Genomic DNA, 56,208 nt, shown 5'->3' with positions numbered 1-56,208 from the left:
CTCACTACCCCTCTCCCTTCCGTCGCCAAGCGGCTCCTCCCTCCCTCTCCCCGTAGGGGCGAGGGACGTTAGACTAGCGCTCGGTACGTTGCCTTCAGCGAGACCTTGTCGATCTTCTCCGTTCCGAGTCTCGGCAGCGGGGAGTCCGAAATCCAGATCCGCTGCGGCATCTTGAACGCGGCGATGTGCTGGTGAAGGAACGCGGTCAGGTCGTCCGCGGTCAGCGTCTCGCCGTCCTGCGGGACGACAACCGCACCGGGCACCTCGCCGAACCGCTCGTCCGCAAGCCCGAAGACCGCGGCCTCCGCCACCGCCGGATGCTCGTACAACGCCGCCTCGACCTCCTGGCACGAGATGTTCTCGCCGCCGCGGATGATGATGTCCTTCTTGCGGTCGACGATGAACAGATAGCCGTCCTCGTCGAGATAGCCGATGTCGCCGGTGCGGAAATAGCCGTCCGACGTGAACGCTGCGGCAGTCGCGTCGGGGCGGTTCCAATATTCCTTGAAGTTGCAGATCGAGCGGATGCAGACCTCGCCGCGCTGGCCTTGGTCGACCGGGTGGCCGGCGTCGTCGAGAATGGCCAAGTCGACCAAAGGCGCGCCGGGGCGGCCGGCGGAATTGGGTTTGGCGAGGTAGTTGCCGCGCCAGTTGCCGGTGCCGACCGCGTTGGTCTCGGTGAGGCCGTAGCCGATCAGCGGCGCGCTTCCGCCCATCTCCGCGTCGATCCGGCGGACGTGATCGACCGGGCGCGGCGCACCGCCCGCGGCGAAATCGGTGACGGTCGACAGGTCGTACTTCGCGCGATCGGGGTGGTTGAGGATCTCGAAGCTCATCAAAGGCACGCCGACGAAATACGTGACACCTTCCGCCTCTATCAGCCGCATCGCCTCGCCCGCATCCCATTTCGGCATCAGCACGAGTTTTCGGCCCATCGCGAAGCTCTGGAGGAATACGGGGACTTCGCCGGTGATGTGGAACAGCGGGATCGTCAGCAGCGTGACCGGCTGGCCGACCGGCGGATTGCCTTGCGCGGTGGCGATGCCGACCATCATCATCGCCTGGCCGAGATAGTTGAAGATGCCCTGCACGACCGCGCGGTGCTCGGACAATGCGCCCTTCGATTGGCCGGTCGAACCGCTGGTGAACAGGATCGTCGCATGATCCTCGGGCCCGAGCAGCGGCAGGTCGGCCGTGTGATCGTCCTTTGCGAACACGGCTCCGAGCGCTTCGGCAAGCGGTCGCGAATCATCGATCTTGACTACCGGCGCGCGCAGGGCCGCAATCTGCGCAAGTCGCTTCACACGCGGCGGATCGGCGAACACGAGGGAGCAATCGACCTCGCCGATCGCCGTTTCCAATTCCTCCGACTGCCACCAGCCGTTGAGCAACGTCGCGACGCCGCCGGCCATTATGATGCCCATGTAGAGCACGATCCATGACGGCGAATTGCGCATCGCGATGCCTACCCGGTCGCCCTTGGCGATGCCGTATCCGCCGACGAGGGCGCGCGCGGTTCTCTCCGCGGCATCGTAGACTTCGCCGAACGTCAGCCGCTCGGCCCCGGATACCAGGAAGACGGCGTCGCGGTGCTCGTTGGCGTAGTGCGCGAAATAGTAACTGAGTGCGGGCGGCGCGGCGGCGATCGTCGGCAGCGTCACGCCGAACAGCTCGACCGAACCGAGCGCCAGCATGCCGTCGGGCGCGGTCAGCGCGGCCATCGTCGAATCCATAGCTAGGTCTAGCTCGGTCCGCATATCGCTCTCCTACTTGGTCTTATCGTTATCGGTCTTTATGCAGGGGCGAACGCGTGGGGAAAAGCCTTTGATCCTGTCGACCATCACCGCCGCTGCGGGTGCCGTAGCGCCTGCCGTCGGCAGTCACATCCGCTTCGAGGATCTCGGGTTGCACCCCGACGTCTTCTCGATCGGCTTCTTCACGCTGCGCTGGTACAGCCTCGCCTATATCGGCGGGATCCTGCTCGGCTGGTGGTATCTGCTGAAGCTGCTCGCCCAGCCCGGCGCACCGATGGCGCGGCGGCATGCCGACGACCTCGTATTCTACGCGACGCTCGGGATCATCCTCGGCGGGCGGCTCGGCTATGTGATCTTCTACGCGCCCGAGATGTTCCTGCATCCGCTGCGGATCTTCCGGCTCTGGGACGGCGGCATGTCGTTCCACGGCGGCGTCATCGGCACGTCGATCGGGCTGATCCTGTTCGCGCGGAAGCACGAGCTCAACTGGTTGCGCGTGCACGATTATATCGCGTGCTGTGTGCCGTTTGGACTGTTCTTTGGACGGCTGGCGAACTTCGTGAATGGCGAGCTGTGGGGCAAGCCGACCGACGTCGCGTGGGGGATCATCTTCGAGCGCACCGTGCCGTTCGGGATGGTCGAGCCGGCGCGGCATCCGAGCCAGCTGTACGAGGCGGGGCTGGAGGGCATCGTCCTGTTCGCGCTGCTGTGGTTCGCGTTCTGGAAGACCAAGGCGCGCTACGATCCGGGCAAGCTCGTTGGACTGTTCGTGCTGGGATACGGCCTCGCCCGGTTTACGGCCGAGTTCTTCCGCGAGCCTGATTCGCAGTTGCGGGCCTTTGCCGAGTCGACCGGGCTGCATATGGGGCAGTGGCTGTGCGTGCCGATGATTCTCGGTGGCGCGTATCTGGTCGCGACGTCGGCCAAGCGCCGGGTCCGGGTCGAGTCGATCGCGGGTACGCAGAGCGTCGCGTAACTTGGCCTAACCCGACCTAACCTTCTTGTTCTCCCGCGAAGGCGGGAGCCCAGACTGGATCCCCGCCTTCGCGGGGACACAAGGTTCTTCGTTGATGACTGATACCGCCCTTCCGGAACGCCTCGCCCGAGCGATCGCGCTCGCGGGTCCGATACCCGTCGCGCAGTATATGGCTGCCGCCAACGCGCATTATTATGCGACGCGCGACCCGTTGGGGGCGGGGGGCGACTTCACCACCGCGCCCGAGATCAGTCAGATGTTCGGCGAGCTTGTCGGTTTGTGGTGCGCCGACCTTTGGGACCGCGCGGGCCGGCCCGACGTGGCGTGGGTCGAACTGGGGCCGGGTCGCGGGACGCTGGCCGCCGATGCCGCGCGGGCGATGGCGAAGGCGGGGCTCCAACCGCCGGGGCATTTCGTCGAGACCAGCCCGGCGTTGCGAAAAGCTCAAGCCGAGCGGGTGCCCGCTGCGACGTGGCACGACGCGGTCGACACGCTGCCGACCGATCGCCCACTGATCGTCGTCGCCAACGAGTTCTTCGACGCGCTGCCGATCCGGCAGTTGGTGAAGCGCGAGCAGTGGCACGAACGCCTCGTCGCGGCACAGGACCTGCTGTTCCTGCCGATCGCCGGGAAGCCGCTCCCGGATGCCGTCATCCCTGAGCCGTTCCGCGATGCGCCCGCCGGCTCGATCCTGGAAACCTCGCCTGCCGCCGTGACGATCATTCGCGGTCTCGCCAAGCGGATCGCCGCGCAGGGCGGCGCGCTGATCGCGGTCGACTATGGCTATGAGGGGCCGGCGCTCGGCGACACGTTGCAGGCGGTGCGCGGGCATGCGTTCGCCAATCCGTTCGAGGCGCCCGGCGAGCACGATCTGACCACGCATGTCGATTTCACCACGCTCGCCGCCGCGGCGCAGGCCGAGGGCGCGGTCGCGTGGGGGCCGGTGACGCAGCGCGATTTGCTCGGTGCGCTCGGGATCGATTCGCGGACGTCGGCGCTGGCCAAGGCATCGCCTGATCGCGCCGAGGCGCTGGGGGCGGATCGGAGAAGACTGATGGACGACATGGGAACGCTCTTCAAAGCGCTTGCGATCACTGCGCCGTCTTGGCCGACCCCGGCGGCGTTTACATGATCGTCTACCGCAATGCCGTGCCGGGCGATGGCGCAGAACTTGGCGCGATGGCGCGACGCTCGTTCACCGACACGTTCGGCACGCTGTATCGGCCCGAAGACCTTGCGGTGTTTCTCGACCAGACGTTCGGCGCCAGTGGGTTGCCTGCGCACCTGTCCGACCCCGTCTACACGGTGCGCGTCGCAGTCGACGAGTCGGGTGAAATCGTCGGGTTTGCGAAGATCGGACCTGTAGTGTTTCCCGGCGAATGGCCCGCAACCGCGATCGAACTCCACCAGCTTTATGCGCGTGGCGACCAGCATGGCGCAGGCGTCGGTCCGGCGTTAATGGACTGGGCGATCGATGTCGCGCGCGCCGACGCGCGGACGGAGATGATCCTCAGCGTGTATGTGGATAACCACCGGGCGCACCGGTTCTATGAACGCTACGGCTTCGTCGAGATCGGGCGGTATGTGTTCATGGTCGGGGAGCAGCCTGATGATGACCGGATCATGCGGCTCGTGTTGTGATGATCCGTGCTACTGTTACCGCGCGGAACTACACCATCCCGGCGAAGGCCGGGACCCAATTGGAGAGGTCGTGGTAACGATGCGCAGTCCTCTGTCAGCAAAGTCCCCCGATTGGGCCCCGGCCTTCGCCGGGGTGGATAAGTGGGTGGGGCGGGCGATATGACCATCGACGTCGTCCGTGCGAAATCGCTTGGCGACATCCCGCATGGCTTTCTCGGCCGTCGTGGGGGCGTGTCGACGGGGGCGTATGCGAGCCTCAACGTCGGCATCGGCTCGGACGACGATCCGGCGAACATCGCCGAGAACCGCCGTCGCGCGACCGAAGCCGTCCTGCCGAGCGCGAAACTCGTCGGTCTCTATCAGGTCCATTCCGCCGACGCGGTCACCGTGATCGAGCCGTTCGACGACGCTATTCGCCCGCATGCCGACGCACTGGTGACCAACCGACCCGGTCTCGCGCTCGGCATCCTCACCGCGGATTGCGCGCCGGTGCTGTTCGCCGACCGCGAGGCCGGCGTCGTCGGGACGGCGCATGCCGGCTGGAAGGGCGCGCTCGGCGGCGTCACCGATGCGACGGTCCTGGCGATGGAGGCGATCGGGGCGCACCGCGACCGGATCGTCGCCGCGGTCGGGCCGTGCATCTCGCGTGCGAGTTACGAGGTCGACGACGCCTTCATCCGCCGGTTCTGCGAAGCGGATCCGGAGAATGAGCGCTTCTTTGCGGATGGCCGTGCGGATCATTACCAGTTCGACCTGGAGGCCTATGTCGTCAGCCGGCTTGCGGTGGCGGGGATCGGGCGGATCGAAGCGCTCGGGTTGGACACCTATACCGACGAGGACCGGTTCTTCAGCTATCGCCGCGCGACCCATCGCGACGAGCCCTCCTACGGTCGTCAGATCAGCATCATCGGCCTGTAACGGGTCCCAAATCCCGCATTGCTCGTTTAGGCTCGGCACATCGGCCCGCGCCAGACGGGCCACGCAGGAGCATATGATGTCCGATACCCCGAATAATCCCGGTGCCGTCCCCGCCGAAACCGAAGCAGACTTGACCGGCGTCGCGGCACGCGTCGCGCCGAAGCCCGAGGTCGAGAAGATCGGTGGACGCAAGCTGAAGCCGTCGACGCTGATGATGGGGCACGGTTACGACCCCGCTCTGTCGGAAGGCTCGCTGAAGCCGCCGATCTTCCTCACCTCGACCTTCGTCTTCCCCAACGCAGCGGCGGGCAAGCGTCACTTCGAAGGCGTCACCGGCAAGCGTCCGGGCGGTGCGGAGGGCCTGGTCTATTCGCGCTTCAACGGGCCCAACCAGGAGATCCTCGAGGATCGCCTCGGCGTGTGGGAAGAGGCGGAGGACGCGCTCGCCTTCTCGTCGGGCATGTCGGCGATCGCCACGCTGTTTCTCGCGATGGTCAAGCCGGGCGACACGATCGTCCATTCGGGGCCGCTTTATGCGGCGACCGAGACGCTGATCGGCCGCGTGCTCGGTAAGTTCGGCGTGAAGTGGCTCGACTTCCCGGCTGGCGCGACGCGCGAGGAGATCGACGCGGTGATGACCGAGGCGGCGACCGGCAACGTCGCGCTGATCTATCTCGAAAGTCCTGCGAACCCCACGAATGCGCTGGTCGACGTCGAGGCGGTCGCGGCGAGCCGTGACGCGATCTTCAAGGGTGAGAAACCGCCGATCGCGATCGACAACACGTTCCTGGGGCCGCTGTGGTTCCAGCCGCTCAAGCATGGCGCAGATATCGTCGTGTATTCGCTGACGAAGTATGTCGGCGGGCATTCGGATCTGGTCGCGGGCGGGGTGCTCGGCACGAAGGAGCATATCAACACGATCCGGACGATGCGGAACACGATCGGGACGATCACCGATCCAAATACCGCGTGGATGTTGCTGCGATCGCTGGAGACCTTGGAACTGCGGATGAGCCGTGCGGGGGAGAATGCCGCGAAGGTCTGCGGCTTCCTGCGGCATCATCCGAAGGTCGAGCGCGTTGCGTATCTCGGCTTTCTCGAGGACGAGCCGGGCATGGAGCGGCAGGCGGACATCTATCGCCGGCATTGCACGGGCGGCGGCTCGACATTCTCGCTGTACCTCAAGGGCGGCGAGCGCGAGAGTTTCGCGTTCCTCGACGCCTTGAAGATCGCCAAGCTCGCGGTGTCGCTCGGCGGGACCGAGACGCTGGCGAGCCATCCGGCGGGGATGACGCATCTGTCGGTGCCCGATGCGCGGAAGCAGGCGCTGGGGATTACGGACAACCTCGTCCGCATCTCGATCGGGGTGGAGGATCCGGACGATCTGATCGCCGATTTCGAGCAGGCGCTGGAGACGATCTGAGTAGTGTCCTCCCACGAACGCGGGAGTTCAGGGTTACGATCGTTGCACCTTTAACCCTGGGCTCCTGCTTTCGCAGGAGAACGGCTAGCTCTCGCAACGGCAAGTCGGTAGCGTCTAAGAATGCCGATTTTCACCCCTATCCCACAGCACGAGTTCGTCGCCGCGATCCACATCCTCGCCGCCAAGCTGGTCGAGGATACCGAGTGGAAACCCGATTACATCATCGGGATTGGTCGTGGCGGTCTCGTGCCCGCAGTGTTCCTCAGCCATGCGATCGGTTTGCCGACGCTGTCGGTCGATTATTCCAGCCAGGTGAAGGACTTTGCCGACGAGCCGCTGGTGAAGCTGGCCGCGCGCACGCGCAATGGCGAGCGGCTGCTGTTTCTCGACGATATCAATGATTCTGGGCGGACGATCACGCATTTGCGGGGAGCGCTGGCTGCGGCGGGGGCGGTCGAGGGCGCGGTACGGTTTGCTATGCTGATCGATAACCTCAGCTCGGCGGAGCGGATCGAGTATAGCGCGCGGGTTATCGACCGGGCGGTGACCAAGGACTGGTTCGTGTTCCCTTGGGAGGCGGTCGCGCCGGCTGCGGCGATTGCCGAGGACGCGGCGGAGGTGCCCGAGCGGATCGCGTGACTGAGCTTCTCCCCTCCCTGGAAGGGAGGGGCCGGGGGTGGGTTGGCCAGCTTTGGTCGCAACCGTGCCGTGATACGGAAACGGGGGGCCCCCCCCCCCCCCCCCCCCCCGCGGGGGGGGGGGGGCGCCCCCCCCCCCCCCCGCCGGGGGGGCCCCCCCCCCCCCCCCCCCCCCCCCCGGCGGGGGGGGGGCGGGGGGGGGCGCCCCGGCCGATTGGCTACCCCAGCCTTCGAACAACGGGCCGACCCACCCCCAACCCCTCCCTTCCAGGGAGGGGAGCTAGATTCAGCTCTTCCCCGCCATCCTCGCCTTCAAATCCGAGAACGCATTCGCCGGCCGGAACTCGTCCTCGCTGATAACCCCCGCCGCCGCCAGCGCAGCGGCCGCGTTAGGCCCACGCGGGAACGGATCGATCGACAGCGCCAGCGTGTCCGCCGCCGCCTCGCCCAAGTCGATCGTCCCGCCCTGGATCGCCACCATGTCGAGCGCATCGTCGGACAGCTCGACCTCGTCGCCCTCGGCGATCAGTTGCTCGACGAACAGCAGTGCGACCGGCTCGTCGATCTGAGTATCGAGCGGCTCGTCGGTCACCGAGCACGCCTGCACCGCCGCCCCGGTCACGCGCCCCTTCACGACGATGCCGCTATCGGTGCGCTTGATGCCGAGTCGTGCGTCGAGCCGCGCGATCGAGAGCAGGTCGAACCGCTTCGCCAGTGCCGCGCGCTCGTCCTCGTTGGCAACGATCTCGACGATCCGCTCGCGCTCGCCGATCGTGTCGAGGCGTTCGGGGCGGCTGAACTCGGGCTTCACGGCAATTCTCCAGATAGCAGATTCGGTAGCGGCATCGCCGCCAGCCCGGCATGAAACGCCATTACCGACTCGCGGACATGCGCCAATGCGGCACCGTCCGGCGTCACGCCGCGGTACAGGTTACGCACCAGAGCCGGCGCGATATCGCCCGCCGCCAGCCCCTCGCGATATGCCCCCAGCCGCCCGCCGAGCATGCTCATCATCTTGCCGATATGCTTGCCGACGATGATGTCGCCGATCCCGATCTCGCGCAGTTGCCCGTCCATGTCGTCGACGAACCGCTCGGCCAGCCGCGCCGCGGGATCGCCGCCCGCCGGCTCGGCCTCGAGCCGCAGCATCGTGAACGCCAGCAGTGTCGCGATCATGTCGAACCGGCCGTCGACCGTGTCCGGCACCGCGCCCTCCCGGTACCAATGCTCCGCGCGCGCGCGTGTGACCACCGCGTTATACAGCGGCAATGCCTCGTCCGGCTTCTCGCCGAGCAGTCTTCCGAACCAGCTCAATCCGTCGTCCTTCAGGTCGCAACCGCGCTTCGGCTTGTTTGCCCGCGCAACCTCGCATATCGAGGCGAACGGCGGCCGATGCAAATGCGTGGGACTCGTCACGTGTTTTCGCGTGCCCCGGTTGGGAGTTTATATGAGCGTGTTTTCCGCCCGTACGGGTCTCGCCGCGGCACTTGCGGTTGCCGCATTGGCCAGTGGGGGCTGCACCCAGCTGCGCTCGCACCAGGGCTATGTGGTCGACACCGATCTCGTCAACTCGGTCCAGCCGGGCGTCGACAACCGCCAGTCGGTGCTCGCCACGCTGGGCAAGCCGACGCTCGCCGGGCAGTTCGACCAGGGCGACTGGTATTATCTCGCGCGCGACAGCCGCAACCTCGCGTTCCGCAATCCGCGCCCGAACGCGCAGATCACGCTGCAGATCAGCTTCGACCAGAAGGGCACCGTCACCGCGATCCGTCGCGGCGGGCTCGATCAGGTCGCCTCGATCAAGCCGTACGGCAAGAAGACTCCGACGCTCGGCCGCGAGCGCGGGTTCTTCCAGGATCTGTTCGGCAACATCGGCACGGTCGGCGCAGCGGGTGCCGGCGGCGGCGCGGGCAACGGCAGCAACACCGGCGGCGGCGGTCGCGACCGGCCATAACGGCTGACGCCCGCAACGACGAGGGCGGGGCTGGGATCGTGCGGTTTGCAATCAGCACGCGTGCGATCATCGAGGCGGCCTAGGCCGCACCGCCCGTTACGCGGCGGTGCGACCAGGCCGGGCATCATCGGCATCTGATCCCGAAAGGGGGAAGGGATCCGGTATGTAACGTCCGCCCGACCGGATGGTTCGGGGGCGTCGATGCGTTCCTCACAAAAATCGTGAAACATCCGATTCCGACCCTACTGAATCCGAAACGGACGTAAATCTACTGTACGCCCCAGACGGGGGTGGAGCGTGGCCGAGTCGCTGTGGATGATCGATGCATTCGCACGCGAGACGCTGTTGTTCGCCAGCGTCGGGCTGTTCATCGGCGGCGTCGACGACCTGTTGGTCGACCTGCTTTTTCTCGGCCAGCGGCTGCGCCAGGGCCGCAGGCGTAGGCTGAGTATCGCGACGCTGCCGCCGCCGCGGAGTACGGGGCGGATCGCGGTGTTCGTCGCCGCGTGGGACGAGGCGGCGGTGATCGGCGGGATGCTGTCGACCGCACTCGATCGCTACGACCATGACGATTACCGGATCTATGTCGGCGTCTATCCCAATGATCGCGAGACGATCGATGCGGTCGTGGCGGTCGCCGAGCGCGATGCGCGGGTCCGTATGGTCATCGGCCGGCGTGACGGACCGACCACCAAGGCCGACTGCCTCAACACGGTGTGGCATGCGATGCGCCGCGACGATGCGCGCGAGGCGGTCGCTACCAAGGCGATCGTATTGCACGATGCCGAGGACGTCGTGCACGCGCAGGAATTGCGGGTCTTCGACAGCCTGATCGACCAGTATGAAGTGGTCCAGCTTCCCGTCCTGCCGCTGGTCCATCGCGGCTCGCGGCTCGTCTCGGGCCATTATGCCGACGAGTTCGCCGAATCGCACGCCAAGCAGATCGTCGTGCGGACGGCGTTGGGCGCAGGCATGCCACTGGCCGGGACGGGGTGCGCGATCGCACCCGATGTCCTGGCAATGATCGCGCAGGCCCGGGGCGGGGATCCGTTCGACGCCTCCAGCCTGACCGAGGATTACGAACTCGGCCTGCGGCTCGCGGAACTCGGCGCGCGCGGCATCTTCGCGCGTGTCGCGACGGCGGACGCGGGCACGGTCGTCGCCGTCCGCGCCTATTTCCCGGGCACGATGCGCGAATCGGTCCGCCAGAAGACGCGCTGGATGACCGGCATCGCGCTGGCCGGTTGGGATCGGACCGGGTGGGCGAGGCCGCGCGCGTTCGCCGATCACTGGATGCGGATGCGCGACCGGCGGGCGCCGCTCGCGGTCGTCGTCCTCGCCGTCGCCTATGTCGCGATGCCGCTATGGGCGATGTCGCTCGTGATCCACTGGCTGATCGGCGAGCCGGCGAGCCATGCGAGCGCCTATCCCACCGCATTCTGGCTGTTCGTCGCCAATGCCGCGCTGCTCGGATGGCGGCTCGCACTTCGGATGCTGTTTACGGGGCGCAGCTACGGTTTCCGCGAGGCGCTGTGGTCGTTGCCGCGCTTCGTGGTCGGGAATCTCGTCTCGCTGATCGCCGCGCCCAATGCGGTCCTGCGCTATATCGGCATGCTGCGCGGCGCGGCGCCGGTGTGGGACAAGACGCGGCACGAGTTTCCCGATCTGTCGCCGGCAACGCCGCCCGGCCTGGAATGCGAAGCCGCCGAAAGAGGATGAAGGGCGGCCGTCCGCTACGCTTTCTCGCACTGTCCTTGGGCGGCTGGGTCATGATTCGGGTGGCATTGCTGTTGCCGGAGGTGGCGTCGCTGCCCGCGTCCGAGATGATCCCGCGGGTCATCGACGTGCTCGTGCCGCAGGTTGCCGCCGCCGTGCTTGGCCGATCACGCCCCATGGCGACGGTCGCGATGACCCTGTCCGACGCCACACCGTCCCCAATGGTGATCGTACGCCGGGCGATACGACAGCCCATCAGCGCCCCTGCGCCTTCGATCGCCGAGGCCGTTCGTGAAGCCCCGCAGGAGCGGCCTCACGTCGACGCCATCCCGTCTCCGGTCGCGCCGCCTATGGTTGCAAGGAGGGTGGCTCGTCTTAGCGGAAGCGCCTGGCTGCTGGCGCGTGGCGGGCCGGCCGGGACCGTGTCGGGCGGGCAGCTCGGCGCGTCGCAGGGTGGCTTGCGGCTCGTCTATGCGCTGGGCGACCGACGCAGGTTCGCACTGGTTGCGCGGGTCGCCACGCCGCTCGAGGGCAAGGGGCGCGAGGCGGCGGTCGGGATCGAATGGCAGCCGACCCGCTTGCCGATCCGTCTCGTCGCCGAACAGCGCTTCGTGCTCGACGGGGGGCGTGGGGGGCCGACGCTCGGCGTGATCGCGGGCTATGGTCCGTCAGATATCGCTCCCGGAGTCCGTGTCGAAGCCTATGGGCAGGCCGGGGGAATCGTTCGCGACGGGATCGAAGGTTTCGTCGACGCGTCCGCGCGACTGACGCATCCGCTCGGCAAGGTGGCGGGTGCGCGCGTGGACGTCGGCGTCGGCGCGTGGGGGAGTGCGCAACGTGATGCCAGCCGGTTCGACATCGGCCCGTCGATCGTCGCGACATTACCGGTCGCGGGCAAGACCCTGCGTCTGACGCTCGACTGGCGCGAGCGAATCGCCGGTGGCGCGCGCCCGGGTTCGGGACCTGCGCTCTCGATCGGCAGCGACTTCTGATGCGTCCCATCGCGCAGGGAGGAAGCGACCATCGTCGACCCAACGCCTCCAATCCAGTTCGCGCGCGTCGAGCCTAGCCCCGCGCGCGCAATCCAGTGTAACGCTGCGGCCGTGGATCTGTATCTCCCCGTCGCCAACCTGTCGGTCAACGCGCTCGTCATCATCCTGCTCGGCGGGGGCGTCGGGCTGTTGTCGGGCATGTTCGGGGTCGGTGGCGGCTTCCTGACGACGCCGTTGCTGATCGTCTACGGCATCCCGCCGACCGTCGCCGCCGCCTCGTCCGCGAGCCAGGTCACCGGCGCCAGCGTCTCGGGCGTGTTCGCGCATTTCCGCCGCAAGGGCGTCGATACGAAGATGGGCGGGGTGCTGGTCGCGGGCGGTATCCTCGGCTCGTTCTTCGGCGCGTGGCTGTTCCGGCTGCTCCAGCAAAGCGGCCAGATCGATACGGTGATCGCGATCGTCTACGTCCTCATGCTCGGCTCGATCGGCGGCATGATGGCCAAGGAATCGATCGGCACGATCGGCCGCGCGCGCACCGGACGCCCACCGAAAGCGCGCAAGCGCCGCCATCATCCGCTCGTCGCCGCGCTCCCGCTGCGCACGCGCTTCTATGCGTCGGGGCTTTACATCTCACCGCTCGCACCGCTGTTGCTCGGCTTCTTCACCGGTATCCTGACGATCCTGCTCGGCATCGGCGGCGGCTTCATCCTCGTGCCCGCGATGATCTACCTGCTCGGCATGGCAACCTCCGTGGTGGTCGGCACGTCGTTGTTCCAGACGCTGTTCGTCACTGCGGTCGCGACGATGGTCCACGCGACCACCACCAAGGCGGTCGACATCGTCCTCGCCGGACTGCTCCTCCTCGGCTCGGTGGTCGGCGCACAGATCGGCGCGCGCTTTGCCACCAAGTTCCGCCCCGAATATCTGCGCCTCGCGCTCGCGGTGATGGTGCTGCTGGTCGGCGCGCGCATCTTGCTCGGGCTGGTCTGGCGGCCCGAGGAGATCTTCTCGGTCACGCTGTCGTGAGGCGCGCGCGCTGGCTCGTCCTCTTGGCGCCCTTGCTGATGGCGCAGGCGAAACCCGTGCTCGTCCCCGACGTGTCGCAGCGCAATATCGAGATCGCCTACAGCTTCACCGGCGCCGAGCTCCTCCTGTTCGGCGCAATCCTCTATCCCGGGGGGCGGTTGCCGAGCGACGAGCACCCAACCGATGTCGTCGTCGTCGTGAAGGGCCCGACCCAATCGGTCCTGATGCGCGAGAAGGAAAAGGTCGCGGGCATCTGGGTCAACGCGTCGCGCCTGCGCTATCGCTCGGCCCCCAGTTTCTACGCAATCGCCTCGTCCAAGCCGATCGACCGCCTCGTCGACGACCGGACGCGCGCGATCTACGAACTCGGGCTCGACAGCCTGCAATTGTCGCCCGCATCCAGCGCGCCGGTCGACACGCAGGACCGCTTCCAGAAAGGCCTGGTCGATCTCAAGCGCCGCGCCGGCCTGTATTACGAGGCGCCGCGCGCGGTCGAGATCACCGACGGTGTCCTCTACCGCGCACGCGTATCGATCCCGGCGCGCGTGCCCGTCGGGCGCTTCACCGCGGAGACGTTCCTGATCCGCGACGGCCGCGTGCTGGCGGCGGCGGTGCGCGATATCGAGATCCGCAAATCGGGCTTCGAGCGCTTCGTCGCCCGCGCCGCCGAGCGATCGTCGGTGATCTACGGACTGGTCGCGGTCGCGCTGTCGGTATTCCTCGGCTGGGCAGCGGGCTGGATCGCCCGAAGAGTGTAGCGCGCGTTCACCATCGTCACCGGATGTTTACGCCTTTGCTGGCACGGTCGTGGCGGAATGACTGGGGATGTTGCCGGAATGAGCCAAATGCCGGGATCAGATGCGTTCGCGCGCGCAGTGTCGCTGGACGGTGGTCTGGCCAGCGCGGATGCGATGGCGGCGCCGATCGGGGTCGTCTTCGCGATCGCCGGATCGAGCAGCCGCGTGCTGCTGGATCGTGCGTCGATCGGCGGCCTGTTCGACGATCCCGACCCCGTCGTCGCGGCAGCCGGCCAGGTCGGCAGCCAGGTCAAGATGCGGGTCGGCGGAACATGGCTGGTCGCCAATGTCCGCTCGCTGAAGCTCGAGGACACGGCCGGCACCTGCATCGCCGCCGAGATCGATTTCCTGGGCGAGGGTGACGAGGAAAAACTCACCGGCAAGCTCTACCGCTTCCGTCGCGGCGTCACGCGGTATCCGATGCCGGGTTGCGAGGTGTTCCCGATCACCAGCTCGGATCTGGAGCAGGTCTATGCCGCCGACGACCGCGTCAACATCACCGTCGGCACGGTGTATCCGACCGAGGACATCCGCGCCGCGCTGTACGTCGATGCGATGCTCGGCAAGCATTTCGCGCTCGTCGGATCGACCGGCACGGGCAAGTCGACCGGCGCTGCGCTGATCCTTCACCGGATCTGCGAACTCGCGCCGCAGGGTCATATCGTGATGATCGATCCGCACGGCGAATATGCTGCGGCGTTCAAGTCCAACGGTGCGATCTACGACGTCTCGAACCTCCAGATGCCGTATTGGCTGATGAACTTCGAGGAGCATTGCGAGGTGTTCCTCACCAGCAGTGGCACCGCGCGGCAGTTCGATTCCGACATTCTCGCCAAATGCCTGCTCGCCGCCAAGGCCAAGAGCCGGATAGGGCAGGAGATCGCAAAGCTGACGGTCGACGCGCCGATCCCGTATCTGCTCAGTGACCTGACGGCGATCATCAACGCCGAGATGGGCAAGATGGACCGCGCCGGCGACACCGCGCCCTATCTTCGGCTGAAGACCAAGATCGACGAGATCAAGGCGGATCCCCGCTATGGCTTCATGTTCTCGGGCATGCTCGTCGCGGACACGATGGCGGGCTTTCTCGCGCGGATCTTCCGCCTGCCCGGCGAGGGCAAGCCGATTTCGATCATCGACGTCTCGGGCGTGCCGTCGGAGATTACCTCGGTGGTCGTCGCGGTGCTGGCGCGCATGACGTTCGACTTCGCGATCTGGTCGCGCAACGAACCGCAGCGCCCGATCCTGCTCGTCTGCGAGGAGGCGCATCGCTATATTCCGGCGGGTGAGGAAACGGGCAGCGCGGTCGGGCGCATCCTCGGGCGGATTGCCAAGGAAGGCCGCAAATACGGCGTGTCGCTAGGCTTGATCACGCAGCGCCCGTCGGATCTGGCGGAAGGCGTGCTGTCGCAGTGCGGCACGATCATCGCGATGCGCCTCAACAACGACCGCGACCAGGCCTTCGTCCGCGCTGCGATGCCCGAAGGCGCGCGCGGGTTTCTCGATTCGATCCCCGCGCTCCGCAACCGCGAATGCATCATCTGCGGGGAGGGCGTAACGATCCCGATCCGGGTCAGCTTCGATCGGCTCGAGGAATCGAAGCGACCGGCGTCGAGCGATCCGCTGTTCTCCGAACTCTGGCGCGACGTCGGCGGCGAGGACCAGATCATCGGCCGCACCATCCAGCGATGGCGCGCCCAGGGGAAATAACGGCGCCGGATTGCGAGGCGGATCATGCCGGCGGCGGAGACGCAGCGGGCATGATCCCGCGCGCTATCGGCGGCTAGGCATCGTCACGCGGGTCGTCGCGATCGCGCCGAGCACCATCAACGCGCCGCCGAGATACAGGATGTTGCGCGGTTCTCCGCCCAGCAGCGAGTGGTAGAACAGCGGCACGGTCAGGCTCTCGATGATCATCGGGATGACGATGAACATGTTGAAGATGCCCATGTAGACGCCGTTGCGTTCGGGCGGGATCATGTCGATCAGCATGATGTACGGGTTGCCCATCATGCTCGCCCAGCCGATGCCGATGCCCAGCATCGCCACGAACAGCGCGGGCTCGGTGCGCAAGCCGGGGATCGCAAGCATAGCCACGCCCGATGCGAGCAGGCAGGCGGCGTGTGCGCTCTTGGCCCCCCAGCGGCGGGCGAGCGGGACCAGCGCGATTGCCGCGACGAACGCGACGGCGTTGTAGAACGCGCCGAGCTGGCCGACGGTCAGCACGGTATCGCGGAACGCTTCGCTCTTGGCATCCGACGTGCCGTGCAGCGACCGCGCGACCGCGAAGGTGATGAACTGCCAATAGGCGAACATCGCATACCATTGGCACAGCATCGCCAGCGCCAGCTGCCGCATCGGCCTGGGCATCTCGACCAGCGCGGTCTTGAGGTCGCGCAGCGTGCCGCTGAGCGTCAGCGGTTCCTTCGCCAGCCGCGCCTGCTCTTCGGCGGGCAGCGGCAGTTCGGGAACGCGGACCACCGACCAGACGATCGTCGCGAGCGACAGCACCGCACCGATCAGGAACGCGATCCGCGTAATGTCTGGGATCCCGTTGCCGTCCACGGCGTCCTTGTTGAAGCCGATCCACACCAGCAACGACGGCGCCAGATACGAGAGCGTCTGCGCGAGGCCGGTGAAGGCGGATTGCGTCAGGAAGCCGGCGGCGCGCTGATCGTCGGGCAGGCGGTCGCCGACATAGGCGCGGTATGGCTCCATCGTCACGTTGTTGGCGGCATCGAGCACCCACAACAGGCTGGCGGCCACCCACAGGGTTGGGCTGTACGGCATCGCCAGCAGGCACAGGCTGCACAGCACTGCGCCGATCAGGAAATAGGGGGTGCGGCGGCCGATCCGGGTCGAGGTCCGGTCGCTCATCGCACCGATCAGCGGCTGGATCAGCAGCCCGGTCATCGGCCCGGCGAGCCACAGCAGCGGCAGGCTCGCCTCGTCCGCGCCGAGATAGCCGTAGATCGGCGCCATGTTGGCCTGTTGCAGCCCGAACGAGAATTGCAGCCCGAGGAAGCCGAGGTTCATCTCGATGAGGCGGACGAGCGACAGACGCGGTTTGGTCATGCGGCCGAGGTTCATTGTCCTGCCCCTTGTACGCGATGGTCCGGCGCGAACCGATCGATCCTCCCCCGCCAGGGGGAGGTGGCGCCGAAGGCGACGGAGGGGGAGGACACGAAACAGCGGTTCCTCCTTACCTCCCCCTCCGTCAGGCTATGCCTGCCACCTCCCCCTTGCGGGGGAGGATTGTGAAATTGCATGCTCACGCTGCAGGCCCCGCCCAGATGACGCCCCATGGCTCGACAGTGAGGGTGGCACCGCAAGGCTGTTCGGACAACCGATCCTGCCACCCTGCCAAACCTTCGACCTGCACGGCAGCGTCGGAGAAGTTCAGGAACACCCGGTCGCTGCCACAGCCGATCCCGAGCAGCGCGGGCGAGCCCGTCGCGATCGCCACCGGCGACCCCGCACCGCCACTCGCGATCCGCGCCGCCCGCAGCGCTTCCAGATCGCCACCGATCCGCCGCGCGGTAGGACCATCGAGCGCCGTCCAATCCATCTCCGGCCGGTGCAGCCAGCGCCCTTCATGCGCGCGCTCCGGATCGCCCAGATAACTCGCGTCGTTCAACAGCCCAGCCTCGTCGCCCATGTACGTCGTCGCCAGACCACCACTCGCGATCGACAGCGCATTGAGCAGCGCGATCCGCCGAAACGCCATCTCGCGCGCATCGTCGTCCGCCGCCGCTTCGAGCCCCGCCAGTGACGCCATCGTCCCGTTCGAGCCGTGCAGCACCGAGCCGTCCGACTGGAACGGTGCCCCGCGCGCCCAGCTGCCATCGCCGCCTTCGAGGAAGCGCGCCGCCACTTTCAATCGCGCGACCGGGTCCGGATCGATCCCGGCCAGGTCGCCGATCACCGCGCCCCAGCCGATATCGTCGTGGCAGCGCGCGTAGCTCAGCCAGTTGGCGCCGCGCGGGAGGCCGCCGCTCGCCTCGACGATTGCGTGGGGCAGGGTGGCCGACTGCTCGGCCAACGCCACCCAGCCCGCCACCATCAGCGAATTATTGTAGACCAGATGGCATTCGGGCTCGAACCCGCCATCCCAGTCGCTGCCCTCGTCAGCCCCGAAATACGGCGGCACCAGCGCGGTCGGCACGATAGCCTCGGCCTTCAGCAGCGTCGCGGGCGCGACGATGTCGAGCGCGGCGCGCAAGGCCCGGACGATGAAATGTGCCTCGGGCCGGTTGCGGCAATCGGTGCCGACCTGCTTCCACAGGAATGCGATCGAATCGAGCCGGAACGCCTCGAAACCGTGGTTCGCCAGCCGCAGCATCGTGTCGACGATCGCCAGCATCACCTCGGGATTCGACCAGTTCAGATCCCATTGGAACGGATAGAAGGTCGTCCAGACCTGCCCGCCCATTGCAGGCACCGCCGTGAAGTTTCCTGGCGCGGTCGTCGGAAACACCTGGGGGAGGGCGGCTTCATACGCCTGCGCCTCGTCCTCGCTCACGACGTGATAGAAGGCCCGGTAATAGGGATCGCCCGCCCGCGCCGCCTGCGCCCAGCGATGATCGTCGGCGGTGTGGTTCAGTGCAAGATCGACGCACAGGCTGATCCGCCCCTCGCGCAGCCGCGCGGCAAGCCGCTCGACATCACCCATCGTCCCCAGCCGCGGCTCGATCGCCAGATAGTCCGCGACCGCAAAGCCACCGTCGCTGTCGACCTCGCGCGCCTTCAGCAACGCGAGCAAATGGAGATACCGAACCCCGAGCGATTCGAGATGGTCGACCTTGTCGATCAGCCCGCCGACCGTGCCGGCGAACCGATCGACATAGGTCGAATAGCCCAGCATGTCGGGCGCGACGAACCAGTCGGGATCGGTCAGCCGCGCCTCATCGAGCGCGACCATCGCCGCTGGCCGTTCGCTCGCCCGGTCACGGAGGATCGTCTCCATCCGCGGCCAGAGCGCCGCCAGTCGATCGGTGCCGTACAGCCGTTCGAGCTGGCGTTTGAATAGGGGGGTGAGCGCGTCGAGACGGCGTTCGGTCGAGGATAAAGTCACGCTCACCCGCCCGATCAGAAGCCGACGCGGACCGCGGCGGAGATCGTCCGGCCGGTGATCGAGCGCGCCCGCACGATACCGTTGGTCGGGATCGCGCCTTCCTCGGCTTCGGTAATGCCCTTCACGTCGAACAGATTGTTGCCGTTGACCGACAGCGTGACGTTCTCCGCCGGGCGGACCGACACGAACGCGTTGACCTGCGTGTAGCCGGGCATCTTGAGGACGTTGTTGTCCTGCGAGAAGCTGTCGGTGGTGCCGATCACGTTCGCGCCGACGGTCAGACGGCCGACATCGACCTGCGGGGTCGCCTGGAAGATGAACTTGGCCTGGCGACGCGGGCGATTGCCCTCGACTGCGGGGTTGAGCACGTCCTTGGTGATCTCGGCATCGGTGTAGGTGCCGCCCGCCGACAGCGAGAACGGCCCGCGTGCGATGCGGCCTTCGAGCTCGACGCCCTTCGCCTCATATTCGCGGTTGAAGAAGCGCTGCGTCGTCGCCTCGAAATTCTGCTCCTCGGTGCGCGCCCAGAAGCCGGTGGCGTAGAGCGAGAGACCGTTCTGGCGGAACTTGAACCCACCTTCGAGCTGGCGGACGAAATCGACCGCGGCGCTTTCGTCGGTCAGCCCGCCGGTCGTCGTGTTGATCGACGGGCCGAACAACAGGCGATCGGCGTTGGCGCGTCCACCGCGGCTGTAGCGTGCGAACACCGCAGTGCTGTCGGTCAGGCGATAATTCGCGCCGCCCGAGTAGGACAAATAGTCGTAGTTGTAGTTGAGCGGCGACCGGACGTTGGGGATCACCGCGACCTGGCGCTCGGCCGCCGAAATCACGCCGTCGCCGTTGATGTCGAACGTCGTGATGCCGCTGCCGAAGCCCGCGCCGAGATCGGCACCGGCGACGCTGCCGCGGGCCCGGCCGAAGTCGTAGCGGAGCGAGCCGTCGATGTTGAAGCGGCCGATCTCCAGACCGAGCTGCGCGAACGGTGCATAGGTCGTGTAGTCGAGATCGTACGACCGGCGGCAGCAATTGCCGAAGCCGCTCGCCGAATAGCCGGGGACGCCGTTCTGCGTGACCGGCACGCCCGCCGCGGTGCGGATGTCGACCAGTTCCGAACGGCCATCGTCGGCGACGGTCTGGACGAACGAGTTCCACAGCCAGTCGCTCTTGATGTCCTGGCGCGAGGCATAGAAGCCGCCGGTGATCGCCAGCGTGCCCGAACCGAGCGGGACGGACCCGTTGAGGCGGATGTCGTTGGTGATGTTGTTGAGGCTCTTCAGGTCGACGTCGAACAGCACGACGTTCGCGAGCAGGCCGTTGCCGTTGAGCGATGCCGGGTTGGCGATCCGCTGGCCGTTCTGCGATCCGCTGGCGTAGAACAGCTGTGCGCCGGCACCGCCGAGGCCGTTGGCGATCGTCTGCGCGGAATCCACCGCAGACGGGAAGGGCGAGGTGAAGCCGCCCGAGATATCCGAATAGCGGAACCGCTCGACGATGTTCCAGCCGTCGGCGACCGGGATCTGCGTCTCGAGGCCCGCCGAATAGACGACGGGATGCTGTCCGTCGCGGATCGAGCGCGTGACGAGCTTGTTGTCGCCGTCGAGCGTCTGCACGGTGCGGATGTTGCCGCTGTGCAGCGTGCCGTTGTTGATCGAGAAATTGGGGAGGTTGCTGTAGGTCGGGTCGCTGTTCGTGCCGCTCACCTGCACCGGGTTCGGGAGATAGCCGATCGCGCGGTCGTCGAGATACTTGCCGTACAGCCGGACATAGCCGCCATTGCCGAACGACTTGGTGATGTTCGCCTTGAACTGACCGCCCTTCACGCCGTCGTAACCGACCTGCCGCTGGCCGTCGCCGATCCGGTAGAAGCCGCCGAAATGATAGGTCAGCGTGTCGGACAGCTTGCCGCCCTGGTCGAAATCGACGCGGAATTCGCGGTAGTCCAGCCCGCTGGTCAGCTGGAACGCGCCGCCTTCCTGCTCGCCGGTCTTCGAGATGAAGTTGATGACGCCGCCGGGCGAGTTCGACGCGAAGGTCGAGGCCGAGCCGCCGCGCACCGACTCGATCGTCCGGACGTTAAAATCGGCGCGCAGGAAATTGTCCGCGTTGCCGAAGGTGATGTCGCCGAACTCGAGGATCGGCAGGCCGTCTTCCTGCAACTGGAGGAACTTCGAGCCGCCCGATGCGACCGGCAGGCCGCGGACCGAGATGTTCGCGTTGCCGTCGCCGCCCGATGCCTCGACCCGGATGCCGGGCAGGTTGCGGAGCAGCTCGCCCGAGGTGCGCGGTGCGAGCTGGACCAGCGCATCCGAATTGATCGAGCTGGTCGTGATCGAGGTGTTCAGCCGGTTGGTGCCGCGCGCGACCGCGGTCACGACGATGTCGTCCTGCGGTGCGTCAGCCGGCGCGCCGGCAGGGGCGGCAGCCGGATCGACCTGCGGATCGGCGGTCTGCGCCGAAGCCATGGTTGTGAACGAAGCGGCGGCGATGCCAGCCAGCAAAACGTGACGTACTTTCATGCGATCCTCCCTGCGGGCCGGCTTTCTGTGAAGCCAAGGATCGCCTCCTACTATTCCTGCAATCGATTGCAATGGCATTTCACAATCGATTGCAGGATTTATCCGGACTGTCGCGTAATGAGCACGGGTGGCACGATCGCGGACTCGGCCGGCTCCCCGGCGATCCGCTTCAGCAGGCGGTCGACCATCAGTTCGGCACCGATCGCCAGGTCCTGGCGGATCGTCGTCAGCGACGGCGAGGTATGCGCGGCAAGCGTCACGTCGTCATAGCCGACCACCGCGGTCGTGCCGGGAATGTCGATCCCAGCCTCGGCCAGCGCGCGCAGCACGCTCATCGCCGCGACGTCCGATGCCGCGAAGATCGCATCGGGAGCGCCGCCGCGCGCAAGATGCTCCGCCACCGCCGCATGAACCGCTTCGGGCATCATCGGCGTCGCCAGTACGTCGTGCGCAACGCCTGCGTCGCGCGCCGCCGCGGCGAACCCCGCCAGCCGGTCCGCGAATTCGGGCGGGGCAGGGTCGCCGACGAACAGGAGCTGCTGCCGGCCCTGCGCGATCAGATGCTCGGCCGCCATCCGACCGCCCGCGACATTGTCCGATCCGATCGTCAGATGATGCTGGTCCGGGCGATGCGCGCCCCATACGACCAGCGGACGATAGCGTTGCGCGACCCGCTCGATCACACCGAACTGGTCTGACTGCCCGACCAGCAACAGCCCGTCGATCCGCCCACTGTCGACCACGCGCTCCAGCCAGTCGTCGGCATCGGGAATGACCCGCGACAACAGGATGTCATAGCCGCGCTCGACCAGCAGATCCGCGAGGAAGCCGAGCAAGGACAGGAAGAACGGGTCGGTCAGGTGCTGCGTTTTTGCGTGCCCGAGCGGCAGGACCAGGCCGATCGCCCCGGTGCTCTTCAGCCGCAGGTTGCGCGCGAGCTGGTTGGGCCGCACGTCATGCTCGCGCGCCAAGGCGAGGATACGTGCCTGCGTCTTGGCATTGACCGAGCTGTGCCCGGCCAGCGCACGCGATACCGTCGCGGTCGAAACGCCGGCGAGCACGGCCAGATCGGCCAGTTTCATTGCGATGGGTCGATCCTCGTCGTCGCGACACTGCGGGCCATCGTACAGTCGTCGCCCATGGGCGGCAATTGCGGGCAGGATCGCGGTGCGCGGTGTCCAAACATGACGCCGTGTAACACGAGTGTCGCGGTTCGTTCGCGGAAATGACGCTGACGATACCTAGTGGCGCCGACGTGGCGACGGTGCCACCGGGGACCTTATTGCGATGCGTATGTTCAAGAGCCTGCTTCGGGCATCGGGTTCGCTGATCCTGGTTTCGAGCGCGGTTGCGGCGCAGGCGCAGGACCGCGTCGACCCGGCGATGCCGACGAACGCAGCCACGCCGGACAAGACCGGCGAGCCCGCTACCGGCACCGACGAGAATGGCGAGATCGTCGTCACCGGCAGTTACGCGCGCAGCCTGCGTGCCGCGACCGAGACGAAGCGGCGTGCCGATTACGGCGTCGATTCGATCAATTCGACCGACATCGGCAAGTTCCCCGCGCAGAACGTCGCCGAGGCGTTGCAGGTGATCCCCGGCGTGACGATCACCCGTCCGCGCGGCGAGGGTCTGTACGTCAGCGTCCGCGGGCTCGGGCCGCAGTTCCAGAGCACGCTGCTCAACGGCAGCACGGTCGCGCTGAACGACCTGATCGAGAATGGCGGTGCGAACGGTCGCCAGTTTCGCTTCGAGATGCTGCCCGCCGAGTTCACCTCGAGCATCGACGTCGTAAAGACGCCGACCGCGAACATGACCGAGGGTGCGCTGGGCGGGAATATCGACGTCAAGACGTTCCACCCGCTCGACGTCGGCAACAAGACCACGGTCAATCTGCGCGGCACCTATACGGGCCAGACCGACAAGGTGAAGCCGAACGCGACGGTCATCACCAGCGCGACCAACGCCAGCGGCACCTTCGGCATCCTGGCCGGCGCGCAATATTGGCAAAAGGCGGTGCGCAACGATCGCTTTCTGAACTTCGGCTGGAACCTGGACAAGTTCACCGCGCCCGCCTCGGGGGGGCTCGCGACCGGACTCTACACGCCGACCCGCACGCGCCCGACGATCGAGACCGAGGATCGCAAGCGGATCTCGGGCATGGTCTCCGCGCAGTGGAAGCCGAATGCCGAGTTCGAGACCACGCTCGACATTCTCGCGACCCGGCTCGACGTCGCCTATGACGAATTCGGCCTCGACATCTATCCCGACGATGCGAGCGTCGCGGGGCATCGCCCGGTGATCGTGCCGTCCAGCGTCAAGCTCGACGGCGATACGGTGGTCGCCGCGACGATCAACGACGTGCGATTCATGGCGTCGCGCGAATACAGCCTCAACCGCCACGACCTGCTCAACATCGGCCTGCGCCAGACCTGGGATGCCGATGCCTGGCACGCCTCGGGCACAGTCAACTGGTCGAGCGCCCACAGCTATCACCCGAACTATAACGAGGGCACGGTGCGCAGCCGCGCGATGTTCTTCGCGCCGCTGACCTACGACGCGTCCGCCGGCTACAAGACGATCCCGACCTTCACGACCACGACCGATGCGACCAACCCGGCCAACTACCAGCTGTACCAGTTCAACATCGCGCCGAAAGACAGCAAGGACTGGGATTTCTACACCCGCGCCGATGTCGCGCATGATTTCGACGGCTTCATCACCAAGCTCGCGGCGGGCGGCGAATATCACTGGCGCAAGCGCGACTATTTCCGCCGCGACTTCAACGTCAATCCGGCTGCCAACACCCCGCTGTCGAGCCTCGGGTCGGGCGCCTACGAACAATTGCCGTACGACGATTTCCTGAAGGGCGTGTCCGGCAATACGCTGCGCCAGTTCCTGGTGCCCGTCACGCAGGCCTATCTCGACGCGTTCTTCACCCCCGCGGTGCAGGCGTCGCCGCTGACCGCGGGCGATCTACGCTCGTCGTTCGTCGTGAAGGAGAAGATCTGGGGTGCGTATGCGCGCGCCGATTACGGCTTCGACGTCGGCGCGGTGCCGGTCACCGGCAATCTCGGCGTCCGCTATGTCCACACCGATCAGGTCGCGAGCGGTACGCTGACCACCGGTAGCGTCGCGACACCGGCAAGCTTCCCCAAGACGTTCAACAACTGGTTGCCGAGCTTCAACCTGCGCGCCGAACTGACGCACGATCTGGTCGGTCGCCTCGCCGCGAGCCGCGTGCTGACGCGTCCGAACGTCACCGACAGCGCGCCACGGATCACCGTATCGACCGATGCGCCGACCGCGGGCGGCGGCAATCCTCAGCTGGTGCCGTTCCTGGCCACGCAGTTCGACGGATCGCTCGAATGGTATTTCAACCGCGCCGGCTCGCTGACGGGCGCGGTGTTCTACAAGGCGATGGACGACTATATCACGCAGCAGAACGTCAACATCGACATCCCCGGTCGCGGCACGGTGTTGCTCTCGACGCAGGTCAACGGCGGCGACGCGAAGGTGTACGGCGTCGAGGCGGCCTACAACCAGGTCTTCACCTTCCTGCCGGCGCCGTTCGACGGTCTCGGCGTGCAGGCGTCCTATACGCACACCTCGGTCAAGGCGAGCTACACCGCAGGCGCACGGCCGATCCGCGACGAGCTGATCGGGCTGTCGAAGAACAGCGCCAACATCAGCGGCTTCTACGAGAAGGGACCGATCTCGACGCGGCTGTCGTACGTCTGGCGCGACCGGTATCTGTCGGGCACCGGCAGCACGACGCAGGCGCCGGTCTACACCGCGCCGTTCGGATCGCTCGACGGTAATATCTCGGTCAAGGCGAGCGACCGGGTGACGTTCAGCCTGGAGGGCATCAACCTGTCGGGTGCGCATCTCTACACGTATAACGACGACGAGAACCGCTTCGGCGAGATCAATTACTGGGGCCGGACCGTGTTGTTCGGCGTGCGGGCAGAATTTTGATGCGGACCTTCGCACGCGCAATGCTGGTGGTCGGTCTGTCGATCGGTGGCGCCACCCAGGCCGCCGAGCCCGATCATGCACCGGGGCAGGGGCCGGCGCGGATGAACGAGATCCAGGTCGTCGGCTCGCACAACAGCTTCAAGGCAAAGATCCCGGATGCGGTGATGGCCGAGCTGCGGCGGCGGGATCCGAAGACCGCGGCGGCGCTCGATTATTATCATCTGCCGCTGGCCGCACAGCTCGATCGCGGCGTGCGGCAGCTGGAGATCGACATCTTCGCCGATCCGAAAGGCGGTCGCTACGCCGATCCGAAGGGCGAGCGGCTTGCGCGGGCGGCGGGGGAGACGACCGCGTTCGATCGTGCGGCGATGCTGCGGCCGGGGTACAAGGTGTTCCACGTTCCCGACATCGACTATATCTCGACCTGCGTGACGTTGCAGCGCTGCCTCGGCGAAGTGAATGCCTGGTCGCGCGCGCACCCGCGTCATCTGCCGATCATGATCACGATCAACGCCGCCGATACGCAGGCTTCTGCGCAGGTCGCGGCACCGTTGCCGCTCGACGATGCCGCGCTGCTCGACTCGCTCGATCGTGAAATCCGGCAGGCGATACCGGGACGGCGGCTGATCGTGCCGGACGAGGTGCGGGGCAATGCCGCGACGCTGGCGGCGGCCGTGCATGGTAAGGGCTGGCCCACGCTGGAGGCTGCGCGCGGTCGGATCTACGTCCTGCTCGATGTCCGTCCGGCCGTCTCGAACGCCTATCGCGCGGGCCATCCGTCGCTGCGGGGACGGGCAATGTTCGGCTGGTATCCCGACGGCGAGCCCGAAAGCGCGATCCAGATCGTCCAGGATCCGTTGGTCGACGGCGCCCGCATCCGCGACTGGGTGAAAGCCGGCGTTATCGTCCGGACGCGGACCGACGCCAACACCGTCGAAGCGCGCACGCACGACAGGACCAAGGCGAAGGCGGCGACCGACAGCGGCGCGCAGGCGGTCAGCACCGACTATTATCCGGGCGCGCCCGACCCGCAGGGGTTCGGCTTCGCGGTGACCCTGCCCGGTGGAGCGATGGCACGGTGCAATCCAGTGCTGGTGACGGCGCCGTGCACGGTGGAGCCCTGAGATGCGCCTGACGTCTCTTCTGGTCGGACTCGCGATCGTCAGCAGCGCGGCGTTTCCGGTGCGCGCCAGTCTGGTGACCGAACGCGCGGTGCTGGTGATGCGGCACGGCATTCGCGCACCGCTGCCGGGGGAGGTGCCCGACGGCACGCGTACCGCAGCGCCCTGGCCGAAATGGTCGGTCGCCGATAGCCGGGTGACACCGCACGGTGTTCGGGCACTGCAGATCGTCGCGGCGGAAGACCGCAAATGGTTTGCGGCACGCGGCCTGTTTGCAGCGAAGGGGTGCCCGGGCGCGGGGGCGCTACGGATCGCCAGCAACAGTTCGGACCGTACGATCGCCAGCGGTGACGCCTATGCCCAGGGGTTTGCGCCGGGCTGCGGCCTGCGCGTCGAGCACCGTGCGCCCGGCATGGTCGATCCGATGTTCGAACCGCTCCGCGCGCATGCGACCGCGTTCGACGCGGCCAGGGCGATCGCCGATATCGACCGCGCGACCGGAGGCATGGCGGCGGTCGTGCGCCGGCACCGTGATGCGATCGCCAGCCTCGATCGCGTGCTGGGCTGCGGCGGGGGCTGCGTGGCCTCGGGACCGGCGCGTATCGTGTCCGATGACGGCGGTCACGGCATCGCGCTCGAAGGGGCAATCCGTGGCACGTCGGGCGTCGCGCAGGTATTGCTGCTCCAGTATCTCGAAGGCCTGCCCGCGCGCGACGTCGGCTGGGGCCGCGCCGACGCCGCGACGTTGAAACGGCTCGGGGCGCTGCATGCGGCGTTGTTCGCGGTGTTCGCCAGGCCGCCCTACATGGCGGCGCACCAGTCGTCGGTGATCGGGCGCCGCGTGATCCGGTCGCTGAACGACGGGCCGCGGCTCGATGTGCTGATGGGCCACGATACCAACGTCGCCGCGCTGGCGGCTGCGCTGGGGGTCGATCTCGTCACGCCGGGCTATGCGACCAACGACGTCCCGCCCGGCGGCGCGCTGCTGTTCGAACGGATCCGGGATACGGTTACCGGGCGGACCTTCGTGCGGGTCTCCTATCGCACGCAGTCGCCCGAGGTCCTGCGCGCCGGGGGGCGTGGCATGACGGTCACGCCGTTGCGGGTGGCCGGCTGTGCACGGACGCTCTGCCCGGCGGCGATCTTCACCCGGTCGCTCGAACGACGTCTGGCTCCGGTCCGCAACTGAACGTCGGGCGGGGCTGAACGTCAGGCGTTACCCGCCGACGCGGACCGCCAGCAGCTGCGCAACCTTCGCCTTGAACGCCCTCAGCTTCGCGCCGGACAATTGCGCGACGCTCGCGAACGAGACCGAGCGCGGGTTGATCGCGGTGCCGTTCTTCCACACTTCCCAGTGCAGATGCGGCCCGGTCGACATGCCGGTCGAGCCGATATAGCCGATCACCTGGCCCGCCCGCACGCGCGTGCCCGACGACACCGCGATCCGGCTCATATGGCCGTAGCCGCTCGCCATGCCGCCGCCGTGGACCAGCTTGACGAAATTGCCGTAGCCGCCGGTCCGTCCTGCGAACGCGACCCTGCCGTCGGTCATCGCGTGGATCGGCGCACCATAGGGCGCGCCGATGTCGAGGCCCTTGTGCATGCGCGTGAAGCCGAGCAGCGGGTGCGTCCTGAGCCCGAAGCTCGAGGTGATCCGCCCGATCACCGGCATGCCCGATACCGCGCGGCGTTCGGTCTGGCCGTTCGCGTCGAACCAGCCGCCGCGGCTCGCATCGTCGTCGACGTTCGCGGCATCGGGGGCGAACCGTACGAGCTGCACCTTGCGGCGACCCTGGTCGATCCCGGCGAACAGCAGGTCGCCGATCCGGGTCTCGCCGGTCGCCGCGCGTTCGCGCGCGACGATCAGGTCGAAGCTGTCCGAGGCGGTCACGTCGCGGCCGATCGACAGCCGTGTCGAGATCGCCTTGATGAACGACTCGACCGCCTTTCCGGGAACCCCGGCGGCGCGCGCGGATCGGTACAGGCTGGAGCCGACCAGGCCCTGGATACGCAGCGGCGTCGAGTCGATCGCGATCGGCTTGCGGTTCACCGTCAGCCCGCCCGCACTCCGCGCCAGCGACAGCGCCAGATCGAACCGCGCACGAAAATCGAGCTTTTCCAGCGGCCGGGCCACGGTCCGGTCCGCCCGCCGCCCGAGCGTCAGCGCGATCCGCGTGCCCGCCGGGATCGCCTTCGGATCGACCGACTGCGCGACCAGCGCCGCCGCCGCCTCGGCATCGTTGCGGCCGACGCCGGCGCGGATCAGGACGCGGTCGAAACTGTCCCCCTCGCCGAGCGTCGCGGAGAGATCGACGCTCGGCCGTTCGGGCACGTCGGCCAGCGGCGCGACGAGATCGTTGGCCCCCATCCGCCGCCCCGTCGTCGCACCCTGGGCAAGCGGCGAGATGCCCTGTGCCCGTGTCTCCTCCCACTCGGCGCCGGCGAGTGGCGTCGGCACCGGGCCGACCAGCGGCCGCACGCCCGGCGACAATATCCAGGTCGCGGCACACAGCGCGGTGCAGGTCGCAAGGCCGCGCCACCAGTCGAGACTGCCGATCCGCGCGCCGAGATCGGGCACCCAGTCGATCTGCGTCGCCCGGTCGAGCAACGGCGCGCGTGTCGGCTGGGGCAGTGCCCGGAGCCGCGCCGGCGTTGGCGCACGACCGAACCCCGCTGTCGCGCTCGCCAATTCGAAGCCCTGATCGTTACGAAGATACACGTAAGGCCCGCCCCGATGGTGCCGGTCCCCCCGGCGTCACGCGGTGGTTGTGGTCGCCACATGCTAAAGTCAAATTAACCGGTATGTATGGCTCGGCTAAATTGCGCTGAGATGTGCGCGGGCGGCGGCGGATCGTTAATACCGACGAAACTCTTCGCAGGTCATTGCGCCGCCACGCTTTACCCCCGATGTTGCTGCAATGAACGATGCCCGGAATGATGGCGCGAACGACGGGATCACGGCGGTTCTCGGCCCGACCAATACCGGCAAGACGCACCTCGCGATCGAGCGGATGTGCGCGCATTCCAGTGGCATGATCGGCTTTCCGCTGCGGCTGTTGGCGCGCGAGGTCTACGACCGCGTCGTCGCGATCAAGGGCGCGAACCGGGTGGCTTTGGTCACGGGCGAAGAGAAGATCGTGCCGCCCGACGCGCGCTGGTTCCTGTGTACCGCCGAGTCGATGCCCGACCGCGACGTTGCCTTTGTCGGGATCGACGAGGCGCAACTCGGCGCCGATCCCGAGCGCGGGCACGTCTTTACCGATCGCCTGATGCGCGCGCGGGGCCGCGAGGAAACGATGATCCTCGGCTCCGAGGCGCTGCGGCCGATGATCAAGAAACTCGTTCCCGGCGCGGAGATCGTCAACCGGCCGCGCTTCTCGACGCTGACCTATGCGGGCGCGAAGAAGATCAGCCGGTTGCCCAAGCGCTCGGCGATCGTCGCGTTCTCGGCGGAGGAAGTGTACGCAGTCGCCGAGATGCTCAGGCGCCTGCGCGGTGGTGCGGCCGTCGTGATGGGGGCGCTCAGCCCTCGGACCCGCAACGCGCAGGTCGCGATGTTCCAGGCGGGCGAGGTCGACTATCTGGTCGCGACCGATGCGATCGGGATGGGGCTCAACATGGACGTCGCGCATGTCGCGTTCGCCAGCCTCAACAAGTTCGATGGCAAGCGCCAGCGCCGCCTGACGGTGGCGGAGATGGCGCAGATCGCCGGCCGCGCGGGGCGTCACCAGCGCGACGGCACGTTCGGCGCGCTGTCCGACGATGGCCCCGGCGCGTTCCTGCCCGAGGAAGTGCTGGCGATCGAGGAGCACCGGTTCCCGCGCCTCGAAAATCTGTATTGGCGGCAGGGCGAGCCTGATTTCTCCAGCATCGATGCGCTGGTCGCGAGCCTGGAGGCGCGGCCTCCTGTGGGCGTCCTGCGCGCTGCGCCGCAAGCACTCGATCTCGGTGTATTGAAGCGGCTGGCCGAGGAGGGCTGGGTGCGCGAACGGGCGCGGCATCCGGCGATGGTGGCGCGACTGTGGGCGGCGTGCGGCGTGCCCGATTTCCGCAAAGTCGGGCTCGATCCCCATGCGCGCTTCGTGTCGCGGCTGTTCGGGCATCTGAGCGAGGGGCGGGGGCATATCCCGCACCAGTGGTTCGCCGACGAGATCGCGCGGCTCGATACGGTGGCGGGCGACGTGCCGGTGATCGCCGGGCGGATCGCCGCTACCCGCATCTGGGCCTATATAGCGCAGCGGGCTGACTGGCTTGCCGAGCCGACGCTTTGGGCCGCGCGCACTGCTGCGCTGGAGGAACGCCTGTCGGACGCGCTGCATGCGAGCCTGACGCAGCGGTTCGTCGACAAGCGCACGACCGCGCTGATGCGTCAGATCGGCGCGGATGCTGGCGCGCTGCCGGTGGTGATCGGGCCCGAGGGTGATGTGATGGTCGAGGATCATCCGATCGGTCGCCTCGACGGGTTCCGCTTCACGGTCGCGGCGGACGCGCGGGCAAGCGACAAAAGGTTGCTGCTGGCGGCGGCGGAGAAGCGTCTCACCGGCGAGCGCTCGCGGCGCGGGCAGTCGCTGGTCGATGCACCCGATGCCGATATCGCACTCGACGACGCGGCGCAGGTGATTTGGGCGGGGCACCCGGTCGCCAAGCTCGGCGCAGGACCGTCGTTCGCCCGGCCGAAGCTGATCCTCGATCGCTCGCTCGACTGCCTCGACAAGCCCGCGCGCGATCGGATCGAGGCACGGCTGTCGCTATGGCTCGGCGCGATGCTGAAGCGGCGGATCGCGGTGCTGGTCCACCTCGCCGACTTGAGTCGCGATCCCAACGCGACGCCCGCGTTGCGCGCGGTCGCCAGCGCGATCGAGGACGCCGGCGGGATCCTGCCGCGGTTACCGATGCGGCTCGCGCTCGACGCGATCGATCCCGAGGAACGCAAGCGGTTGCGCAAGATCGGCATCACGATCGGTGCGCTCGACCTGTTCGACGCGCGCTTGCTCAAGCCCGAATCGGCGCGCTGGCGGCGTATCCTCGCGGCGGCTCGCGGTACGACGATCGCCGTGCCGCGCGAGGGCGCCACCGTGCTGGCGCGTGGCAGCGAGGGTGCGGTTCTCGAGGCGGGGTTCCGCCCGCTCGGACTCCAGGCGGTCCGTGTCGATCTGATCGAGCGTATCGCCCGCGCCGCGCACGACTCGCGCCAGGGGCGCACGCCGTTTGCGCCCGATCCGGCGCTGGCCACCTCGATCGGTGTCGATCCGGCGTCGCTGGAGCGGTTGATGGCCGAACTCGGGTTCAAGGCGCTGGCGGGGGACACGCCGCGCTGGGTCTGGCGTGGCCGTCCGCCCGCGCGTCCTGCCCCGCCGACGCCGATCGATCCGTCGCGGCAGAATGCGTTTGCCGGGCTCGCCGCACTGGTCCGCCATGGTTGAAGGCGCGATGCGGATCGATCGGTTCCTGTGGTTCGTGCGGCTGGCCAAGACGCGGAGCGCCGCGCAGGCGATCGCCGAGAAGGGGCATCTCCGCATCGACGGCCGTCCGATCGATCGCGCGCATTGCCCGGTGCGGGTGGGGAATGTGCTGACGTTTGCGGTGGAGGAGCGGGTGCGCGTGATCCGGGTCGAGGCGCTGCCGGTGCGACGCGGGCCGGCGCCCGAGGCGCAGGAATGCTATCAGGATCTGATTGCTGGGAGGACGCCGGCCGGCACGGTCCGCGATCCCGCTTCGGAATAATCCTCCCCTGCAAGGGGAGGTGGCTGGCGCTTGCCAGACGGAGTGGTATCGATCCTATCGAGAGGGTGTCACCCCTCCGTCAGTCCTGCGGACTGCCACCTCCCCTTGCAGGGGAGGAACAGAGTGGCAAAGCCTGATAACGTCTCGCACAAGCCCAGCTATGATTGACGCGACGGGCCTGCGCGCATAGTCGCTGGCGCGTTCGTCGCCGGGAAGGAATCCGGCCCAGGAGTTCTGCAATGACCTACGTCGTCACCGATGCCTGCATCCGCTGCAAGTACATGGACTGCGTGGAAGTGTGCCCGGTCGACTGCTTCTACGAAGGCGAGAACATGCTGGTGATCAATCCCAGCGAATGCATCGACTGCGGCGTGTGCGAGCCCGAATGCCCCGCCGAAGCGATCCTGCCCGACACCGAGAGCGGGCTGGAACAGTGGCTCGAGCTGAACACGACCTTCTCGGCGCAATGGCCCAACGTCACGCGCAACGACAACCAGACGCCGCCGGACGCCGACGCGATGAAGGGTGTCGAGGGCAAGTTCGACAAGTATTTCTCGCCCGAACCCGGCGCAGGCGACTGATAAGAGGCGGCGAATCCCGAAAAGGGCAAGCCGCCTGCCACGTTCGGCTGGTAATTTTGTTGCAAAGCTGCTAGATGGGTCCGCGACGGGCGCGATGATTCACGTCATCCGCTTGACGTACAGACCTATCCCTCCCCCGATGCAGCTGCGACGAGTCCTTCGTCGAGGCGTCGCGTGGAGGCCTGATCCGGAAAGGCCCCAAATGGCTGCCAAGGCACTGTCCTTCGATGTCGGTGATTTCGTCGTTTACCCAAAGCACGGGGTCGGCCGTGTGATCGAGCTCCAGCGCTCGGAAATCGCCGGCATGACACTGGAACTCTACGTCCTGCGGTTCGAGAAGGAGCGCATGACGCTCCGCGTGCCGACCAACAAGGCCGAAAGCGTCGGTATGCGCAAGCTGTCGTCCGACAAGACGATGCGCGAGGCGATGGACACGCTCAAGGGCAAGCCCAAGGTCAAGCGCACCATGTGGTCGCGCCGTGCGCAGGAATATGAAGCGAAGATCAATTCGGGCGACCTCGTGTCGATCGCCGAAGTGGTCCGCGATCTGTTCCGTGCCGACGACCAGCCCGAGCAGAGCTATTCCGAGCGCCAGATCTTCGAAGGCGCGACCAGCCGCCTCGCCCGCGAACTGGCGGCAATGGAAGAACTCGACGAGCCCAAGGCGCAGGAGAAGATCCTCGACATCCTCCGCGCCGCGGCCGCGATCTACAACAAGGACAAGGTGCCGGCTTAACGCTCGGCTAGCTTGTCGACACGAAAGGGCGGTCCTGCGGGGCCGCCCTCTTTCGTTTGAGGATCGACGGTCTCTCAATCCTCCCCCGCCAGGGGGAGGTGGCACCGAAGGTGACGGAGGGGGAGGGCACGGAACCTGGGTTGCCCTTTCCTCCCCCTCCGTCTGGCAAGAGCCAGCCACCTCCCCCTGGCGGGGGAGGATCGAAAGGTGGTGCCCCTCCACGACCATCCCGGTCTTCGCGGGGCTGGTGCAAGTACCTCAAGTATATCTTGCGTTAAGTTTCGTTGATTCCGCTAATCTGAACGTAAGCTTGCCATCGATCAAGAAAGAGACCGGCAGGATCGTTACACGCAAAATTCAGTCGCAGACTCCATCGTCGGACAAGTCTCACCCTACCGGCTGAACGTCTCGCCGGACGGAGCGACCGTCTCGCCGGATATCGATTGTCATTGCCCCGACTCTCCGCTGACTGACGCCATCCATGTTTGGAAAGGTTAAGTCTATGCGTACGAATCTCCCGAAATACCCGACGGTCGCCCTGATCCTCATCGCTGGGGTCGGCCTGAGCGGTTGCGCCACGAAGGGCTTCGTCCGGGATCAGATCGCCGTGGTCAACACGCGGATCGACGGCATGGACGGCCGCCTGCGGACCGTCGAAGGCACCTCCGGCCAGGCACTCGCCCAGGCCCAGGCCGCCGCCGGCCAGTCGCAGCAGAACGGCCAGCGCATCGACCAGCTCAACGGCCGCGTCGATGGCCTCGACCAGCAGATGCAGATGCAGGCCCAGCAGCGCCAGCGCAAGCCGCGCGGCTAAGCCATCTTCGCTAGCGCCTGCATCGACGGACAGCCCTGCTGGACGATGTCGTCGTGACATCCGCAGGGCTGTTCCGGCACGCCTGCCGTACAGGCATGGGCCTATGGCTGGCGTTCGCGCTTGTCGCACCGCAGGCCGCGCTGGCCGGTGGGGTGACGGGTGGAGCGGCGGCCAAGGCTGCCGCTTCGACCAAGTCGCGCAAGGCCAAGGCGCCGAAGCGGTCCCGCACCAAGGCCGCCAAGCCGGTCGAGGCGGCCCCGCTGCTCCTGCCGCCGCAATCGGAGCCGGCGAGTCGCATGATCGCCTGGATCGCGGCCGAGCACGACAATGCCGGGCTGCCCTATGTCGTCATCGACAAGCAGGCGGCATCGTTGCTGTTGTTCAGCGGCAAGGGCGAGTTTCTCGGCCAGGCGCCCGTTCTGCTCGGCGTCGGCGTAGGCGATGATTCCTCGCCGGGCGTCGGAGCGAAGGACCTTGCCGATATCGGTCCGGCCGAGCGGACCACGCCGGCGGGGCGGTTCGTCTCGAAGTTCGGGCGTGCCTTCGGTCACCAGCGCGTGATCTGGGTCGATTATGCCAATTCGGTCGCGATCCATGCGGTGATCACCACGCACAAGAGCGAGCACCGCGTCGACAGGCTGTTGTCGCCGACGCCCGACGACAACCGCATCAGCTTCGGCTGCATCAACGTCGGCACCAAATTCTACACCCGGACGCTCACGCCGCTGTTCCAGAAGAAGGGCGGCATCGTCTATATCCTGCCCGACACCAAATCGCTCGACGACGTGTTCCCACGCGTGCGCCTGTTGCCCTATGTCAGCGCCGCAGTCGGCAGCTAGGGCGCTGTCCGGCGCAGAGGAAACGTCATGATCTTACTGATGCTTGCCGGAGCCGCCGCGGCTGCCGCACCCGACCGCCCTGCCGGCCACCCCGCAGATAGTCGGACTGATCGAGCACGCGATCGGCCGGTCGTGGTGAGTTCGCTCACGACCCAGCAGCTGCTCGAATATTGCCGGGGCAAGGACAGCGATCCGACCGCCAATTTCTGCACCGGCTACATCCTCGGCGAATTCGACGCGCTGTCTCTGTCGGGCGACATCTGCCCGTTGCCGGCCCGCGCCTCGAACATCGAGGTCGCCGCGGCGGTGCGAAAATATCTCCACGCACGAGCCAAGAAGACGGGCACAGGTGCGCCGTCCTTCGTCGTCCGCGACGCCCTGCGTGACGCCTATCCCTGCAAGAGGCGCTGAGCGTTAGAATCCTCCCCCGCCAGGGGGAGGTGGCTGGCCCTTGCCAGACGGAGGGGGAGGTAAGCGGCAACCGCCGTTCCGTGTCCTCCCCCTCCGTCACCTTCGGCGACACCTCCCCCTGGCGGGGGAGGATTGGTCAAATTCCACATCCGCCGCCCGCGTAATTTCGCTTTGCAGCCCTCTCGATCAGGTGTATTGCTCAAACAATACACAGGAGGATGCGATGAACTTTCTTGCGCTCGGGCTGATCATACCTCTCGCCGCCTGCTCGTTCAGCTGGAACGACGACAAGGAGGGATCCGGGGTCGCCGCGGCGGGATCGGGCACGACCCGTACCTTCCAGGTCATCGATTTCGACCAGATCGACCTGCGCGGCTCGGACGATGTCGACGTCCGCGTCGGCACCGGCTTCTCGGTTCGCGCCGAGGGGCCGAGCGAGCAACTCGACCGACTCCGGATCGAGCGCGACGGCGACACGCTCGACATCGGTCGCAAGAACGGGACGGGCTTCGGCTGGAGCAAGGGGGCGAACGTCAAGGTGTACGTCACGCTGCCGCGGCTAACCGAGGCGAACGTCTCGGGCTCCGGCAACATGGCGGTGGACCGCGTCGAGGGCAGCGCGTTCGAGGGCGGGATCGCAGGATCGGGCAACCTGACGATCGCCGCGGTGCAGGTGGAATCGGCGAAATTCTCGATCGCGGGCTCCGGTACCGCGCGCGCCAGCGGGTCCGCACGCGACCTGAGCGTCGAGATCGCCGGCTCGGGCAATGTCGAGGCGTCGAAGCTCCAGGCGAAGTCCGCCAAGGTCGAGATCGCCGGTTCTGGCAGCGTCCGCGCGGTCGTCGACGGCCCGGCCAAGGTCGATATGATGGGCTCGGGCGACGTCGATCTCGGGCCGCGTTCGCGCTGCACGGTTTCGAAGATGGGCTCCGGGAGCTTCCGCTGCGGAAGCTGACTTGCGGCACGGCTTGCGAAGATCGGCGGGAGCGGTGAGGGTCGCGGGCATGAGATACCTGCTCGCACCGCTGCTGCTCCTGTCCTCGCCGGCGTTCGCGCAAGGATCCGCCCAAGAATACGGGGCCAGCCGGACGGTCTCGGTCGGCAGCTTCGACCGGGTCCGCGTCGAGGGGCCGTTCGAGGTGCGCGTCGCGATCGGCTCGCCGCGCGCGACGATCACGGGCGATTCCCGCATGACCGAAACCGTGGCGGTCCGCGTCGACGGGACGACGCTGTCGGTCCGCAAGGGCACCGGCGGATGGGGCGAACAGCCGCGCACGGCGGGCTCGGCGCCGATCGTCATCACTTTGTCGACGCCCGGACTGACCTCGGCCAGCGTCGCGGCCGGTGGGCGGCTGACGATCGCCCGGATGCGCGGGATGCGAGTCGACGTCACGGTCAGCGGTAACGGGAGCTTGGCACTCGCGGCGGCCGACACCGACCAGTTGAACGCGACGCTGATCGGTACCGGCCAGATGACGCTCGCCGGCCGCGCGGCACGGGCGCGGCTAGTGACGAGCGGGCCGGGCGCGATCGACGCGTCGGCGCTGGTGGTCGACGACCTGACCATCCACCTCGACGGCGTCGGCGAGGTGAAGGCGGCGGCGCGGTACACGGCGCAGGTGACGAACAGCGGGCTGGGGACGGTCACGGTCACCGGCAACGCGAAATGCCGGGTGGATGCGGCGGCCGGCGGGCCGGTGGTGTGTGGGAAGGCGGGGGCTACTTCCTGAGATACAAAGGCGGGCTGCTGCTTGGCGGTCAAGGCGTTCGAACAACGGGCCGACCCACCCCCAACCCCTCCCTTCTAGGGAGGGGAGCAGCACGCGTTCTGGATTTTGCGTCACCTCCGCCATATTGCCATCCGCCACTCCCGCCGCCCACCGCGCCGTCACCCCAGCGGAAGCTGGGGTATCCCGCGGGGCAGGTGTCGGTCGTCCCACGGTGAGATCCCAGCTTTCGCTGGGATGACTCGAGTGGCGGAATGGTCCCCCGCCGCGGCAGGGGACTCGGCAGCATGGGGCTCAACAGGCTCCCCTCCCTGAAAGGGAGGGGCAGGGGGTGGGTAGGCCGGTTGGCGATCAAGACGCTCGAACCACAGGCCACCTCTCTTCCAAAGAGCCGAGCCCCTCAGATCAGCGCCAACTCCGCGAGCTTCGTCATCAACGCGGGCGGCATGATATCCAGTCCGGTCGCATTGCCCCCCAGATCGAGCGGCGCATCCGCCCCCTCCAGATACCGCCACCCCTGGTGCGCACGCTTGGGCCGCGCCTGGACCAGCACCAGCTTCGGATCGATGTGGATCGCCACGCGCCCACCCTCGGCCTCGCCAAACCCCAGGATCGGCGAGCGCGCGATCAGCTGGTGCTTGAGGATCCAGAACATCGAGCCTTGCCCAGCGACCTCCTCGTGCCGCTTGGGCAGATAGCGCGTCGTGAGGAATACCGGCCCTTCCTCGCCGCGCAGCCGGAGCCGCTCGGCGAGGTGGTCGACGCTTTCCGCGCCGAACGCGACTTTGGTGAGGTGGAGCGGCATGTGACTGGAAATGGGCTCTAAAAAGCGACGATCAACCGTGCAGACCCCATAATGACGCCAGCCCGAGGAACGAGAAGAACCCCATCGTGTCGGTCATCGTCGTCACGAACACCGCCGACGACACCGCCGGATCGATCCGGAACTTGTCGAGCGTCACCGGTACCAGCACGCCACTGAGCCCCGCGGTCAGATTGTTGGTCAGCATCGCCGCCGCGATCACGATCGACAGATTCAGGTTGTGGAAGATCACATAGGTCCCGCACCCGATCAGCGCCCCCAGCATCACGCCATTGGCGGCGGCGATCCTGAACTCGCGCCCGATCATCCGCGCGGTGTTCGAACTCGTCAGCTGGTTGGTCGCGAGCGCCCGCACGACCACTGCCAGCGTCTGCGTGCCGGCATTGCCGCCCATCCCCGAGACGATCGGCATCAGCACCGCGAGCAGCGCGAAGCTCGCGATCGTCCCCTGGAACAGTCCGACGACCGACGACGCGACCATCGCGGTGCCGAGGTTGACCACCAGCCACGTGAACCGCGTCCGCACGGTCAGCCGGATCGGCTCGTTGATGTCGCCGTCGCCCGCGCCGGCCAGACGCAGCGTATCCTCGCCCGCCTCTTCGGAGATGATGTGAACGATGTCGTCGACCGTGATCATGCCGACCAGCCGCCCGCCATGATCCACGACCGCGGCCGAGATCAGCGCGTATTTCTGGAAGCGCAGCGCGACTTCCTCCTGGTCCATGTCGACCGGGATCAGCGTCTGCTCGCGCTTCATCACGTCGGCGATCGCGATTCCGCGCGGGGTGCGGAGCATCCACGACAGCTGACAGGTGCCGATCGGCTTGTGCGCAGGGTCGACGACGAAGATTTCCCAGAAATCGGTCGTCAGCTCCTCGTGGCCGCGCAGATAATCGATCGCGTCGCCGACCGTCCAATGCTCTGGCACCGCGATCAGCTCGCGCTGCATCAGGCGGCCGGCGGACTCCTCGGCGTAGCTCAGCGCCTCCTCGATCGCGGCGCGATCATCCGGATCGAGCGCGCGCAGCACAGCGCGCTGCTCGTCCTCGTCCATGTCCTCGATGATCGCGACGGCATCGTCGGTATCGAGCTCGGACGCGAGATCGGCGACCTGGTGCGGCTCGAGCGCATCGATGAGATCTTCACGAACATAGTCGTTCATCTCGGCGAACACGTCGCCGCCGAGCAGATCGGTGACCGCGCGTGCCAGCGCGGCGCGATCCTCCTGCGGGGTCAGCTCGAACAGATCGGCGATGTCGGCCGGGTGCAGCGGCTCGACCAGCGCGCGCGCCGCTTCGTCGTCGCCGTCCTCGACCGCATCGAGCACGGCCCGGACGAATTCGGGCCGCAGATGGTCGTCGCGGTCGAGCTGGGTCTCGGGCTGGGTTTCGGTTTCGACCTCGGGAAGCTCGAGTTCGCTCATGGCTGCCTCCCTTAAAAGATGCGCGGTTGGGCCCTAACGCGACGCGTGCGCATTTGCCAGTCGGAGTGCGGCTCCCTATCTGCCGCGCATCAATTCAGGAGAACATGAATGGCCGATACCCCCGAAACGCTTACGCTGACCCTCGACGGCGGCGACGTCACGATCAAGCTGCGTCCCGATCTGGCGCCCAAGCACGTCGAGCGGATCGTCGAGCTGGCCAATGACGGCTTCTACGACGGCGTCGTGTTCCACCGCGTGATTCCGGGCTTCATGGCGCAGGGCGGCGATCCCACCGGCACCGGCATGTCGGGCTCGGACAAGCCGAACCTCAAGGCGGAATTTTCGGCCGAGCCGCATGTTCGCGGCGTGTGCTCTATGGCGCGCACCAACCAGCCCGACACGGCGAACTCGCAGTTCTTCATCGTGTTCGACGACGCACGCTTCCTCGACAAGCAGTACACCGTCTGGGGCGAAGTCACCGACGGCATGGACCTGGTCGACGCGCTGCCGAAGGGCGAGCCGCCGCGGAACCCAGGCAAGATCATCAAGGCACGCGCTAGCTGAAGACTGCACCGGCGTAGCGAAGCTGCGCCGGAGACAGCCGAAGCCGGCCGGCGGAGTGCAACTCCGTCCGACGGCGCGGCTTTGCCGCGACGCGCTTCGGGTCAGAAGCGTGTCGCGGCAGGTCCCTTTTTGCTTCTAAATCCGACTCTGACCCCAACCCCACACCCGTCACCCCAGCGAAAGCTGGGATCTTCCGGTTCGAGCCTCGCCGCTTCCCAACCGGGATACCCTGGCTTTCGCTGGGGTGACGGACAGGGGGCAGGGGACAGCAGCGAAGCAGAGGGCAGCAGGGCGCGACGTACGTACCGGCGTCCGGTGTGTGAGACACGCCCCTCCCCCGACCCCTCCCGCGGGCGGGAGGGGAGCAGCGGTCAGACTTCCGCCAACGTCCGAATCAACCAGTCATGGAACAGCTTCACCGGCTTGGTCTGCAACGCCCGCGGGCGGCAGACGAACCAGTAGCTGTACGGGCTCTCCACCTCGATATCGAACAGCCGCACCAGCCGCGGATCGTTCGCATCCGCAAAATGGCTCGCATGCATGAACGCGACGCCCAGGCCTTGCGCGGCAGCCTCCAGCATCAGCGCACCCGAATCGAAATGATCGATCGCCAGCGGCTCGATATCGTCGAGCCCCGCCGCCGTCCGCCATGCCGAGAACGTATCCGTCATGTCGCGGTGGACCAGCGCGGTCAGGGTCGACAGCTGTTCGGGCCGCGTGATCGGGTCCGCTCGCTCGAGCAGGCTGCGCGCACCGATCACATACACCGAATTGCGATCGAGCCGCCGCGCGTACAGCGACGGATCGATCTCGCGCGACAAGGCGATCACCGCATCGAGGCCGTCGCCAAGCCGCGACACCAGATGCGCCGCGGTATCGATGTCGAGGTGCAGTTCGGGATGTGCCTTGCGCAATTCGCCCAGCCGCGGAAACAGCTTCTGCGACGCGTAAAGCGGCAGGATGCCCAACCGTAGCCGCAGCACCTCGGTCGTGCTGGTCAGCGATTCGACCGCATCCGACAGCGAATCGAGCACCGGTGCGATCTGCGCCAGCAACCGCTCGCCATCCGCATTCAACACCATCGCCTGATGCCTGCGCGCGAACAGCGGCTTGGCGATGAACCGCTCAAGGCTCTGCACCCGCCGGCTGAGCGCTGGGGCGGACAGCGCCAGATCCTCGGCTGCGGCCTTGATCGAGCCCAGCCGCGCGACCTGCACGAACGCCTCGATAGCCCCCAATGGCGGCAGCCTGCGCATGATTCCTCTTTCGACTCGACGGGTGTGACAATGACCGCTGGACGCATTCATGCATGCGATTGCAGTTAGCGCAATCGTAGCTGATCCCTTCGCACTTGCAACATGAACCGTCTCGACGCAAAAAGACCTCGCCTTTCAGGCATCCTCTCCTAAAAACTTTCATGGGCTGGCCTTCATTGGCCGGCCCTTTTTTTGTCCGCCCGGGGTCCCCCGCGCCATTTCAAGTCCTCGCAAGCCCGGAACCGGCCTCCTATCTCGCGCGCTACGAGTTCGAAGGAGCAGAAATGCCAGATAGCGAAACCCCCACGCGGAAAATCCAGGTCGCCAATGCGCGTCCCGAGGACAGTGGCCGCGGCCTCGCGCATCTGCCGCGCGCGCTGATGGCGACGCTCGGGATCGGCGAGGGCGACGTGATCGAGATCCTCGGCAAGCAGAACACGCCCGCGCGCGCCGTCGGGCCCTATCCCGAGGACGAGGGCCTCGACATTCTCCGCATCGACGGCCTCCAGCGCGCGAACGCCGGCGTCGGCTCGGGCGATTTCGTCGAGGTGCGCAAGGCCGAGTCGAAGCCCGCGACCCGTGTCGTCTTCGCCCCCGCGCAGCAGAACCTCCGTCTCCAGGGCTCGACCAACGCGCTCAAGCGCACCTTTCTCGGCCGGCCGATCTGCCAGGGCGATATCGTCGCGACCGCCGGGCATCAGCGCGTCGGCGACATGCCCCCGGGCGTGCAGCAGTTCATGAACGCTCCGGCGTATGCGTTGCAGGAGATCCGTCTCGCGGTGATCGCCGCCAGCCCCAAGGGCGTGGTGCACATCGACGAGAATACCGAGATCGAACTGCGCTCCGAGTATGAGGAGCCGCAGGCCGCACGCCGTGCCGACGTCACCTATGACGATATCGGCGGCATGGCGCAGACGATCGACCAGTTGCGCGAGATGGTCGAGCTGCCGCTGCGGTATCCCGAACTGTTCCAGCGGCTCGGCGTCGATCCGCCCAAGGGCGTGTTGCTGCACGGGCCTCCCGGTACCGGAAAGACACGGCTCGCGCGCGCCGTCGCCAACGAATCCGACGCGCAGTTCTTCCTGATCAACGGTCCGGAGATCATGGGCTCGGCCTATGGCGAGTCCGAATCGCGCCTCCGTGAAGTGTTCGAGGAAGCGGCTAAGTCGGCACCCTCGATCGTGTTCATCGACGAGATCGATTCGATCGCGCCGAAACGCGGCCAGGTGTCGGGCGAGGCGGAAAAGCGGCTCGTCGCGCAGCTTCTCACGCTGATGGACGGTCTGGAATCGCGTGCGAACCTTGTCGTCATCGCCGCCACCAACCGGCCCGAGGCGATCGACGAGGCGCTCCGTCGTCCCGGCCGGTTCGACCGCGAAATCGTCGTCGGCGTGCCCGACGAGCGCGGCCGTCGCGAGATCCTCGGTATCCACGCACGCGGCATGCCGCTCGGCGATCGGGTCGACCTCGATGAACTGGCGCGGACCACCTATGGCTTCGTCGGTGCCGACCTCGCCGCGCTCGCTCGCGAGGCGGCGATCGAGGCGGTCCGCCGGATCATGCCGAGGCTCAATCTAGAGGAACGGACGATCCCGCCCGAAGTGCTCGACGAACTGTCGGTCACGCGCGAGGATTTTCTCGGCGCGCTCAAACGCGTCCAGCCCTCGGCGATGCGCGAAGTCATGGTGCAGGCGCCGACCGTGCGATGGGCGGACGTCGGCGGCCTCGACGATGCGCAGATGCGGCTCAAGGAGGGCGTCGAGCTTCCGCTCAAGAACCCCGACGCGTTCCGCCGGCTCGGCATCCGCCCTGCCAAGGGCTTCCTGCTTTACGGCCCGCCCGGCACCGGCAAGACGCTGCTCGCCAAGGCGGTCGCGCGCGAGGCGGAGGCGAACTTCATCGCCACCAAATCGTCCGACCTGCTCAGCAAATGGTACGGCGAAAGCGAGCAGCAGATCACCCGGCTGTTCCAGCGCGCCCGCCAGGTCGCACCCTGCGTGATCTTCATCGACGAACTCGACTCGCTGGTGCCGGCACGCGGCAGCGGCGCAGGCGAGCCGCAGGTGACCGAGCGTGTCGTCAACACGATCCTCGCCGAGATGGACGGGCTGGAGGAGCTGCAGTCGGTCGTGGTGATCGGCGCCACCAACCGGCCGAACCTGATCGACCCGGCGTTGCTGCGGCCGGGGAGGTTCGACGAACTCGTCTATGTCGGCGTCCCCGACAAGGCCGGTCGCCGCCGCATCCTCGGCATCCAGACGCAGAAGATGCCGCTGGCGAGCGACGTCGATCTCGATCGTCTCGCGGACCGCACCGACCGCTTCAGCGGCGCGGATCTGGAAGACGTCGTCCGCCGCGCCGGCCTGGTGGCGTTGCGTCGCTCGATCGACTCGACCGACGTGACGATGGCCGACTTCGAAGGCGCGCTGAAGGAGTCGCGTGCCAGCGTGACCCCGGAAACCGAGCGCGAATACGAGCAGATGGCCGCCCGCCTGAAACAGGACGCGACGGCAATCCAGCCACTCGGCTTCGCGTTCCCCAACAAGACGGACGACTGAACATCGCCTCCCACCCGGTTTCGGCCGGGTGGGAAAGGTGAGGATGGCGGACCGGTCGGCCGTGCCGCCAAGCCCGGATTGCACCCACGGCGACCATGTTGTACCGTTCGGTACAAGTCAGCTACAGGTGTCGCCATGTCCCGTCCGCCATTGCCCCCGTTCACTCACGAGACCGCCGCGCAGAAGGCGCGGATGGCCGAAGATGCCTGGAACAGCCGCGATCCCGACACGGTGTCGCTGGCCTACACGCCCGACAGCGTCTGGCGGAACCGGACCGAGTTTCTGGTCGGCCGCGACGCGATCGTCGCCTTCCTGACGCGCAAATGGGCGCGGGAATTGGACTATCGCCTGATCAAGGAAGTCTGGGCGCATGACGGCAACAGGATCGCCGTCCGGTTCGCCTATGAATGGCGTGACGACGACGGCTGCTGGTTCCGGTCCTATGGCAACGAGAATTGGGCATTCGACGATGCCGGGCTGATGGCGCGCCGCATCGCCTCGATCAACGACCAGCCGATCGCGGACAGCGACCGCAAGTTCCACTGGCCGCTCGGCCGTCGCCCGGACGATCACCCCTCGCTGAGCGACCTCAACCTCTGAGCGGGAAGCGGGTCCTAACCGATCGCGCGAACGCCCTGCCGGCGCTGGCGGAGGCGTTCCGCGAACATGGCTTCGAGGGCGCCAGCCTGTCGATGCTCTCGAAAGCGACCGGCCTCGGCAAGGGCAGCCTCTACAACTTCTTTCCCGGCGGCAAGGCGGAGATGATGGAGGCGGTCCTCGCCGACATCGACGCGTGGTTCGCGAGGGCGATCTTCGCAGCCCTGGAGCAGGCAAGCGACCCGGCATCGTCGATCACCGCGATGTTCGCGGACGTCACCGCATATTTTGAGTCCGGGGGCAGGGTATGCCTCGTCGGCTGGCTCGGTCTCGGCTCTTCCGGAGACCTGTTCGCGGTCAGCATCAGGCGCTACTTTACGCGCTGGATATCGGCGTTGGCGCGCTGCCTCGAAACGGGCCGGCTTCCGTCTGCGCTGGCCATGCGGCTCGCAGAGGAAACGGTCGCCGGGATCCAGGGCGCGATCGTTCTGGCGCGTGCATTGGGTGAGAATGCCGCGTTCGTGCGGATCGTGCGGCGGCTCGAGGCGACTCTGCTTGACGCAGTGGCACGTCGCGGCCACCCGTCGGATGCGATCTTGGCCTAACCCACCCTAACCTTCTTTTGCATCGCGCAGCGCCACCCAGGCATAGGCGATCATCACCACGCACGCCGCGCCCGCGACCAGATACGGCAGCGAGTGCTGCGCCTCGTACAGGCCGACACCGATCGACGGGCCGAGGACGAAGCTCGCGCCGTTGATGCTCGTCACCTTGCCCGCGACCGAACCTTGCGCGTTGGCGCCGACCGCGAGCGACGAGCCTGCGGTAAATCCCGGGCGCGTGAAGCCGAAGCCGAGGCTTGCCAGCGCATAGGCGGTGGCGATCGTGTAGAGCGACGTCGCGATTCCCGTGAGCGCGGTGCCGACCGCGGCGAGGACGAGGCCGGTCAGCACCAGTTGGCGCGGCGTCAGGTTCAACCGTGGGATGATCCCCCATTGCGCGAGCAGTGCGGCACCTGCGCCCATCATCAGGACGATGCCCGTCGGCTCCAGCGCCAGGGCAGGGGCAAGGTGGAGGCGGTCGATCACGAGGAAACCGATCGCCTGCCCGGTCATCGCCTGGGCGTGCCCCATCACCAGGCCGGCGATCATCCAGGCGCGGATGCGCGGATCGGTGTAGCCGACATGCTCGACATGCGATCCGGTCGCGGCGGCGACCGACGCTCCGGTGGGCGCGCCACCGATCGAAGGATAGGCCGAACTCGCGCCGTGCGTTTCGTGGGCGGCAACGATCTTGTCGTCGGGCAGCATCCGCCGCACCGTGATCCACACCGCCACGCCGAACACCGCGAACAGGAAGGCGGGACCGGCAAGCCCGATCTCCACCCCGCCGATCGAGCCCAGGATCAGGTACGGCGCGATCGCGGGCCCCAATATGGTGCCGAGCCCGAACGCGGAGGCGAGCAGGGTCAGCGCCTTGGTCCGTTCCTCGCGTGTCGTCTCGCCGGCGACCAGCGCCTGTACCGCAGGCGGCGCGGCCGCACCGAACGTGCCGTAGATCAGGCGCCCGCCGATGAAGCACAGGAACGCCGCCGTGCCGCCGATCCAAGCGTTGATCCCGGCCATCAGGAACACGCCGCACAGCGCCAGCGACACGCTGAACCCGCCGACGCCGAGCAGGATCATCGCGCGCCGGCCGTGCCTGTCCGATCGATTCGCCCAGAACGGCGCGGCGATCACCCACAGCAGCGCCGATACCGAGAACGCCGCCGCCACCGCGCTGTCGGCGACCCCGAGCGAGCGACCTAGCGCGGGCAGTACCGATTGCAGCGCAGTGTTGCCCGCCGCGATCGTCAGCATCACGAGGAACATCAGTGCGAAGCGGCGGTCGACCTTCGAACCTTCGGTCGCGCCGCCGATCTTCGCGCCGATCATGGTCGCGCCCAGTCATAGCCGCGCTCGACGCGCGCGACGGTGACCGAATAGCGGTCGTACCAGAGCGCCCGCCCGCGCTCGCGAATCGCGGCGTGCTCCGGGTGGTCGCGCCACGCGATCGCGGCGGCGTCGTCCGCCCAGTAGCTGACGGTGATCCCCATGCCGTCCGTCTCGCGTGCGCTGTCGACCCCGCGATAGCCCGGCTGCGTGGCGGCTAGCGCATCCATCGCCGCCGCAGCCTCGGCATAGCCGATCATGTCCGCGCCGTTACGAAACGACACGAAAATGACCGCCACTTGTCCTGTTCGATCGTCGTGCATGGCCTGTGCTTAAGCGATGCCGCAGGCTTGGCAACGGCGTTGGCGCTCGGCGGAACCACTTGTCGGCGCACGACTTCCACTTCGGTTCGTCGCCGCATGCAACCCGCGGCCCTTGAAACGCGTTCGGAATTCGTGCGACGGGAGGGGCAAAGCTCCGCCACCGTGCGGGACCCCTGATCGTAAGGAACACGATGCCCAGTTCGACCACCGCCACCCGGCGTGCACGCAGCCGCCCTGCCGGCGTGCCGTCCCCGTGGCAGATGTTCTTTTCAGGCTTCCTGAAACATCCGGTCATGGTCGGATCGATCGTGCCGTCGTCGGACAAGCTGATTCGGAAAATGCTCGACCCGGTCGACTGGGCGAACTGCAAGCTGTTCGTCGAATATGGCCCGGGCGTCGGCACCTTCTGCCGCCCGATCCTCGACCGCATGGCGCCCGACGCCAAGCTGGTGGTGATCGACACCAACCCCGAGTTCATCCAGTATCTCCGCCATACGATCACCGACCCGCGCTTCTTCGCGGTGCTGGGGTCGGCGGACGAGGTCGAAACCATCGTCGCCGACCACGGCTTCGAAAAGGCTGATTACGTGTTGTCCGGACTGCCGTTTTCGACCTTGCCCCCCGGTGTAGGCCCAGCGATCGCGGCGGCGACGCATGCGGTGCTGCGGACCGGTGGCGCGTTCCTGGTCTATCAGTTCTCGCCCAAGGTGAAGGACTTCCTGACGCCGCACTTCGACTCGATCGACCACGATATGGAGTGGTGGAACGTACCCCCGGCGCAGCTGTATTGGGCGTGGAAGGACTGACGCAGGCGCGGCAACGCCCGCGCCAGTGCGCAAAGCGATAGCGGAGCGCAGCGTCAGGCCCGGCCGGCGGGTCGGCTAAACAGCCGAACCCATCCGACGGCGGCTTTGCCGTCGGCGCTGATTCTGGGCAAAGTCCGGTCGTCATCCTGACGAAAGTCAGGACCCAGAGCCAAAAGCGGCAGCTTCCGTTATCCTGGGTCCTGACTTTCTTCAGGATGACGGGAGTGTTGGCCTCAGTCTGGCACGCCTCGCTCGACGTCCCTACTCGTCGATCCCGAAGTTCAGTCCACGCGACAAGCTCGGGTCCACCACCGCGACCACGAAATACGCGCCGAGCTGCTTCAACCGCTGCACCCAGCCGGTGTTTGCCTGGTACAGCGCCTTGGTCACCTCGGTCGATTTCGCCACCTCGCCTTCGATATAGCCCCGGACATGCGCCGCGAACGCCGCATCCTCGATCCGCAGCATCAGTTCGAGGTTGATGAACAGGCTGCGCATGTCGAAATTCGCCGAGCCGATATGGACCGCATCGTCGATCACATACAGCTTCGTGTGCAGCTTGGTCGGCTGGTATTCGAACACCCGCACGCCTTTCCGCAACAACCCCGCATAGGTGAACCGCGCGGCGGCGATCGTCGCGTTGTTGTCCGATTTGCTGGCCGTGACGATCCGCACGTCCGCCTGCCGACGCCCGGCTTTGTCGAGCCGCCGCAGCAGCGCGGGGCTGGGCGTGAAATAGCCGGCGATGATGTCGATCCGTCGTCCGGCGCGCATGTCGTCACGCACCGCGCGCGCCCAGGGCGACAGTTTCCGCGTGGGTCCGCCGATCAGCCACCGTGTTGTGCCCCTGGTCTCGCTCCAGCGCGACAGTGCGGCATTCAGCCGGCGCAGCTTGCCCTTCGGCTCGTGGATCCAGTCCTTCAAGGCATCGAAATACCCGGCCAGCCGCCCCGCCGCCGGCCCCTCGACCAGCAACCCGAGATCGCGCCAGGCCTGTTCGGCGGCGGTGCCGAAATAATCGTCCTCGATGTTGAAGCCGCCGATGATGATCCGCGCTTCGTCGGCGAGCGCGAGCTTCTGGTGGTTACGCAGCAGATAGCGGCGACCGAACCGGGCCGAGAAGCGGCAGACCGAGATGCCGACGGTTTCCAGCGGTGCGAAGAACGCGTCGGGGGCATCGTCGCTGCCGAAGCCGTCGACGATCAGCGCGACGTCGACCCCGCGCTTGGCGGCAGCGATCAGCGCCGCGTTGACGCGCTTGCCCGACTCGTCGTCGGCGTAGATGTAATAGAGTATGCGCAGGGTGCGCTCGGCGCCGTCGATCAGCGCGAGCACCGCGTCGAGGCGGCGCGGGCCCGTATCGAGCAGCGTCATCTGGTTGCCGTCGACGGCGAAAGTCGGCTGGTCTGCGGGATCGTCCATGCGGCGCGTGATGGACATGGGGGGCGTCGGTGGCAACCCGCAGGGGCTCCATGATGCGGGGGCGGCGGATTTCTTGACTTTGAGGGCTACCCCCCGTAGGCGACGCATTCTCATTCTATCGTTGTTACGAAGGAAGCCGCATGGCGCGCGTTACCGTCGAGGATTGTGTCGACAAGATCCCCAACCGGTTCGACCTGGTGTTGTTCGCGGCCCAGCGTGCGCGCCAGATCTCGGGCGGTGCCGAACTGACGCTCGACCGCGACCGCGACAAGAACCCGGTCGTCGCGCTGCGCGAGATCGCCGACGAGAACGTCAAGCCGGCGCATCTCAAGGAACAGGTCATCCAGGGCCTGCAGAAGGTTCGCGTCGACGACGACGACGAAGTCGATGCCGTCGGCAGCCTGGCCGCTTCGGCCGAAGCGCTGCGGCTTACCGCTGCGGCGCCGCCGCGGAACCAGAATTTGGGCGCGGATTACGAAGGGTAAGGCAGTGGATTAGCACTCGCTAATCCATGTCTCGGCCGCACCCTCGGCCGGCGGGCATAGCCCGACCGACGACGCGGCTTTGCCGCGGCGCGTGAAATAGAGAGAGCCCGTGGATCCAAGAGGTCCGCGGGCTTTTTCTATATCCTCTCCCTGAAGGGGAGAGGGAAGGGGCCCGAGGCGACTTCGCCGTGGGAAGGGTGAGGGCACGCGTGGGATGGTCCGGCCCAAAGCCGTCATTCCCGCGGAGGCGGGAACTCATACTGGCTAACCTCACAAAGGATCGCAGACGCCTGAGCATATGGATCCCCGCCTGCGCGGGGATGACGAAAACGTGGGTCGTTGATCGACGCATCACATCTGGCGAGCCTCGCCCATGTTCTCCCGCGAATGCGGGAGCCCAGCCTGGATCCCTGCCTTCGCGGGGAAACAAGCTTGCTGACGTCGCTCTCGGTATCCCCCTGAGGCAGGGCGCCACGGCAGCCGCGTCGTCAGTCGTTGCTGCGCAACGCTGGCCGGGGGCGGTCCACGACGCGGATTAGCCATGCTAATCCGCTGACCGACCCTTAAACCCCTGCGCCACCACGAACCACTCGACCGACCCCTTGCGGCTCGCCGGCGGTTTCGCATGCTTCACCGTCTTGAAGTTCCGCTTCATCTCCGCGACCAGCTCGGAATCCGCACCGCCCGCAAACACCTTCGACACGAACGTGCCACCCGGCTCCAGCACTTCGCACGCAAAGTGCAGCGCGGTTTCCACCAGTGCCATCGTCCGCAAGGCATCGGTCTGCGGGTGCCCGACGGTGTTCGCCGCCATGTCCGACAGCACGAGATCCGGTGCGCCGCCCAGCGCCTCGATCAGCTTCCCCGGTGCGGCATCGTCGAGGAAATCCATTTCGAAGATCGTCACGCCCTCGATCGGATCGACCGGGAGCAGGTCGATCCCCACGACCGTCGCCTTGGGGATCCGCCGCCGGATCACCTGCGCCCAACCTCCCGGCGCGAGACCGAGATCGACCACGCGCTTCGATCCCCGGATCAGCTCGAACCGCTCATCGAGCTCGATCAGCTTGTATGCGGCGCGACTACGGTAACCGTCGGCCTTGGCGCGCTTCACATATGGATCGTTCAGTTGCCGCTCGAGCCACCGCGTCGACTGCGCGGTCCGCTTGCGCGCGGTGAGCACGCGGACATGCCCGCCGGAACCGCCGCGGCTCATGCCGTCGCTCCCGTGGCTTTGCCGGGCTTGGGCGAGCCCATCAGGCCGCGCAATATGCCTTCGCGAATACCGCGGTCGGCGATGCCGAGCCGTTCGGCGGGCCACAAATCCATGATCGTCTCCAAAATCGCACAGCCCGCGACCACCAGGTCGGCGCGCTCGTTGCCGATGCACGGCAGCTTGGCGCGCTCCGTGATCGACATATGGGAAAGGTCGGCGCTGATCCGCCGCATCGCCGACGCTGGCACGATCAGCCCGTCGACCACCGACCGGTCGTAATGGCTGAGCCCGAGATGCACGCTGCCGAGCGTCGTCACCGTGCCGCTGGTGCCGAGCAACCGCGGCCGCTCGATATGCCGGGGCAGGCGGCTTGCAAACCCCGCGAAACTGTCGGCCACCACCTGCCGCATCTTCGCATACGCGGCGCGGCGACCGTCTTCGCCCTCGCCACCGCCGGCATGCTCGGTCAGCGACACCACGCCCCACGGCGCCGAATGCCAGTCGAGCACGGTCGGAACAGGCGTCGAGGTATCGATCAGCACCAGCTCGGTCGATCCGCCGCCGATATCGAACACTAGCGCGGGATCCTCCCCCGGCTCGATCAGCGCATGGCAGCCGAGCACGGCCAGCCGCGCCTCTTCCTCGGCGGAAATGATGTCGAGGTGGATCCCCGTCTCGGCCAGTGCGCGCGCGATGAAGTCTGGCCCGTTCGACGCCTGCCGACACGCCTCCGTCGCGACCGATCGCGCCAGCGTGACGTTGCGCCGCTGCAACTTGTCCGAACACACGCGCAAGGCCGCGATCGTCCGCTCGATCGCCGCGTCGCTCAGCTTGCCGGTCGACGCCAGGCCCTCGCCCAACCGCACGATTCGCGAGAACGCGTCGATCACCGCGAACCCGCCAGCCTGGGGGCGCGCGATCAGCAATCTGCAATTGTTGGTGCCAAGATCGAGCGCGGCAAACGCCTGCGCATCGGCCCACCGCCCACGATAGGGCCGGGTCGTCGCCGGACGGGCAGGACCACCCTGCCGGAACGGCATTCGGGCGGAAACATCCCCCATCGCCGTAAAACTCGCTATCTATGTCTGCCGCCGCGGGAAAATACCCGCCCGGTGCTTGGTCATGAATGTAGCGCGGCGGCGCGATTACGCAAGCGACGTGGCACATCGGCAACATCTTGGCGTTGACAGCGCCAAACCGCCCGCCTAGATCGCGCCCTCGCTGATGCCCCGTCGTCTAATGGTAAGACTGCGGTTTCTGATACCGCCTATTGAGGTTCGAATCCTCACGGGGCATCCAGCGGTCGATTCAACCCGAACGACCCGCGGCGAGCCAAACCTCCCTTACCGCAATACCCCGCACTGCCGGCCTCGCATATTCATCGTCCAGATGAAGCGGAAATCGCGGCACACCGCCACGGTCTTCAACTGGCCCGTTGCATCGGCACTCGCACCACCGCGACGGATTCCCCGCCAGCGCTCGAGCAATCCCTTGCTCCGCCGCACACTCCTTCATATGGTAGCGCTATCTACCGTAGTTCATCGCTCCACAGACCTCGCAGAAGGTCGCCCGACAGGAAGGATTAATGACTATGCGCCTTCGCCCGACCGCCCTTACCGCGACGTTGCCGTTTCTGCTCGTCGCCGGCCTCGCGCTTGCACAGAGTACGACCAAGCCGGAGCCCCGCAGCCCCGACGGCAAACGCTATCTGGCACAGCCGCTCGTCACCAAGATCTACGTCGCGGATCCCTCCGCGCATGTCTTCAACGGCAAGATCTACGTGTATCCGAGCCACGACGTCGATGCCGGCATCCCCGACGACGATCTGGGCAATCAATATGCGATGCACGATTACCGGGTGCTGAGCATGGATCGCCCCGGTGGTCCGGTGACGATCCATCCGGTCGCCATCGACGTGAAGCAGATTCCCTGGGCATCCAAGCAGACCTGGGCGCCGGACGCGGCCTATAAGAACGGCACCTATTATCTCTATATGCCTGCGCGCGACAAACAGGGTGTGTTTCGCATCGGCGTCGCTACGTCGAAGTCCCCGACCGGCCCGTTCAAGGCCGAGGCGCAGCCGATACGGGGCAGTTATTCGATCGATCCTGCGGTGTTCACCGATACGACCGGCGAGAGCTACATGTATTTCGGCGGCATCTGGGGTGGCCAGTTGCAGCGCTGGAGCAAGGGCAGTTTCGATCCGAATGCCGGCGATACCGATCTGAAGCAGGACGACCGGCCGGCGCTATCCCCGAAGGTCGCGCGGATGTCGGCAGACATGAAACAGTTCGCCGAGCCTCCGCGCGACGTCCAGATCGTCGATGAGGCAGGCAAGCCGCTTTTGGGCGGCGATCACGACCGGCGCTTCTTCGAAGCAGCGTGGATGTTCAAGCGCGCGGGCAAATATTACTTCACCTATTCGACCGGCGACACGCACTTCCTTGCCTATGCGATCGGCGACAATCCCTATGGGCCGTTCCGCTATACCGGTCATATCCTGTCGCCGGTCCAGGGGTGGACGTCGCACCATTCGATCGTCCAGTTCCAGAACCGCTGGTGGCTGTTTTATCACGACACGCAATTGTCGAATAAGAACCATCTTCGCTCGGCGAAGATGACCGAATTGACCTTCAATCCGGATGGCACGATCCGGCTGATCGATCCGTTCAAGAAATGATTCAGCGGGGTTCCGGTGCGCCGGAACCCCGTCTGTCGATAACGGGCAGGCTCAGTCGATCCGCGTGACGTCCTCGTCGTGCCCGCTACCCGAACTGAGGAAGGCAAGCCCCATCAGCAGGCCGGCCATCATCACCGATCCGCCGACCCCGCCGATCACCGCCAGCATCGTCACCAGATGCAGCGGTCCTTGCAGATGCGCCATCGCCGCGATCACCGCCACGACGCAGATCGCCGCGGCCAGCACCATCCACGCCATGATCCCGCGAAACCGCGCCCATGCGAACGCCGCATAATGCGGATCGCCCAGTCCGGTCGGGAGTCCGGTCGGCGGGTCGGCCGGAGCGTTGGGCTGGCGATCGGTCATCGCTTCACATTGCCGCGCAAACATGGTTTCCTCAAGCCATGCGCAACAGACGCAGTTGAGGAGAGGCGAAGATGACGATCGCGGCGATCCTGAAGGACCGGAAGGGGGGCATCCAGTCGCTGACCCCCGATACGACCGTGGCGGAGGCGGTGGCCCTGCTCGCGGAGAAGCGGATCGGCGCGGCACCGGTGCTCGACGGCGACCGCGTGGTCGGTATCTTCTCCGAACGCGACGTCATCCACTGCCTGCAGGCGGATGGCGCCGCGGCGTTGGCGGAGCGGATCGGCGACGTGATGACCACGGAGGTGAAGTCGGTCGGCCCGGGCGAGTCGGTCATCGGCGCGCTCTCGCTGATGACCCAGCGCCGGATCCGTCATCTGCCCGTGATCGAGGGCGACACGATCGTCGGATTCGTCTCGATCGGCGATCTTGTCAAATACCGCATCGACCGGATCGAAGCCGATGCCGCGGCGATGCGCGAATACATCCAGTCCGCCTGATCAAGGCTCTTCCAAGTATCCTCCCCCGCCAGGGGGAGGTGGACCGTAAAGCGGGACGGAGGGGGAGGACACGGCGCCGCAGTTTGATCTCGCATCCGGGGCCTCAACCTTACGGTAGTCGCTCACCCCGCAACCGGCTGCTTCCGCACGAGGGCAACCAGGTCCCGGATCGTCGACCGCGCAAACACCAACATCCAGGTCGCATAGACCACCGCACCGACCGGCACGAGTACGGCCAGCCGCCAATGCGCATCCAGCGGCGGCAGGTTGCGGTCGACCAGCGTGACGATCGCCGCCATCGCGATCGCCGCGATCGCCGGCGCTGCGACCGCGCGCACGACGTCGCGCGCCCGCACGCCGATCACCGGCAAGGTCCGCCACGCGCTGATCGTCAGGTACACCGGATACGCAGCGATCCAGGCGATCCCCATCCCGGTCGGGCCCCATTGCACCCCGACGAGGAACGCGATCGTCAGGATCAGCGCCCCGGTCGCGCCGTTCCTAACGCCGATCCCCGGCCGACCGCGCGCATCGGATGCCGGCGTGAACAGCACCTGCAACGTCATGAACGGCATCGCCAGCGCGAGCAGGTGCACCACCGGCGCCGTCTCGCGCCATTTCTCGCCGAGTACGGTCAACACCAGTGGCTCGGCAGTCGCGGCCAGCCCCATGTAGAACGGCATCGCGACGATCATCACCATCGCTGCGCCCTTGACGAACGCGCGCCCGATCGCATCGGGATCCCCTTGCATCCGCGCATAGGCCGAGAAGGCGACCTCGTTCAGCGGCGGCACGAATTTCGACACGAAGATCTGGGTGAGGAACAGGCTGGTCGTATAGATGCCGAGCATGTGCGGGGAAAAGCTGCGCCCGGCGATGAACACGTCCGCCTGGCTTTGCAGGAACCAGAACAGCTGCCCCGCCGCCATCACCCCGCCATAGCGCGCGATCGTCCCCGCGCCGCGAAAGTCGAAGCTCGGCCAGACCAGCGACCGCGCGCTCCACGTCATCATCGCGCCGCGCACGCTGAACAGCACGATCGGCGCCAGCACCAACGTCCATACCCCAAGACCATAGAGTGCACCGCCCAGCGCCGCGCTGGCCGAGGCGATCGACGCGGTAATGTTCGCCTTGGCTTGGTGACGGAAATCCATCGCCCGCGACAGCAGCGCATACGGGAGCGCGATGAACGGTGTCGTCAGATAGAGCAGCGCCTGGACGCGGAGCATGTCGCCGACGATCGGCTGGCGGTAATAGGCGGACGCTAGCGGCGCGAGTGCGAGCTGGGCGACGGCGAGCCCGACGTTCAGGACGATCAGCATCCCGAACAGCTGACGCACCTCGCGTTCGCTGATCTCGTTTTGTTGGATGAGCCCGCTCGCCAAACCATAGCCGTTGAGCATCGCCATGAAGGTGAGGACCACCTGGCACATTGCGAACAGGCCGTAATCGGCGGGCGCGAGAATGCGGATGACGAGGAAGGTCGCGCACCATTGTACCATCTGCGCGACGATCTGGCTGCCCGACCGCCATATGAGTGCGCTCCGGACTTGGCCGGCGAGCGAGGTTGGTGCGGAAGGCGCACCTAAAGCGCCCGACGGCTCAGGCGCCGACATGGTTTCGGGCACGTCTGCCGGCGGGGGGGCAGGGATCGCGGTATCCATCGTATCGGGCATGTAGCGGTATGGGCCTTCACAAGCGCTTAAGGCGAGACTCTAAAGACGGATGGTGCGGGTCACGGGACGCGTGGGCATCCTTCGAGGAGGCCCGGCAGCGGAATGAGCTGCAGTTACAAGCACTTCGTCAGCACCCGGCCGGGGGGCGTGGGGCGTCATAAACGCGCCAACGCGAGAAAATTGCCACAAATATGAAAGATAGTGTTTGACGCGAATCGGAACCCCG

The 56,208-nt window shown here is 66.8% G+C and carries 50 protein-coding genes and 1 tRNA gene; 33 read left to right on the top strand and 18 right to left on the bottom strand.

Translation table 11 applies throughout. From position 1 onward, the window contains the following. Positions 1-68 precede the first annotated feature (68 nt). Positions 69-1,757 carry a class I adenylate-forming enzyme family protein gene (locus tag H8S47_RS13110; protein ID WP_187504284.1) on the bottom strand — a complete coding sequence of 563 codons (1,689 nt, stop codon included), beginning with the start codon at positions 1,755-1,757 and terminating at the stop codon, positions 69-71. Between the two features lie 37 nt (positions 1,758-1,794). On the opposite strand from H8S47_RS13110, the gene lgt reads away from it, so the two are divergent. From lgt to H8S47_RS13080, 6 genes are all read left to right on the top strand, one after another. After that, the gene (gene lgt / locus H8S47_RS13105) at positions 1,795-2,730 is read left to right on the top strand and encodes a prolipoprotein diacylglyceryl transferase (RefSeq protein WP_187504283.1); all 936 of its coding nucleotides are present in this window, start codon (positions 1,795-1,797) and stop codon (positions 2,728-2,730) included. 94 nt (positions 2,731-2,824) lie between these two features. Further along, positions 2,825-3,862: a class I SAM-dependent methyltransferase gene (locus H8S47_RS13100; RefSeq protein ID WP_187504282.1), complete on the top strand. Its 1,038-nt coding sequence runs from the start codon at positions 2,825-2,827 to the stop codon at positions 3,860-3,862. Further along, positions 3,835-4,371, top strand: coding sequence for a GNAT family N-acetyltransferase (locus H8S47_RS13095; protein ID WP_328805538.1), 537 nt, complete (start codon positions 3,835-3,837; stop codon positions 4,369-4,371). Before H8S47_RS13100 ends, H8S47_RS13095 begins: the two co-directional genes overlap by 28 nt. A gap of 159 nt (positions 4,372-4,530) precedes the next feature. Next, positions 4,531-5,289 carry a peptidoglycan editing factor PgeF gene (pgeF, locus tag H8S47_RS13090; RefSeq protein WP_187504281.1) on the top strand — a complete coding sequence of 253 codons (759 nt, stop codon included), beginning with the start codon at positions 4,531-4,533 and terminating at the stop codon, positions 5,287-5,289. Positions 5,290-5,365: 76 nt separating this feature from the next. After that, positions 5,366-6,712, top strand: coding sequence for a cystathionine gamma-synthase family protein (locus H8S47_RS13085; protein WP_187504280.1), 1,347 nt, complete (start codon positions 5,366-5,368; stop codon positions 6,710-6,712). 120 nt (positions 6,713-6,832) lie between these two features. Further along, a complete protein-coding gene (locus H8S47_RS13080) occupies positions 6,833-7,351 on the top strand; it encodes a phosphoribosyltransferase (protein WP_187504279.1) in 519 nt (172 codons plus the stop codon). A 285-nt stretch (positions 7,352-7,636) separates the two neighbouring features. On the opposite strand, the gene H8S47_RS19240 is transcribed toward H8S47_RS13080, so the two are convergent. Both H8S47_RS19240 and H8S47_RS13070 read right to left on the bottom strand, forming a co-directional pair. Further along, positions 7,637-7,942 (bottom strand): hypothetical protein, encoded by a 306-nt coding sequence (locus H8S47_RS19240; RefSeq protein ID WP_398457002.1) that lies wholly within the window; start codon positions 7,940-7,942, stop codon positions 7,637-7,639. Between the two features lie 215 nt (positions 7,943-8,157). Beyond that, positions 8,158-8,664 carry a ubiquinol-cytochrome C chaperone family protein gene (locus H8S47_RS13070; RefSeq protein WP_235982869.1) on the bottom strand — a complete coding sequence of 169 codons (507 nt, stop codon included), beginning with the start codon at positions 8,662-8,664 and terminating at the stop codon, positions 8,158-8,160. Between the two features lie 133 nt (positions 8,665-8,797). Here H8S47_RS13070 and H8S47_RS13065 point away from each other — a divergent pair, with 133 nt between their 5' ends. The 6 genes from H8S47_RS13065 (at position 8,798) to H8S47_RS13040 (ending at position 15,545) form a co-directional block, all read left to right on the top strand. Continuing rightward, the gene (locus H8S47_RS13065) at positions 8,798-9,304 is read left to right on the top strand and encodes an outer membrane protein assembly factor BamE (protein WP_128454806.1); all 507 of its coding nucleotides are present in this window, start codon (positions 8,798-8,800) and stop codon (positions 9,302-9,304) included. Positions 9,305-9,601: 297 nt separating this feature from the next. Further along, positions 9,602-11,023, top strand: a complete 1,422-nt coding sequence (locus H8S47_RS13060) for a glycosyl transferase family protein (RefSeq protein ID WP_328805537.1) — start codon at positions 9,602-9,604, stop codon at positions 11,021-11,023. Beyond that, on the top strand, positions 11,020-12,012 hold the full coding sequence (locus tag H8S47_RS13055; protein ID WP_187504277.1) for a hypothetical protein: 993 nt from the start codon (positions 11,020-11,022) through the stop codon (positions 12,010-12,012). The genes H8S47_RS13060 and H8S47_RS13055 overlap by 4 nt, the downstream gene beginning before the upstream one ends. 111 nt (positions 12,013-12,123) lie before the next feature. Then, positions 12,124-13,038, top strand: coding sequence for a sulfite exporter TauE/SafE family protein (locus H8S47_RS13050; protein ID WP_187504276.1), 915 nt, complete (start codon positions 12,124-12,126; stop codon positions 13,036-13,038). Positions 13,039-13,076: 38 nt separating this feature from the next. Further along, positions 13,077-13,796: a TIGR02186 family protein gene (locus tag H8S47_RS13045; protein ID WP_187504291.1), complete on the top strand. Its 720-nt coding sequence runs from the start codon at positions 13,077-13,079 to the stop codon at positions 13,794-13,796. 78 nt (positions 13,797-13,874) lie between these two features. Beyond that, complete coding sequence (locus H8S47_RS13040) at positions 13,875-15,545, top strand: ATP-binding protein (protein ID WP_187504275.1); 1,671 nt, start codon at positions 13,875-13,877, stop codon at positions 15,543-15,545. Positions 15,546-15,608: 63 nt separating this feature from the next. Here H8S47_RS13040 and H8S47_RS13035 read toward each other — a convergent pair whose 3' ends face one another. The 4 genes from H8S47_RS13035 to H8S47_RS13020 all read right to left on the bottom strand — a co-directional run bounded on the left by H8S47_RS13035 (position 15,609) and on the right by H8S47_RS13020 (position 22,507). Continuing rightward, positions 15,609-16,910 (bottom strand): MFS transporter, encoded by a 1,302-nt coding sequence (locus H8S47_RS13035; RefSeq protein ID WP_235982867.1) that lies wholly within the window; start codon positions 16,908-16,910, stop codon positions 15,609-15,611. Positions 16,911-17,106: 196 nt separating this feature from the next. Continuing rightward, a complete protein-coding gene (locus H8S47_RS13030) occupies positions 17,107-18,915 on the bottom strand; it encodes an alpha-amylase family glycosyl hydrolase (protein ID WP_187504273.1) in 1,809 nt (602 codons plus the stop codon). Positions 18,916-18,923: 8 nt separating this feature from the next. Continuing rightward, a complete protein-coding gene (locus tag H8S47_RS13025; RefSeq protein WP_187504272.1) occupies positions 18,924-21,425 on the bottom strand; it encodes a TonB-dependent receptor domain-containing protein in 2,502 nt (833 codons plus the stop codon). Between the two features lie 98 nt (positions 21,426-21,523). Continuing rightward, a complete protein-coding gene (locus H8S47_RS13020) occupies positions 21,524-22,507 on the bottom strand; it encodes a LacI family DNA-binding transcriptional regulator (RefSeq protein ID WP_187504271.1) in 984 nt (327 codons plus the stop codon). Between the two features lie 205 nt (positions 22,508-22,712). Between H8S47_RS13020 and H8S47_RS13015 the strand changes: the two genes are divergently transcribed. Genes H8S47_RS13015 through H8S47_RS13005 form a run of 3 tightly spaced genes read left to right on the top strand, consistent with a single transcriptional unit; the run spans position 22,713 to position 27,713 of the window. Further along, positions 22,713-25,403 carry a TonB-dependent receptor gene (locus H8S47_RS13015; protein WP_187504270.1) on the top strand — a complete coding sequence of 897 codons (2,691 nt, stop codon included), beginning with the start codon at positions 22,713-22,715 and terminating at the stop codon, positions 25,401-25,403. Continuing rightward, positions 25,403-26,527, top strand: coding sequence for a Ca2+-dependent phosphoinositide-specific phospholipase C (locus H8S47_RS13010; protein WP_235982866.1), 1,125 nt, complete (start codon positions 25,403-25,405; stop codon positions 26,525-26,527). Before H8S47_RS13015 ends, H8S47_RS13010 begins: the two co-directional genes overlap by 1 nt. Position 26,528: 1 nt before the next feature. Next, positions 26,529-27,713, top strand: a complete 1,185-nt coding sequence (locus H8S47_RS13005) for a histidine-type phosphatase (RefSeq protein ID WP_187504269.1) — start codon at positions 26,529-26,531, stop codon at positions 27,711-27,713. A 27-nt stretch (positions 27,714-27,740) separates the two neighbouring features. On the opposite strand, the gene H8S47_RS13000 is transcribed toward H8S47_RS13005, so the two are convergent. Beyond that, positions 27,741-29,243, bottom strand: coding sequence for a M23 family metallopeptidase (locus tag H8S47_RS13000; protein WP_187504268.1), 1,503 nt, complete (start codon positions 29,241-29,243; stop codon positions 27,741-27,743). Between the two features lie 199 nt (positions 29,244-29,442). Here H8S47_RS13000 and H8S47_RS12995 point away from each other — a divergent pair, with 199 nt between their 5' ends. The 9 genes from H8S47_RS12995 to H8S47_RS12955 all read left to right on the top strand — a co-directional run bounded on the left by H8S47_RS12995 (position 29,443) and on the right by H8S47_RS12955 (position 37,359). Next, the gene (locus H8S47_RS12995) at positions 29,443-31,947 is read left to right on the top strand and encodes a helicase-related protein (RefSeq protein ID WP_187504267.1); all 2,505 of its coding nucleotides are present in this window, start codon (positions 29,443-29,445) and stop codon (positions 31,945-31,947) included. Next, complete coding sequence (locus H8S47_RS12990) at positions 31,940-32,248, top strand: RNA-binding S4 domain-containing protein (protein WP_235982864.1); 309 nt, start codon at positions 31,940-31,942, stop codon at positions 32,246-32,248. Before H8S47_RS12995 ends, H8S47_RS12990 begins: the two co-directional genes overlap by 8 nt. Positions 32,249-32,487: 239 nt before the next feature. Continuing rightward, positions 32,488-32,829: a ferredoxin FdxA gene (gene fdxA / locus H8S47_RS12985; RefSeq protein ID WP_031393648.1), complete on the top strand. Its 342-nt coding sequence runs from the start codon at positions 32,488-32,490 to the stop codon at positions 32,827-32,829. A 202-nt stretch (positions 32,830-33,031) separates the two neighbouring features. Further along, a complete protein-coding gene (locus tag H8S47_RS12980) occupies positions 33,032-33,565 on the top strand; it encodes a CarD family transcriptional regulator (RefSeq protein WP_056053923.1) in 534 nt (177 codons plus the stop codon). A 502-nt stretch (positions 33,566-34,067) separates the two neighbouring features. After that, positions 34,068-34,379: a hypothetical protein gene (locus H8S47_RS12975; protein WP_128454792.1), complete on the top strand. Its 312-nt coding sequence runs from the start codon at positions 34,068-34,070 to the stop codon at positions 34,377-34,379. Between the two features lie 53 nt (positions 34,380-34,432). Continuing rightward, on the top strand, positions 34,433-35,218 hold the full coding sequence (locus H8S47_RS12970; RefSeq protein ID WP_328805535.1) for a hypothetical protein: 786 nt from the start codon (positions 34,433-34,435) through the stop codon (positions 35,216-35,218). A 27-nt stretch (positions 35,219-35,245) separates the two neighbouring features. Beyond that, a complete protein-coding gene (locus tag H8S47_RS12965; protein ID WP_187504266.1) occupies positions 35,246-35,629 on the top strand; it encodes a Rap1a/Tai family immunity protein in 384 nt (127 codons plus the stop codon). 223 nt (positions 35,630-35,852) lie between these two features. Further along, entirely contained in the window at positions 35,853-36,584 is a 732-nt protein-coding gene (locus H8S47_RS12960) for a head GIN domain-containing protein (RefSeq protein WP_187504265.1), read from the top strand. Positions 36,585-36,633: 49 nt separating this feature from the next. Continuing rightward, on the top strand, positions 36,634-37,359 hold the full coding sequence (locus H8S47_RS12955) for a GIN domain-containing protein (protein ID WP_187504264.1): 726 nt from the start codon (positions 36,634-36,636) through the stop codon (positions 37,357-37,359). A 397-nt stretch (positions 37,360-37,756) separates the two neighbouring features. Here the strand turns inward: H8S47_RS12955 and H8S47_RS12950 are convergent, their stop codons facing one another. Continuing rightward, positions 37,757-38,161, bottom strand: a complete 405-nt coding sequence (locus tag H8S47_RS12950) for a DUF1489 family protein (protein ID WP_187504263.1) — start codon at positions 38,159-38,161, stop codon at positions 37,757-37,759. Positions 38,162-38,192: 31 nt separating this feature from the next. Further along, entirely contained in the window at positions 38,193-39,602 is a 1,410-nt protein-coding gene (gene mgtE, locus H8S47_RS12945) for a magnesium transporter (protein WP_187504262.1), read from the bottom strand. A 108-nt stretch (positions 39,603-39,710) separates the two neighbouring features. On the opposite strand from mgtE, the gene H8S47_RS12940 reads away from it, so the two are divergent. Then, entirely contained in the window at positions 39,711-40,166 is a 456-nt protein-coding gene (locus H8S47_RS12940) for a peptidylprolyl isomerase (RefSeq protein ID WP_187504261.1), read from the top strand. 371 nt (positions 40,167-40,537) lie between these two features. Here H8S47_RS12940 and H8S47_RS12935 read toward each other — a convergent pair whose 3' ends face one another. Beyond that, positions 40,538-41,422 (bottom strand): LysR substrate-binding domain-containing protein, encoded by an 885-nt coding sequence (locus H8S47_RS12935; RefSeq protein ID WP_187504260.1) that lies wholly within the window; start codon positions 41,420-41,422, stop codon positions 40,538-40,540. A 284-nt stretch (positions 41,423-41,706) separates the two neighbouring features. Here H8S47_RS12935 and H8S47_RS12930 point away from each other — a divergent pair, with 284 nt between their 5' ends. From H8S47_RS12930 to H8S47_RS12920, 3 genes are all read left to right on the top strand, one after another. Continuing rightward, positions 41,707-43,980, top strand: a complete 2,274-nt coding sequence (locus H8S47_RS12930; protein ID WP_187504259.1) for a CDC48 family AAA ATPase — start codon at positions 41,707-41,709, stop codon at positions 43,978-43,980. 135 nt (positions 43,981-44,115) lie between these two features. After that, positions 44,116-44,580: a nuclear transport factor 2 family protein gene (locus H8S47_RS12925; RefSeq protein WP_187504258.1), complete on the top strand. Its 465-nt coding sequence runs from the start codon at positions 44,116-44,118 to the stop codon at positions 44,578-44,580. Continuing rightward, positions 44,523-45,182, top strand: a complete 660-nt coding sequence (locus H8S47_RS12920) for a TetR/AcrR family transcriptional regulator (RefSeq protein WP_328805539.1) — start codon at positions 44,523-44,525, stop codon at positions 45,180-45,182. Before H8S47_RS12925 ends, H8S47_RS12920 begins: the two co-directional genes overlap by 58 nt. A 6-nt stretch (positions 45,183-45,188) precedes the next feature. On the opposite strand, the gene H8S47_RS12915 is transcribed toward H8S47_RS12920, so the two are convergent. Continuing rightward, a complete protein-coding gene (locus tag H8S47_RS12915) occupies positions 45,189-46,511 on the bottom strand; it encodes an MFS transporter (protein ID WP_187504257.1) in 1,323 nt (440 codons plus the stop codon). Beyond that, the gene (locus tag H8S47_RS12910) at positions 46,508-46,831 is read right to left on the bottom strand and encodes an antibiotic biosynthesis monooxygenase (protein ID WP_187504256.1); all 324 of its coding nucleotides are present in this window, start codon (positions 46,829-46,831) and stop codon (positions 46,508-46,510) included. Before H8S47_RS12910 ends, H8S47_RS12915 begins: the two co-directional genes overlap by 4 nt. 191 nt (positions 46,832-47,022) lie before the next feature. Here H8S47_RS12910 and H8S47_RS12905 point away from each other — a divergent pair, with 191 nt between their 5' ends. After that, positions 47,023-47,637, top strand: a complete 615-nt coding sequence (locus H8S47_RS12905; RefSeq protein WP_187504255.1) for a class I SAM-dependent methyltransferase — start codon at positions 47,023-47,025, stop codon at positions 47,635-47,637. 261 nt (positions 47,638-47,898) lie between these two features. Here H8S47_RS12905 and H8S47_RS12900 read toward each other — a convergent pair whose 3' ends face one another. Next, positions 47,899-49,059 (bottom strand): phospholipase D-like domain-containing protein, encoded by a 1,161-nt coding sequence (locus H8S47_RS12900; RefSeq protein ID WP_187504254.1) that lies wholly within the window; start codon positions 49,057-49,059, stop codon positions 47,899-47,901. A gap of 140 nt (positions 49,060-49,199) precedes the next feature. Here H8S47_RS12900 and rpoZ point away from each other — a divergent pair, with 140 nt between their 5' ends. After that, entirely contained in the window at positions 49,200-49,544 is a 345-nt protein-coding gene (gene rpoZ / locus H8S47_RS12895) for a DNA-directed RNA polymerase subunit omega (protein WP_055882033.1), read from the top strand. A gap of 544 nt (positions 49,545-50,088) precedes the next feature. Here rpoZ and H8S47_RS12890 read toward each other — a convergent pair. Both H8S47_RS12890 and H8S47_RS12885 read right to left on the bottom strand, forming a co-directional pair. Next, entirely contained in the window at positions 50,089-50,760 is a 672-nt protein-coding gene (locus tag H8S47_RS12890; protein ID WP_056487962.1) for an RlmE family RNA methyltransferase, read from the bottom strand. Beyond that, a complete protein-coding gene (locus H8S47_RS12885; protein WP_187504253.1) occupies positions 50,757-51,800 on the bottom strand; it encodes a Ppx/GppA phosphatase family protein in 1,044 nt (347 codons plus the stop codon). The genes H8S47_RS12890 and H8S47_RS12885 overlap by 4 nt, the downstream gene beginning before the upstream one ends. A gap of 185 nt (positions 51,801-51,985) precedes the next feature. Here H8S47_RS12885 and H8S47_RS12880 point away from each other — a divergent pair. Together H8S47_RS12880 and H8S47_RS12875 are read left to right on the top strand one after the other, a co-directional pair. Continuing rightward, positions 51,986-52,059 (top strand) — tRNA-Gln (locus H8S47_RS12880). 286 nt (positions 52,060-52,345) lie between these two features. Then, complete coding sequence (locus H8S47_RS12875) at positions 52,346-53,440, top strand: glycoside hydrolase family 43 protein (protein WP_235982861.1); 1,095 nt, start codon at positions 52,346-52,348, stop codon at positions 53,438-53,440. Between the two features lie 51 nt (positions 53,441-53,491). Here the strand turns inward: H8S47_RS12875 and H8S47_RS12870 are convergent, their stop codons facing one another. Continuing rightward, on the bottom strand, positions 53,492-53,806 hold the full coding sequence (locus H8S47_RS12870; RefSeq protein WP_187504252.1) for a hypothetical protein: 315 nt from the start codon (positions 53,804-53,806) through the stop codon (positions 53,492-53,494). Positions 53,807-53,877: 71 nt separating this feature from the next. Here H8S47_RS12870 and H8S47_RS12865 point away from each other — a divergent pair, with 71 nt between their 5' ends. Further along, positions 53,878-54,306, top strand: coding sequence for a CBS domain-containing protein (locus H8S47_RS12865; protein WP_187504251.1), 429 nt, complete (start codon positions 53,878-53,880; stop codon positions 54,304-54,306). A 122-nt stretch (positions 54,307-54,428) separates the two neighbouring features. On the opposite strand, the gene H8S47_RS12860 is transcribed toward H8S47_RS12865, so the two are convergent. Next, the gene (locus H8S47_RS12860) at positions 54,429-55,922 is read right to left on the bottom strand and encodes a lipopolysaccharide biosynthesis protein (protein ID WP_187504285.1); all 1,494 of its coding nucleotides are present in this window, start codon (positions 55,920-55,922) and stop codon (positions 54,429-54,431) included. Positions 55,923-56,208: the final 286 nt, after the last annotated feature.

The organism is Sphingomonas albertensis (assembly GCF_014358075.1).
GTDB lineage: Bacteria > Pseudomonadota > Alphaproteobacteria > Sphingomonadales > Sphingomonadaceae > Sphingomonas > Sphingomonas albertensis.
This window is presented reverse-complemented; position numbering and strand designations above follow the sequence as displayed.

Bases quoted from the DNA above. Each gene is read 5' to 3' on its own strand.
- H8S47_RS13110 (WP_187504284.1), bottom strand. From the start codon at position 1,757: ATGCGGACCGAGCTAGACCTAGCTATGGATTCGACGATGGCCGCGCTG.
- lgt (WP_187504283.1), top strand. From the start codon at position 1,795: ATGCAGGGGCGAACGCGTGGGGAAAAGCCTTTGATCCTGTCGACCATC.
- H8S47_RS13100 (WP_187504282.1), top strand. From the start codon at position 2,825: ATGACTGATACCGCCCTTCCGGAACGCCTCGCCCGAGCGATCGCGCTC.
- pgeF (WP_187504281.1), top strand. From the start codon at position 4,531: ATGACCATCGACGTCGTCCGTGCGAAATCGCTTGGCGACATCCCGCAT.
- H8S47_RS13085 (WP_187504280.1), top strand. From the start codon at position 5,366: ATGTCCGATACCCCGAATAATCCCGGTGCCGTCCCCGCCGAAACCGAA.
- H8S47_RS13080 (WP_187504279.1), top strand. From the start codon at position 6,833: ATGCCGATTTTCACCCCTATCCCACAGCACGAGTTCGTCGCCGCGATC.
- H8S47_RS13065 (WP_128454806.1), top strand. From the start codon at position 8,798: ATGAGCGTGTTTTCCGCCCGTACGGGTCTCGCCGCGGCACTTGCGGTT.
- H8S47_RS13055 (WP_187504277.1), top strand. From the start codon at position 11,020: ATGAAGGGCGGCCGTCCGCTACGCTTTCTCGCACTGTCCTTGGGCGGC.
- H8S47_RS13045 (WP_187504291.1), top strand. From the start codon at position 13,077: ATGGCGCAGGCGAAACCCGTGCTCGTCCCCGACGTGTCGCAGCGCAAT.
- H8S47_RS13040 (WP_187504275.1), top strand. From the start codon at position 13,875: ATGAGCCAAATGCCGGGATCAGATGCGTTCGCGCGCGCAGTGTCGCTG.
- H8S47_RS13035 (WP_235982867.1), bottom strand. From the start codon at position 16,910: ATGACCAAACCGCGTCTGTCGCTCGTCCGCCTCATCGAGATGAACCTC.
- H8S47_RS13025 (WP_187504272.1), bottom strand. From the start codon at position 21,425: ATGAAAGTACGTCACGTTTTGCTGGCTGGCATCGCCGCCGCTTCGTTC.
- H8S47_RS13020 (WP_187504271.1), bottom strand. From the start codon at position 22,507: ATGAAACTGGCCGATCTGGCCGTGCTCGCCGGCGTTTCGACCGCGACG.
- H8S47_RS13015 (WP_187504270.1), top strand. From the start codon at position 22,713: ATGCGTATGTTCAAGAGCCTGCTTCGGGCATCGGGTTCGCTGATCCTG.
- H8S47_RS13010 (WP_235982866.1), top strand. From the start codon at position 25,403: ATGCGGACCTTCGCACGCGCAATGCTGGTGGTCGGTCTGTCGATCGGT.
- H8S47_RS13005 (WP_187504269.1), top strand. From the start codon at position 26,529: ATGCGCCTGACGTCTCTTCTGGTCGGACTCGCGATCGTCAGCAGCGCG.
- H8S47_RS12995 (WP_187504267.1), top strand. From the start codon at position 29,443: ATGAACGATGCCCGGAATGATGGCGCGAACGACGGGATCACGGCGGTT.
- H8S47_RS12990 (WP_235982864.1), top strand. From the start codon at position 31,940: ATGGTTGAAGGCGCGATGCGGATCGATCGGTTCCTGTGGTTCGTGCGG.
- fdxA (WP_031393648.1), top strand. From the start codon at position 32,488: ATGACCTACGTCGTCACCGATGCCTGCATCCGCTGCAAGTACATGGAC.
- H8S47_RS12980 (WP_056053923.1), top strand. From the start codon at position 33,032: ATGGCTGCCAAGGCACTGTCCTTCGATGTCGGTGATTTCGTCGTTTAC.
- H8S47_RS12975 (WP_128454792.1), top strand. From the start codon at position 34,068: ATGCGTACGAATCTCCCGAAATACCCGACGGTCGCCCTGATCCTCATC.
- H8S47_RS12965 (WP_187504266.1), top strand. From the start codon at position 35,246: ATGATCTTACTGATGCTTGCCGGAGCCGCCGCGGCTGCCGCACCCGAC.
- H8S47_RS12960 (WP_187504265.1), top strand. From the start codon at position 35,853: ATGAACTTTCTTGCGCTCGGGCTGATCATACCTCTCGCCGCCTGCTCG.
- H8S47_RS12955 (WP_187504264.1), top strand. From the start codon at position 36,634: ATGAGATACCTGCTCGCACCGCTGCTGCTCCTGTCCTCGCCGGCGTTC.
- H8S47_RS12950 (WP_187504263.1), bottom strand. From the start codon at position 38,161: ATGCCGCTCCACCTCACCAAAGTCGCGTTCGGCGCGGAAAGCGTCGAC.
- mgtE (WP_187504262.1), bottom strand. From the start codon at position 39,602: ATGAGCGAACTCGAGCTTCCCGAGGTCGAAACCGAAACCCAGCCCGAG.
- H8S47_RS12940 (WP_187504261.1), top strand. From the start codon at position 39,711: ATGGCCGATACCCCCGAAACGCTTACGCTGACCCTCGACGGCGGCGAC.
- H8S47_RS12935 (WP_187504260.1), bottom strand. From the start codon at position 41,422: ATGCGCAGGCTGCCGCCATTGGGGGCTATCGAGGCGTTCGTGCAGGTC.
- H8S47_RS12930 (WP_187504259.1), top strand. From the start codon at position 41,707: ATGCCAGATAGCGAAACCCCCACGCGGAAAATCCAGGTCGCCAATGCG.
- H8S47_RS12925 (WP_187504258.1), top strand. From the start codon at position 44,116: ATGTCCCGTCCGCCATTGCCCCCGTTCACTCACGAGACCGCCGCGCAG.
- H8S47_RS12915 (WP_187504257.1), bottom strand. From the start codon at position 46,511: ATGATCGGCGCGAAGATCGGCGGCGCGACCGAAGGTTCGAAGGTCGAC.
- H8S47_RS12910 (WP_187504256.1), bottom strand. From the start codon at position 46,831: ATGCACGACGATCGAACAGGACAAGTGGCGGTCATTTTCGTGTCGTTT.
- H8S47_RS12905 (WP_187504255.1), top strand. From the start codon at position 47,023: ATGCCCAGTTCGACCACCGCCACCCGGCGTGCACGCAGCCGCCCTGCC.
- H8S47_RS12900 (WP_187504254.1), bottom strand. From the start codon at position 49,059: ATGGACGATCCCGCAGACCAGCCGACTTTCGCCGTCGACGGCAACCAG.
- rpoZ (WP_055882033.1), top strand. From the start codon at position 49,200: ATGGCGCGCGTTACCGTCGAGGATTGTGTCGACAAGATCCCCAACCGG.
- H8S47_RS12890 (WP_056487962.1), bottom strand. From the start codon at position 50,760: ATGAGCCGCGGCGGTTCCGGCGGGCATGTCCGCGTGCTCACCGCGCGC.
- H8S47_RS12885 (WP_187504253.1), bottom strand. From the start codon at position 51,800: ATGCCGTTCCGGCAGGGTGGTCCTGCCCGTCCGGCGACGACCCGGCCC.
- H8S47_RS12875 (WP_235982861.1), top strand. From the start codon at position 52,346: ATGACTATGCGCCTTCGCCCGACCGCCCTTACCGCGACGTTGCCGTTT.
- H8S47_RS12870 (WP_187504252.1), bottom strand. From the start codon at position 53,806: ATGACCGATCGCCAGCCCAACGCTCCGGCCGACCCGCCGACCGGACTC.
- H8S47_RS12865 (WP_187504251.1), top strand. From the start codon at position 53,878: ATGACGATCGCGGCGATCCTGAAGGACCGGAAGGGGGGCATCCAGTCG.
- H8S47_RS12860 (WP_187504285.1), bottom strand. From the start codon at position 55,922: ATGTCGGCGCCTGAGCCGTCGGGCGCTTTAGGTGCGCCTTCCGCACCA.